At 63.7% G+C, this 57,671-nt stretch carries 43 protein-coding genes (2 of these 43 cut by a window edge); 22 read left to right on the top strand and 21 right to left on the bottom strand.

Annotated features, from left to right (window positions below; all coding sequences use genetic code 11):
- A protein-coding gene (locus ACZ1H8_RS12605; RefSeq protein ID WP_465177536.1) for a hypothetical protein crosses the window boundary here: on the top strand, positions 1–176 show its end. It extends 181 nt beyond the left edge of the window; only the last 176 of its 357 coding nucleotides appear in the window; its start codon lies beyond the left edge, outside the window; its stop codon occupies positions 174–176.
- 6 nt (positions 177–182) lie between these two features.
- On the opposite strand, the gene ACZ1H8_RS12600 is transcribed toward ACZ1H8_RS12605, so the two are convergent.
- Positions 183–1,259: a DUF3089 domain-containing protein gene (locus ACZ1H8_RS12600; RefSeq protein WP_465177535.1), complete on the bottom strand. Its 1,077-nt coding sequence runs from the start codon at positions 1,257–1,259 to the stop codon at positions 183–185.
- Positions 1,256–2,692 (bottom strand): flavin monoamine oxidase family protein, encoded by a 1,437-nt coding sequence (locus ACZ1H8_RS12595; protein ID WP_465177534.1) that lies wholly within the window; start codon positions 2,690–2,692, stop codon positions 1,256–1,258. Before ACZ1H8_RS12595 ends, ACZ1H8_RS12600 begins: the two co-directional genes overlap by 4 nt.
- A 211-nt stretch (positions 2,693–2,903) precedes the next feature.
- Here ACZ1H8_RS12595 and ACZ1H8_RS12590 point away from each other — a divergent pair, with 211 nt between their 5' ends.
- Positions 2,904–3,338: a c-type cytochrome gene (locus ACZ1H8_RS12590; protein ID WP_465177533.1), complete on the top strand. Its 435-nt coding sequence runs from the start codon at positions 2,904–2,906 to the stop codon at positions 3,336–3,338.
- 72 nt (positions 3,339–3,410) lie between these two features.
- Here ACZ1H8_RS12590 and ACZ1H8_RS12585 read toward each other — a convergent pair whose 3' ends face one another.
- Both ACZ1H8_RS12585 and ACZ1H8_RS12580 read right to left on the bottom strand, forming a co-directional pair.
- A complete protein-coding gene (locus tag ACZ1H8_RS12585; protein ID WP_465177532.1) occupies positions 3,411–4,259 on the bottom strand; it encodes a hypothetical protein in 849 nt (282 codons plus the stop codon).
- A gap of 54 nt (positions 4,260–4,313) precedes the next feature.
- A complete protein-coding gene (locus tag ACZ1H8_RS12580; RefSeq protein ID WP_465177531.1) occupies positions 4,314–5,318 on the bottom strand; it encodes a DUF1838 family protein in 1,005 nt (334 codons plus the stop codon).
- A 244-nt stretch (positions 5,319–5,562) separates the two neighbouring features.
- On the opposite strand from ACZ1H8_RS12580, the gene ACZ1H8_RS12575 reads away from it, so the two are divergent.
- Genes ACZ1H8_RS12575 through ACZ1H8_RS12565 form a run of 3 tightly spaced genes read left to right on the top strand, consistent with a single transcriptional unit; the run spans position 5,563 to position 8,718 of the window.
- Entirely contained in the window at positions 5,563–7,173 is a 1,611-nt protein-coding gene (locus tag ACZ1H8_RS12575) for an FAD-binding oxidoreductase (protein WP_465177530.1), read from the top strand.
- A complete protein-coding gene (locus tag ACZ1H8_RS12570; RefSeq protein WP_465177529.1) occupies positions 7,170–8,171 on the top strand; it encodes a zinc-binding dehydrogenase in 1,002 nt (333 codons plus the stop codon). The genes ACZ1H8_RS12575 and ACZ1H8_RS12570 overlap by 4 nt, the downstream gene beginning before the upstream one ends.
- Positions 8,172–8,190: 19 nt before the next feature.
- Positions 8,191–8,718, top strand: a complete 528-nt coding sequence (locus ACZ1H8_RS12565) for a DUF3598 domain-containing protein (protein WP_465177528.1) — start codon at positions 8,191–8,193, stop codon at positions 8,716–8,718.
- Positions 8,719–8,787: 69 nt separating this feature from the next.
- Here ACZ1H8_RS12565 and ACZ1H8_RS12560 read toward each other — a convergent pair whose 3' ends face one another.
- Together ACZ1H8_RS12560 and ACZ1H8_RS12555 are read right to left on the bottom strand one after the other, a co-directional pair.
- Complete coding sequence (locus ACZ1H8_RS12560) at positions 8,788–9,840, bottom strand: DUF1838 family protein (RefSeq protein ID WP_465177527.1); 1,053 nt, start codon at positions 9,838–9,840, stop codon at positions 8,788–8,790.
- Positions 9,841–9,906: 66 nt separating this feature from the next.
- A complete protein-coding gene (locus ACZ1H8_RS12555; protein WP_465177526.1) occupies positions 9,907–12,483 on the bottom strand; it encodes a TonB-dependent receptor in 2,577 nt (858 codons plus the stop codon).
- A gap of 262 nt (positions 12,484–12,745) precedes the next feature.
- Here ACZ1H8_RS12555 and ACZ1H8_RS12550 point away from each other — a divergent pair, with 262 nt between their 5' ends.
- From ACZ1H8_RS12550 to ACZ1H8_RS12540, 3 genes are all read left to right on the top strand, one after another.
- Complete coding sequence (locus ACZ1H8_RS12550) at positions 12,746–14,005, top strand: serine hydrolase domain-containing protein (protein WP_465177525.1); 1,260 nt, start codon at positions 12,746–12,748, stop codon at positions 14,003–14,005.
- Between the two features lie 18 nt (positions 14,006–14,023).
- A complete protein-coding gene (locus ACZ1H8_RS12545) occupies positions 14,024–15,040 on the top strand; it encodes a zinc-dependent alcohol dehydrogenase family protein (RefSeq protein ID WP_465177524.1) in 1,017 nt (338 codons plus the stop codon).
- A 71-nt stretch (positions 15,041–15,111) separates the two neighbouring features.
- On the top strand, positions 15,112–16,491 hold the full coding sequence (locus ACZ1H8_RS12540; protein ID WP_465177523.1) for an FAD-dependent oxidoreductase: 1,380 nt from the start codon (positions 15,112–15,114) through the stop codon (positions 16,489–16,491).
- Here ACZ1H8_RS12540 and leuD read toward each other — a convergent pair.
- Together leuD and ACZ1H8_RS12530 are read right to left on the bottom strand one after the other, a co-directional pair.
- Positions 16,476–17,075 (bottom strand): 3-isopropylmalate dehydratase small subunit, encoded by a 600-nt coding sequence (gene leuD, locus ACZ1H8_RS12535; RefSeq protein WP_465177522.1) that lies wholly within the window; start codon positions 17,073–17,075, stop codon positions 16,476–16,478. The genes ACZ1H8_RS12540 and leuD overlap by 16 nt on opposite strands.
- The gene (locus ACZ1H8_RS12530; RefSeq protein WP_465177521.1) at positions 17,072–18,481 is read right to left on the bottom strand and encodes a 3-isopropylmalate dehydratase large subunit; all 1,410 of its coding nucleotides are present in this window, start codon (positions 18,479–18,481) and stop codon (positions 17,072–17,074) included. The genes leuD and ACZ1H8_RS12530 overlap by 4 nt, the downstream gene beginning before the upstream one ends.
- A 73-nt stretch (positions 18,482–18,554) precedes the next feature.
- On the opposite strand from ACZ1H8_RS12530, the gene ACZ1H8_RS12525 reads away from it, so the two are divergent.
- Complete coding sequence (locus tag ACZ1H8_RS12525) at positions 18,555–19,319, top strand: GntR family transcriptional regulator (RefSeq protein WP_465177520.1); 765 nt, start codon at positions 18,555–18,557, stop codon at positions 19,317–19,319.
- On the opposite strand, the gene ACZ1H8_RS12520 is transcribed toward ACZ1H8_RS12525, so the two are convergent.
- Positions 19,309–20,475 carry a CaiB/BaiF CoA transferase family protein gene (locus ACZ1H8_RS12520; RefSeq protein WP_465177519.1) on the bottom strand — a complete coding sequence of 389 codons (1,167 nt, stop codon included), beginning with the start codon at positions 20,473–20,475 and terminating at the stop codon, positions 19,309–19,311. The genes ACZ1H8_RS12525 and ACZ1H8_RS12520 overlap by 11 nt on opposite strands.
- A 65-nt stretch (positions 20,476–20,540) precedes the next feature.
- Here ACZ1H8_RS12520 and ACZ1H8_RS12515 point away from each other — a divergent pair, with 65 nt between their 5' ends.
- From ACZ1H8_RS12515 to ACZ1H8_RS12485, 7 genes are all read left to right on the top strand, one after another.
- On the top strand, positions 20,541–21,500 hold the full coding sequence (locus ACZ1H8_RS12515; RefSeq protein ID WP_465177518.1) for a hydroxymethylglutaryl-CoA lyase: 960 nt from the start codon (positions 20,541–20,543) through the stop codon (positions 21,498–21,500).
- Complete coding sequence (locus ACZ1H8_RS12510; RefSeq protein ID WP_465177517.1) at positions 21,497–22,201, top strand: isochorismatase family protein; 705 nt, start codon at positions 21,497–21,499, stop codon at positions 22,199–22,201. The genes ACZ1H8_RS12515 and ACZ1H8_RS12510 overlap by 4 nt, the downstream gene beginning before the upstream one ends.
- A complete protein-coding gene (locus ACZ1H8_RS12505) occupies positions 22,194–23,084 on the top strand; it encodes a polysaccharide deacetylase family protein (protein WP_465177516.1) in 891 nt (296 codons plus the stop codon). The genes ACZ1H8_RS12510 and ACZ1H8_RS12505 overlap by 8 nt, the downstream gene beginning before the upstream one ends.
- Entirely contained in the window at positions 23,081–24,007 is a 927-nt protein-coding gene (locus tag ACZ1H8_RS12500) for a polysaccharide deacetylase family protein (protein ID WP_465177515.1), read from the top strand. The genes ACZ1H8_RS12505 and ACZ1H8_RS12500 overlap by 4 nt, the downstream gene beginning before the upstream one ends.
- Before the next feature lie 162 nt (positions 24,008–24,169).
- Complete coding sequence (locus tag ACZ1H8_RS12495) at positions 24,170–24,964, top strand: IclR family transcriptional regulator domain-containing protein (RefSeq protein ID WP_465177514.1); 795 nt, start codon at positions 24,170–24,172, stop codon at positions 24,962–24,964.
- A gap of 92 nt (positions 24,965–25,056) precedes the next feature.
- Positions 25,057–25,971, top strand: coding sequence for a polysaccharide deacetylase family protein (locus ACZ1H8_RS12490; protein WP_465177513.1), 915 nt, complete (start codon positions 25,057–25,059; stop codon positions 25,969–25,971).
- Positions 25,972–25,976: 5 nt separating this feature from the next.
- Positions 25,977–26,612, top strand: a complete 636-nt coding sequence (locus tag ACZ1H8_RS12485) for an isochorismatase family protein (protein WP_465177512.1) — start codon at positions 25,977–25,979, stop codon at positions 26,610–26,612.
- Between the two features lie 73 nt (positions 26,613–26,685).
- Here ACZ1H8_RS12485 and ACZ1H8_RS12480 read toward each other — a convergent pair whose 3' ends face one another.
- Together ACZ1H8_RS12480 and ACZ1H8_RS12475 are read right to left on the bottom strand one after the other, a co-directional pair.
- Positions 26,686–27,432: a maleate cis-trans isomerase family protein gene (locus tag ACZ1H8_RS12480; protein WP_465177511.1), complete on the bottom strand. Its 747-nt coding sequence runs from the start codon at positions 27,430–27,432 to the stop codon at positions 26,686–26,688.
- 27 nt (positions 27,433–27,459) lie between these two features.
- The gene (locus tag ACZ1H8_RS12475) at positions 27,460–28,599 is read right to left on the bottom strand and encodes an FAD-dependent oxidoreductase (protein ID WP_465177510.1); all 1,140 of its coding nucleotides are present in this window, start codon (positions 28,597–28,599) and stop codon (positions 27,460–27,462) included.
- A gap of 615 nt (positions 28,600–29,214) precedes the next feature.
- On the opposite strand from ACZ1H8_RS12475, the gene ACZ1H8_RS12470 reads away from it, so the two are divergent.
- From ACZ1H8_RS12470 to ACZ1H8_RS12445, 6 genes are all read left to right on the top strand, one after another.
- Positions 29,215–29,823, top strand: a complete 609-nt coding sequence (locus ACZ1H8_RS12470) for a hypothetical protein (RefSeq protein WP_465177509.1) — start codon at positions 29,215–29,217, stop codon at positions 29,821–29,823.
- 21 nt (positions 29,824–29,844) lie between these two features.
- Positions 29,845–30,252 (top strand): lysozyme inhibitor LprI family protein, encoded by a 408-nt coding sequence (locus tag ACZ1H8_RS12465; RefSeq protein WP_465177508.1) that lies wholly within the window; start codon positions 29,845–29,847, stop codon positions 30,250–30,252.
- Positions 30,253–30,568: 316 nt separating this feature from the next.
- Positions 30,569–31,492, top strand: coding sequence for a HEPN domain-containing protein (locus ACZ1H8_RS12460; protein WP_465177507.1), 924 nt, complete (start codon positions 30,569–30,571; stop codon positions 31,490–31,492).
- A gap of 503 nt (positions 31,493–31,995) precedes the next feature.
- The gene (locus ACZ1H8_RS12455) at positions 31,996–38,286 is read left to right on the top strand and encodes a DEAD/DEAH box helicase (protein WP_465177506.1); all 6,291 of its coding nucleotides are present in this window, start codon (positions 31,996–31,998) and stop codon (positions 38,284–38,286) included.
- Positions 38,287–38,289: 3 nt separating this feature from the next.
- Complete coding sequence (locus tag ACZ1H8_RS12450; protein WP_465177505.1) at positions 38,290–40,029, top strand: NERD domain-containing protein; 1,740 nt, start codon at positions 38,290–38,292, stop codon at positions 40,027–40,029.
- Positions 40,022–41,017: a hypothetical protein gene (locus tag ACZ1H8_RS12445; protein WP_465177504.1), complete on the top strand. Its 996-nt coding sequence runs from the start codon at positions 40,022–40,024 to the stop codon at positions 41,015–41,017. The genes ACZ1H8_RS12450 and ACZ1H8_RS12445 overlap by 8 nt, the downstream gene beginning before the upstream one ends.
- Positions 41,018–41,020: 3 nt before the next feature.
- Here ACZ1H8_RS12445 and ACZ1H8_RS12440 read toward each other — a convergent pair whose 3' ends face one another.
- The 10 genes from ACZ1H8_RS12440 to rlxS all read right to left on the bottom strand — a co-directional run.
- On the bottom strand, positions 41,021–43,993 hold the full coding sequence (locus ACZ1H8_RS12440; RefSeq protein ID WP_465177503.1) for an SNF2-related protein: 2,973 nt from the start codon (positions 43,991–43,993) through the stop codon (positions 41,021–41,023).
- Entirely contained in the window at positions 43,990–47,115 is a 3,126-nt protein-coding gene (locus ACZ1H8_RS12435) for a hypothetical protein (RefSeq protein WP_465177502.1), read from the bottom strand. Before ACZ1H8_RS12435 ends, ACZ1H8_RS12440 begins: the two co-directional genes overlap by 4 nt.
- 273 nt (positions 47,116–47,388) lie before the next feature.
- Positions 47,389–49,419, bottom strand: coding sequence for a Druantia anti-phage system protein DruA (locus ACZ1H8_RS12430; RefSeq protein WP_465177501.1), 2,031 nt, complete (start codon positions 49,417–49,419; stop codon positions 47,389–47,391).
- A 78-nt stretch (positions 49,420–49,497) separates the two neighbouring features.
- Complete coding sequence (locus ACZ1H8_RS12425) at positions 49,498–51,189, bottom strand: ATP-binding protein (RefSeq protein ID WP_465177500.1); 1,692 nt, start codon at positions 51,187–51,189, stop codon at positions 49,498–49,500.
- A gap of 9 nt (positions 51,190–51,198) precedes the next feature.
- Positions 51,199–51,915 (bottom strand): hypothetical protein, encoded by a 717-nt coding sequence (locus ACZ1H8_RS12420; protein WP_465177499.1) that lies wholly within the window; start codon positions 51,913–51,915, stop codon positions 51,199–51,201.
- A gap of 128 nt (positions 51,916–52,043) precedes the next feature.
- Positions 52,044–53,996, bottom strand: coding sequence for an ATP-binding protein (locus ACZ1H8_RS12415; protein WP_465177498.1), 1,953 nt, complete (start codon positions 53,994–53,996; stop codon positions 52,044–52,046).
- Positions 53,997–54,104: 108 nt separating this feature from the next.
- Complete coding sequence (locus tag ACZ1H8_RS12410) at positions 54,105–55,190, bottom strand: hypothetical protein (protein ID WP_465177497.1); 1,086 nt, start codon at positions 55,188–55,190, stop codon at positions 54,105–54,107.
- A gap of 44 nt (positions 55,191–55,234) precedes the next feature.
- Positions 55,235–55,489: a hypothetical protein gene (locus ACZ1H8_RS12405; protein WP_465177496.1), complete on the bottom strand. Its 255-nt coding sequence runs from the start codon at positions 55,487–55,489 to the stop codon at positions 55,235–55,237.
- Between the two features lie 191 nt (positions 55,490–55,680).
- Entirely contained in the window at positions 55,681–55,986 is a 306-nt protein-coding gene (locus ACZ1H8_RS12400) for a DUF736 domain-containing protein (protein WP_465177495.1), read from the bottom strand.
- A gap of 326 nt (positions 55,987–56,312) precedes the next feature.
- Positions 56,313–57,671 carry the 3' portion of a relaxase/mobilization nuclease RlxS gene (gene rlxS, locus ACZ1H8_RS12395; protein WP_465177494.1) on the bottom strand. The gene runs 660 nt beyond the window's last position, so the window shows 1,359 of its 2,019 coding nt (coding positions 661–2,019); its start codon lies beyond the right edge, outside the window — the gene reads right to left on this strand; it ends in the stop codon at positions 56,313–56,315.

Raw genomic sequence — 57,671 nt, 5'->3', positions numbered from 1 at the left:
TCGACCGCGCGGATATCGAATCCTACATGCCCGATACCGATGCCGCCTATCAGCGCAGCGTCATGACCAAGGAATATGTCGCGCGGATCATGCGCGGTATGCAGCAGGACATGGAGGCGATGCAGACCGCCGAACGGCCGCTCGCCGATATCAGCGCGGAACTTCGCGAAAGCTGAGCGCGGTCAGCGCCGGACCTTCAGGAACGCCGCGACACGTTTCGCGGCGTTCGCGCGGATATCGGCGTAGAACAGTCCCATATCGTGGAAATGCATGCTGCCGCCGGGCAGGGGCTTGAGCGCCAGCGCGGGATCGGGATCCACCACCAGATAGCCGTCTGCCTCGCACCGCGCCCCGACCGCACCCGTGCGCAGCGGCAGGACCGGGCCATCGCCCGGGTCACCCGGGACCGCGCCCAGACTTGCCGATCGACCGGCCACGGGCTTCGCACGATCGAAGGTCAGCGGATTGATGCACAGCGCGCGCTTGCCGGCATCATCGCCATATTTCGCGACATAGGCCTTTTGCTGCATCGCTACCGCGCTTGCGCGGTCCATTTCCGGCAACACTGCATTCCAGCCGACCACGCAGCCTGTCTGCGCCGGGGTGTCGCACGGCTTCAGCGACCGGTAGCGCTTGCCGAACTCGCCTTCATACAGATTGATGCCGATGACATAGGCGGCGACCATGCGCCTTGCGAGCGGGGTGCCGTCGATCCGCTTCTCGAGCAGTTGCGCGATGTGCCACGCGCCCTGGCTGTGGCCGACCAGAATGAACGGCCGCCCGCCATTGTCGTGCTTGAGATACGCGTCGAACGCCCGTTCGACGTCGGAATAGGCAAGGTCGAACGCCTTGCGCCCCTCCCCGTCCAGTTGAAAAACGGCGCGGCTTGCTGCCTGGCGATAGCGCGGTGCGAACACGCGGCAGCAGCCATTGAAGATGGCCGCCTGACGCGCGACGACACTGCCATCGGTCCAGGCGTTCGTGGCGGTATCGGTGACTGCCGCATTCCACTCGGTCTGGCTGCGGAACGTCGTCGGGTTGACGTAAAAGACGTCGACGTTCGGTGCCCTGGCGGCTGGCGTTGCCCCTGGGGCGACGGTAGCCGCGGCGCCTTCATGCCCCGGTCGCGCAGCCCAGCTGTCGCTCTGCGCATAGTCCGGTTCGGGTGGCGACTTGGCCGGATCGAACCCCTGCGCCGCGGCGGTGCCGCCCAGGGTCAGCAAGACCGCGCCCACCCACGGCGCCAGCGCCCGCCTCATGCGGTGAGCACTTCGAGCGCCACACGCTCGGACGATTCCAGCGCGCCTTCCAGCCCGCGCGCGCCCTCAGCGGTATGTTCGCCGCAGAAATAGATGCGGCCGTGCGGCGACGCCATAGCCTTGGCGAAGCGCGTCACCTGACCAGGCTTGAAATAGGCGATCTGGCCAAGCGTGAAGCGCTCCTGCGCCCAGCTGAAGAGTGCCGCGCCCTTCACCTTGCCCTTGGCCGCCGGCCGCAAGGTCTCGAGCCGCGATACGGCGTGCGCCAGCGCCGCTTCCTTGCCCATCGCGTCCCATAATTGCGCGAGATTGCCGCGCGCCTGCACCATCAACCCCGTGATCTGGCTGGGATCATCGCCGAACCGTTGCGGCATGACGACGCCCAGTTGATCGTCAGTGAACATGGACGGTGACAGGCCGTCGCTCAGCCAGAAGGGTTCGCTCGCCGTCAGGAACGCGATGGTCAGCGCGTTATAGCCCAAGGTCTGCACCGCCTCGGCCTGCGCGCCGCTGAAGCCTGGGGTCACCGCAATGTTTCGCAGGGTCGAGAAGGGCAGCGAGCACACCACGCGAGCTGCGCGATAGACCGACCCGTCGAGGCAACGCACTTCGACGCCATCGGCCTGGCTGTCGATCGCGACGACCTCCTTGCCCAGCAGCACATCGCCCTTGATCAGCTTGCGCATGCCCAGCGCGAGATTGAAGTTGCCGCCCTTCACCGCCAGCGTCTTCTTGCCCGCGGCGATCTGCGTCTTGATGAAGCCGTCGTTGAACTCCATCTGCAGCTGCGCCATTTCGAACGAGTTCTGTCCATAATAGGGCGACAGGTCGCTCGCGAGGCGGATCGCCTGATCGTTCAGCCCTTGCGCCTTCAGAAACGCGTTGAGCGAGATGTCGAGCGCCTTGTTCTCCGGGTCGTTCCAGGTGCTGAAGTCCGCCAGCCGGTTGTGCTGCGCGACGATCTTGCCGACCACCTCGCCGGGCAGATTGGCCTTGAGCGCGTCGGGAAACGGATTGAGCGGGGAGCGCGCCCATTCCTCGCGCGTCAGGCGCTTGCCGTTGAGCCACAATTCCTGCTGCGGGCCGCCATAGAAGCGCGGGCCGACATCGACCATTTCGACCCCGGCGCGCGCTGCAGCATCGAGGCCGCGGCCATAGCCTTCGCCCATCGAATTGAAGCCCATCTCGGGATGCCCGGGCTGATCCATCAGCGTGAACACCCGTCCGCCCACGCGCTGCCGCCCCTCGAGGACAAGGACCTTCTGCCCTTCCTTCTCCAGCAAGGTTGCGGTGTTCATGCCGGAGACGCCGGCGCCCAGTACGATCGTGTCGATCGCCCGGTCCTTCTTCCCCTGGGCGCGAGCCGTCCCCATCGCCAGCGTCGCGCCGGTTGCGGCCAGTGCCAGGTTGAATCCACGACGCGTCAGCTGCACTGCAAGTCTCCCGGCTTTCCGTTGGATCGCAGCGTGCATGATCGTCGGGAAACGGTCGAGATAGCGTCGATCCATGCTCGCTTGTCGGATAGTCCCCGGCGCAGCGATTGGACCGCCGCGCGCCCGATCCTATCGCCCGGCATTGCCCATCGGTTCAGTTCGGAGCAATGCGCCCCGCGACAATATGGGCCAGTACCATGGGATGAAACGAATGAACTCGAAATTCCATCTGCTTGCCCTGACGCTATCGGTCGGCGCATTCGCCGCCGGGATCGCATCGTCGCGATCTGACGCCGCGGCGCCACCGATTGCTGCCGCCGAGCCGGCGCCGCAAGGAAACGCCGCAACCGGCGCAAAACTGTTCCTCCAGTGCCGCGCCTGCCACACCGTCGCACCCGGTGCCGCCCATACGGTCGGGCCGAACCTGGCCGGCGTGATGGGGGCCAAGGCTGCGACGCGGCCGGGCTACAATTATTCGCCGGCACTGAAGAAGGCGAACCTCAGCTGGGACAAGGCGACGATGGATGCGTGGCTGACGCGTCCGGCCAAGCTGGTGCCCGGCAACAAGATGGCGTTCGCCGGGATGTCGAACCCGCAGCAGCGCGCCGACATGATCGCCTATCTGAGCTCGCTGAAAGCGAAATAAGCGCGACACGCCGAAACGAAAAAAGGCCGGATTGCCTGGACGGCGATCCGGCCTTTTTCATGTGCGCTTCGATCAGCTGGGCTTGTAGACCGGATCGAGCAGCGCCGCCGGATTCTCCAGCACCTGCGGCCATTTGTCGCGCGTCGCCTTGGTCCAGCGCTCGGGCAGCTCGCTCATTGCCACACCGAACCGGCCCGCCCCGACGGCGGTCAAATGCCCGGGATGGCCGTCCATCTGCATCCAGGGTCGCCAATCGACGAAATTGGTGAAGTTGGACTCGGTCGGCACGCGTTTCGCACCCGCTTTGAAATCGCTGATCCGCGCGTGCATCGTCACCGATTCGCCATAGCGGAACGGCTTGGCGGCACCCGGTACCGAACCCGAGGTGCGCGTGATGTCATGAAACCAGATGTCGTCGCCGCGCACTTCGGGCGCCCGAACGACATGGTCGACCGTCATTCCCGGCATCAGCCTGTCGAACTGGAACTTGAGGTCCGGCAGGATCGTGTAGCGCGTGGGTGGCAGGTTGGTTCGCGGATCCTTGATCCGCTTGCCGGTATAAGGATTGTGGAATTCGCCCGGCACCTTGCTCGTACCCGAATCGAAGAAATGCGCGACCTCTCCGCTGAACACGTCATAGCCGCCATCGCTCCGGCGGCGATACCGGGTGAAGGTGACACCCACGACATCCCATAGCGGGGTGATCTCGGCACCTACGACCCCGAAATAATAACCGTCGATATAGCTGATGACGAGTTGCTCATCGAGCGCACCGCGCATCATGATATAGGCGCGCAGCTTGCCCTCGGCGCTCGTCAGATCGAGCGTGCTCCTGCCGGCTGCAGCAGCCGGCATCGCGGCCGCGGACAACGCACCCGCCCCCATCAGGCCCATTGCTCCGCGGCGATCCATCCCTGCCATCACGCTCCCCCTTGAAATGCGTGGGGCGGCACCGCGCCGCCCCATTGGTACCGATTATCCCTGCGACGGCCGCTGTGCCGCGGGCGGCTGAGGCGGCGTCCAGCCCGGGGGAACCGGTGCCGGCTTTTGGAAACGGGCATAGTTTTCGAGGCTGGAATAGGACGGGCCGTAATCCTCGGTCGGCGCGTGCAGCCACTTCTCGTCCATCGCGCGAGCGGCGGCGACGATGTCGGGCGACAGGCCCTTCTCGCCCAGCGGCTCGGACCCATAGTTGCAGATATAGGCGATATGGCCGAGGGCTTGCCCCATCAGCATCCAGGGCAGCCACGGCGTGATGCGCGACCACGACCCCACATGCGGGATATGCGTCAGGCGCGGATTCAGCACATCGGCCTTCTTCATGTAATAGGTGAAATATTCGGAGACGCGGTTCATATAGCCCGACGATTCCCGCACCCATTTTTCCGGGTTCAGCGCGTTCGGATAATAGAGGTCGATCGCGGTGTTCAGCAGGACGTTGCCCTCGCCGTCTTCGCTCCAGTTCAACAGCAGCGGGCGACGCGGCGGCTTGTCCTTGTTCAGTCCGCCATAAGAGGGCGGCTCGGGCGCCCATTCGCTGATCGTGAAGTTGAACGGGTCATTGGCGATCGGCACCACGCGAACATCCTCGTTCGTATAGGGGTTGCGCCAGGTCTTCATGATCTCGCCGGTTTCGATATTGCGATAGAACACGATCTCGCGCAGCAGCTTGCGATAGCTGCCGTCCTCGAGCTTCTTATACCGGACGAAGCTGAACCCCTCGACCTTGAACAGCGGCCGGTTGCGCTCATTGTCGCGCACGCCATAGGCCGTTCCCTTGATCCAGCCGCACTTCTCCTTGCTGAGATCAAGATCCCCTTCCAGCCGGGCAAAAGTATCGCGGTTCCACTTCGGGTTCTTGAAGTCGAGCGTGGTGAGAAACGTTTGCTTCTGACCCGCAGCAAACGCGGGAGCCGCCGCCATGCCGATCGCGGCACCGGCCAGGCCGAGCCCCTCGCGGCGAGTGATCCCGTTCTTCATCACGCTTCTCCCATCATGCCTTGTTCGCGACGAAAGCTGCGCCGCCACGCGGGCGGCGTCACGCCCTCGCCCCACGCTATCCGAACAACGGATAGCGCGCGCATCACTGGAGGAAAACGCCGGAACAAAGGTCGACACCGTCCTTCAATCCACTCTGCGGACACGCCTCGATGCCGGTCGCGCCAGCCCAGGCGGCGCGCGCTATCGCAAGCGCCAATCCCCAGAAGTTCAGGTGAGGAAACGCATGCAGACGGATGCCCCGGTCCGGATCGCCAATACGCCGATCCCCGATCTCAAGACGGCGCTCTCCGATATCGTCGGCGCCGAGAATGTCCGAGACGACACGGCGTCGCTCGAGCTGTTCAGCGAAGACATCTGGGCCAAGGGCGAGCATGTCGCGGCGCTCATCGCGGCACCAGGGTCTCTTCGCGAACTCGCCGACGTCGTGACCGCCGCAAGCAGGGCCGGCGTCGCCATCGCCCCGCGTGGCGCAGGCATGAGCTATACCGGCGGCTACCTTCCGGCCGACGACCTCACCCTGTCGCTCGACATGACCCGGATGAACCGCATCCTGCGGATCAGCCCGGAGGACATGCTGGTCACGGTCGAGGCCGGCTGCACCTGGCTGCAGCTTGACGAGGCGCTTGCCACACATGGCCTGCGGACGCCCTTCTGGGGGCCGATGTCGGGCCGCTACTCGACCATCGGCGGCGGCCTGTCGCAGCTCAACGCGATGTTCGGCGCAGCGCGCTACGGCACCAGCAGCGAGACCATGGTCGCGCTGACCGTGGTGACGGGCACCGGCGAGATCCTGCGCACCGGGGCCCGCGGCCCGGATGGGGACACGCCCTTCTACCGCCATTTCGGGCCCGACTATGCCGGACTGTTCTGCGGTGACAATGGCGCGCTGGGGGTCAAGGCCGAGATCACGCTGCGGCTGATCCCGCGTCCGCCGCATGAGGACCACGCCTCTTTCTCGTTCAAGACCGGCAAGCAGTTGCTGCGCGCCATGGCGGCGATCTCGCGCGCCGACGTGGCGGCCGAAACTTGTGCCTTCGATCCGGGCCTGACCAAGGTCCGGCTTCAGCGCATGTCGCTGCTGAGCGATGTAAAGACGCTCGGCGCGGTGATCGGCAAGGAAAGGAATCTCGGCAAGGGCCTGCTCGCCGCAGCGAAGATCGCGCTGGGCGGGCGCAAGTTCGTCGAGGAAGAGGAATATTCGCTTCATGTGATTGCCGAGGGGCGCTCGAAAGAGGGTGTCGCCGCCGACATGGCCGCGATCCGCGCCATCGCCGCCGCCGAAGAGGGGGTGGAGATCGAGAACACCATCGCCAAGGTCATTCGCGCCCAGCCCTTTCCCGAGCCCAATTCGATGCTCGGCCCCAAGGGCGAATCCTGGGCGCCGGTGCACGGCCATTGCTCGCTGTCCAACGCGCCGGTGATGTTCGAAGCGATCGAGGCGCTGTTCGCCGACATGAAGGCGGAGTTCGACGCGCACGGCGTGCACACCGGCTATCTCTTCACCACCCTGTCGACCAACGCGATCACGATCGAGCCGGTGTTCTTCTGGCCGGAAGGCTATCGTCCGGTCCACGCCTCGATGGTCGAGCCGTCGCATCTTGCCCGGCTGCCCAAACTGCCGCCCGATCCTGCCGCGACCGCTGTCGTCGCCCGGGCGCGTCAGGGCGTCAAGGACATCGCCGCCAGCTTCGGTTGCGCCCATTTCCAGGTGGGGCGCACCTATCCCTATCGCGAAAGCCGCGACGACGCCTCGAGCGCGCTGCTCGACGCGGTCAAGGCCGTGCTGGATCCCGGCAACATCCTGAGCCGCGGCAATCTCGGCTTTCGCGAATGAGCAGCTATCGCGCCATTCAGCTTCAGCGATTTGCCGAGACCTTCCGTGAGGGGTGCGCGGCGATCGAGCTGCCCGTCGTCGATCCGGCAGCCGGCGAGATTCGCGTGCGCAACCGCTTCTGCGGCGTGAACGGCATCTTCGACACGCAGATCGCGCGCAATGCGGTCGACTATGTCACGCTGACCGTGCCGTGCTTCACCGGCGTCGAGGCGCTTGGCATCGTGGAGGCGGTCGGACCCGGTGTCACGGGCTTTTCGGTCGGCGATTCCGTCGTCACCACGCGGTTCGGGCGTGGCTATCGCGAAGTGGCGATCGGCCCGGCCAGCGACTTCGTCGCGGTGCCCGCGGCGACGCCGGATATGCTCGCGCTGGCGTCGACCGGCGTGTCCGCATTGCTCGCGCTCGAACATATCGGCCAGGTGAAGGATGGCGAGACCGTCGCCATTTCCGCGGCAGCCGGCGGTCTCGGCCACCTGCTCGTTCAACTCGCCAAGCTTCGCGGCTGCACGGTGATCGCCATCGCCGGCGGACAGACCAAGGGCGACTTTCTGCGCAGCCTCGGTGCGGATCGCGTGATCGATTATCGCAGCGAGGATGTCGGCGAGGTCCTGCGCACCGAATTTCCGCGCGGGCTCGACGTCGCGATCGATACCGTCAGCGGCGCGATCTTCGACGCGTTCCTGGCCAACATGGCGCCGCACGGCCGCCTCGTCGTCGCCGGGGCCGCCGCCGATCTCGACGGCAGGCCGGAGCTCGTCACGCAGCCGCGGATCGCTCATTCGATCTACTATAAGGGCGTCTCGGTGCGCGGCTTCATGAACGGCTTGCTGACCGAGCATTGGCCGGCCGCGCGCGAGACGCTGTTCGCGCTGCACGAGGCCGGCCGCATCGCCGTGACACGCGACGCGCGCGCCTTCGACGGCCTCACCTCCATTCACGACGCGGTCGAGTGGCTCCTGTCGGGCCGCTCGATGGGCAAGGTGATGGTCAACCTCTGAACCTGACAGGAGAGCCAAGATGATCGATGAGAAGAACAAGCCCGGCGTTCGCGAGGCGATGCCGATCCTCGCCAGCAACGAGGGCGTGTGGGAAGGCTGGTATCGCTATTACGATGCCAAGACCGGCAAGATGACCGACGAGCATCGCTCGCGCCTGATCTGCCGGCTGTTCACCGATGAGAACGGGGTCGATCGCTATCACCAGACCAATTATTATTTCTGGGACGATGGCCGTACCGATGTCCGCGACTTCCCCGCCTGGTACGAGGATGGCCGCATCTGGTGGGACAACGACCTGATCAAGGGCTGGGCGGCGCACATGCAGCCCGATGACAATAATCGCTCGACCTGCCTCAACTGGATCCGCAAGAACGAGCCGGGCATCTATCTGTACGAGATGATCCAGAACAACGACGCGCGCACCCATCGTTCGCGCACCTGGCAGTGGTTCCGCGACGGCATCTGCTATCAGCGCACGCTGATCGACGAGCGCTTTATCACGCGCGATTGGGAAAACTTCACCGACCACAGTGCGCCGAAGGACTGATCTCATTGCAGCGCAAAAAAGGGGCGCCGACCATGCGGTCGGCGCCCCTTTTTGTGATCCGCGGCGCTGTTACTTCTTCAGCGCCTTTTTACGCGCTTCGGCGAGCGGCGAGACATAGCCCGGCGTTTCGGGCGGCACGTCCTCGGCATAGGCCTCCAGCGTGCCGCGAACGCCCTCGTCCGGCCCATCGGTCGGTTCTTCGAGCAGATCGGGCCGGTCGCGCTCCACGCGCTTCAGGACGACTTTCGGAATATCGTCTTCGGTGCCGGTGATCTTGTAGCTGAACATGCGGCCCATCAGCACGCCCTGAACCCCGCTCTTGCCCATGCGCATCCACGGCCACCAGGGGGCCTGACGCGTGAACCCGGCATGGAATTGGGCCGAATCCAGCGATCGGTCGTCGATCTGGGCGGTCGGGGTGAACACGACGAAATGTTCTGACGGGTTTACCCGCCTGCCGCTCGATGCCTTTGGCCAGCCCTCAGGCGTCACCGGATTGGTATATTCGTGCGCATAGTCCCAGCCGAGCAGATATTGGTCGCCGACCCGGTTCCACGGCAGGCGAAAGGGCTGCTCCTTCGCGCTCGCGCCCTCGCCCATGTCGTTGTTCAGCGTCTCGCCATCGCCGATCTTGAACACCTTCTGCGTCAGGCCCAGCGTCCCGCGCCACCGATCGTTGAGAAACGGAAACACCTCGACCCGTTCGCCGGTCCAGGGATTGTCCCAATGATCGATGATCTCACCGGTGCGCAGATCCGTGAAGTAACCGCATTCCTTGCCCAGCACCTTCAGCGACCCGTCGGGCTGAACGATGTAGCGGCTGTTGCCGAACCCGTAATAACCGAACACCGGCATCGCACGCTTGTTGCCGACGATGGCATATTGCACGCCGTAATAGCCCGATTTCACCGCCTTCGGGCCCAGCGTGCTCCACATCTTGCCAAAGCCGTAGAGATTCTCGCGCGGATCCATGATGTCCAGCGGACGGATGTCGGGGCGCGATTGCGTCGCGGCGAATGCCGGTGCGATCCCCGCGCTCAACCCGATCCCGGCGCCCATTCCAAACAGGCTCCCGAACGCACCGCGGCGCGAAACCGCATTCTGCATGGCATCGAACAGCATCAGTCACTCTCCCCACGAAAAAGAAGGGGGCCGGTTTCCCGGCCCCCTTGCTGCGCCCGGCAGCGATCAGAATTTCGCGCCGACCGTGAGGCCGAAGCGGCGTCCTTCGCCGAGGTAGATTTCCGGCACGCTGAACGCGAAGGGCACGCCCATTCGCGGCTGCGCGATGGAGTTCGCCACATAGGTCACGTCGAAGATGTTGTTGGCCCACAGCGCGATGCTGTAGCGGTCATTCTCCACCGCGATCCGCGCGCTGGTGAGCGTGCGCTCGCCGAACAGGGTGGTGTTCGGCAGGTTCATCGGTGCGTCACCGGTGTGGCTGACATCGACGCGCGAGAAGAGCTTCCAGTCGTCGCTCAGCGGCACATCCATGCTGGCGTTCAGGTTCCACGACAGGTTGACCGCGCGCTGCGGCCGCTTGCCTTCGAGCGACACCACCGCGCGCGGGCCGCTCGGCGTATTGATCACGATGACATCCGGGCAACCCGGCGCCGCGGTCGCAGTCGCACCGGTGCCGATCACGCACTGGGCGACGATCGACGCATCATAGGCACCGGCCTGGAACTTCGGATCGGCATAGACGACGCTGCCGCCGACCTTGAAATAGTCGCCGAACCGCAGCTCGCTCTGCACTTCGAAGCCGTTGGTCTTGATGCCGCCGGCATTGCGCACGATGCGGACCGGATTGACCGTCGTCGGGTTCAGCGTGAAGGCCGAGACCTGGGCGTTGGTCCAGTCGACATGGAAGACCGACGCGTTGAGCAGGAGCGCGCGGTTGAACAGCTCGCTCTTGATGCCGGCTTCGTAGGTCCAGTTCGTTTCCTCTTCATAGGCGACCTCGTCCGCCAGAATGCCCGTCGGGCTCACCGGGGTCGCGGTGTTGAAGCCGCCGGAGCGGACGCCCTTCGCTGCGCTGGCGTAGAGGAAGATATCCCGCGTCGCCTGGTAATCGACCGTGAAGCGCGGCGCGAAGCTCTCGAACGTGCGGGCGAAGATCGGACCGGCGACCGGGAAGGTGCCGGCCGCGGGGACCTGGGTGCCGAAGATCGGCTGGAGGATGCCGGGCTGGCTCAGCGGGTTGGAGACCGAGAACACCTGGGCCCGCTTTCGATCGATATTGTAGCGACCCTCGGCACTGACTCGCAGGTCACCGAAGCTGTAGCCCAGCGACCCGAACACCGACATCGTCTTGGTGCTCGCGCTCGAATAGGACGTCCAGAGCGGGCCACCGAGACCTGGCGTGAGGAACGGGTTGGCCGTGAAGTCATAGGCGCCTACGCCGGTTGCAGGGGGCGTGGTGGTCTGGCTGACCTGCACGAGCCGCTCGTTCGGCGCGAGACCGCTGCCGTCCACCGAAATGCCGATACCGGCCAGCGGGATGCGCGAGTTGAAGTAGCTGCCGCCGAAGATCCACTGGAACGGCCCGTCGGTATCCGACTGAAAGCGGATTTCCTGACTGAAGGTACGCACCCGCTCACGGCCAGAGCTGAAGGTATTGACCCGCGTGAGCCGCGAATAGGGGCCGCTGGGCAGACACGCCACGCCCGCCGTGCAGACACCCATCAGCGTGCCCGCCGCGGTCATGTCATAGTCACCGTAACTTTCGTTTTCCGCCTCGGTGAAGCCAGTGACGCTGGTAAACGAAACCCCGTTGCGCCGCCAGTTCAGGTTCAGCGCGACCTGCCGCGCCTGTGCAACCGTGTCGGGCTGGCCCGGGTTGATCGCGCTGACCTTGCTCGCCTTCAACTCACCGCAATAAAGGGTACGAACCCCGCTGGCCGCGTTCACCGTGCCGCAGTTGAACTCACCGAGCGGCAGGCCGACGACCGGCGAGAGCTCGGTCTTCGAATGCGACAGGAAACCTGACAGACGCGCCGTCAGCTCCTCGGTCGGGCGATATTCGAGCGACGCGGTTGCGGCATATTTCTCGGTTCCGCCAAGCTTGTTGTCCGGATCCGCGCTGTTCTCACCGTAACCGCCATAATGGAGGTAGCCGCCGCCGACGCGCAGCGCGAGCGTGTCGCTGATCGGCACCGAGACCGAGCCGCGGACGCGATAATCCTGGTCGACACCCACGGTCGCCTGGACATTGCCTTCGAACCGGGTCGAGGGGCGGCGCGTCGAGATCGACATCGCGCCTGCAAACGTCGACCGGCCGAACAGCGCGCTCTGCGGGCCCTTCGCGATCTGGACTTGCCCGACGTCCAGTACCGAGAGGATGTCGAGCGTGTTGCGGCTGGTCTGGTAGATGTCGTCGATGAAGACGCCGACATTGGCTTCGACGTTGAGATCGCCCGCAGTGTTCGCCGGCGCCTGGCCACGGATGTAGATGTTGGTCAGCGTGCCGCCCGAGATCGTCGTGATCGCAACGCCCGGCGTGCTGTTGCTGAGGTCGGCCAGGCTGGCGATGTTGCGATTGGTGAGGTCTTCCGGGCTGAGCGCGACGATCGCGATCGGCACCGTCTGGACATTCTCTTCACGCAGGCGCGCGGTCACGACGATTTCGTTGCCCGCCGCCTCGTCGGCTGCCGGTGCTTCCGGCGCTGCAGCGTCCTGCGCAAACGCGACTTGCGGCGTGCCGAAGGCACAGATCAGTGCCAGTGCCGAAACCTTGGCTAGCGCCACTCCCTGAATTCGCTTCATTGTCAGACCTCCCTATATGCCCGCTTATGCGCCGGCGTCGTTGTCATTGGGCCGACGAGGATTGGCAGACCTTCGCTGGCGTGCCGCGGCGTCCCTGTTCGCCGCATCCAGCCCGGGTTCCTGTTCCGTACAATCCGGTTGTCGCATTACTGACATATGCGGGTTCGATAGGCGTTCATCGGGCATGTCGCCCACTGTCCGCTGTACGAACAATCGCCCGCGTCCGATTGCGTTCAGGGGGTACGAACGGGATGCTCGCCTCATGAGAAAAGGGCTGAACCGATCGCGCGGCGCAGGCATCGCGCTCATGTTGAGCATCTCCGCTGCGGCGGTGATGTTGACGGCTGCATCGACCGACCCGGACGACGAGGCGCTCTACCGGGAGCGTTTCGCCACGCTGATGAAGAATGGCGGCGTCATTCTGAAGTACGATCCGATGGAACCGTTGCCGGGCGCGCCGACCGCTCGCCCCCTGCCCGTCGTGGCGCCGGGTCGCAACACCATCTCACCCAAGGCGCTCGATGCTGCCGTCGATTATGCCGCGAGGATGAACTCCACCGCGCTGATCGTGTGGCGCAACGGGCGGATCGAGCGCGAAGCCTATTTCAAAGGCCGCGATGCCAAGAGCCAGCTCGTCTCCAAATCCTTGTCCAAGCCGCTGACTGCGATCGCGGTCGGTCATGCAATCCAGCTCGGCAAGATCAAGTCGCTGGACCAGCCGGTTGCCGATTTCATCACCGAATGGCGCGGCACGCCCAAGGCGGGGATCCTCGTGCGGCACCTGCTCGATATGCGTGCCGGGCTGATGGAACAGATGGTCAGCAGCGATCCGGATCATCCGGTCAACCGCGCCTATATCTCACCGAACCTCGCTTCGGCGCTGATCGCCTATCCCCTGACCAGCAAGCCGGGCGAAAAATATGGCTATGGCAATGCCACTGCCGAACTCGTCGCTCTCCTGATCGAGCGCGCGACGGGGGAGCGCTATGCCGATTTCGTCGGCAAGCGCATTCTTGCCGCGGTTGGTGCGCCCGGCGGCGAGATCTGGGTGAGCAAGCGCGGCGGGCTCGCCCACTCCGGATGCTGCATGACCCTGCCCGCCGAGAGCTTCCTGCGGCTCGGCATCCTGCTCGCCAATGACGGTATGGCGGGCGGCAAGCGGCTGCTGCCGTTCGGCTATGTCGCCCAGATGGCGACCGGTACCGCCGCGAACCCGCATTACGGCCTCGGCGTTTGGGTCGCCGGGCCCTATGTGCAGCGTCGCGGCTTTGCGGCCCCGGACAAGCCCGGACCCAAGGTGCTGCATTCCCAGCCCTATGCCGACCGCGACCTGATCCTGTTCGACGGAAACTCGAACCAGACCGTCTTCATCTCGCGCGCGGCCAGGACGGTCGTGCTGCGCATGGGCGACAATCCTCCGCAGCAGCCCGAATGGGACAACAGCGTGCTGCCCAATCTCATTTTGAACGGCATCGACTGGAAGCGGGGCGAGACGCGCCCCCTGCCCCAGCCTGCCAACTGATTATCGGAATCCAGCCATATGAAAGCTTTTCAGATCGGCCCTCAGACGGGCCTCGACTCGCTTACCCCGGTCACCAGGCCCGACATCGTTCCCGGCCCCGGTGAGGCGATCGTCAAGGTTCGCCTTGTCGCCCTCAACCATCGCGACATGCTCGTGCTCAAGGGAAGCTATGGGCCGCGTCGCCCGGACGATCGCGTGCCCGTATCGGAGGGCATGGGCGAAATTCTGGCAATGGGCGAAGGCGTGACCGGTCTCGCCATTGGCCAGCGCGTGGTCGCGCCGCACTTCGTCACCTGGATCGACGGCGATTTCCAGCGCAGCGCGTTCGCCCATGACGTCGGTATCACGCATGACGGCTGGCTCGCCGAGCAGGTGCGCGTGCCGGCGGCCGCGCTGGTGCCGGTCCCGGACAGCCTCAGCGACGTTCAGGTCACCGCACTCGCCTCTTCCGCGCTGACCGCCTGGAACGCAGTGGTCGAGGTCGGCAAGGTCAAGGCGGGCGACACGGTGCTGGCGCTTGGCACGGGCGGCGTGTCGATCTGGGCGCTTCAGATCGCCAAGGCGGCGGGCGCGCGAGTCGCCATCACCTCGTCGAGCGACGACAAGCTAGACTTCGCGCGCACGCTGGGCGCCGACATCACCATCAACTATCGCACCACGCCCGACTGGGAGAAGGCGCTGCTTGAGGCCACCGCTGGCGCGGGCGCCGACGTCATCGTCGAGACGGGCGGCCAGGTCACGCTGCGCCAGTCGATCGACGCCGCAGCGACCAATGCGCGGATCGTGATCATCGGTGCGCTCGCCGGCGCTGCCAGCCAGGGACTGTCCAATTTCGGCACCATTATCGGAAAGAATCTGGTGTTGACCGGCATCGCCGAGGGCAGCCGGGCGATGATGGCCCGGCTGGTACGGGCGATCGACCTGCACGGCATTCAGCCGGTGATCGATCGTGAGTTCGCCTTCGACGACGCGCTGGAGGCGTATCGCTATCTCGAGACTGGCGATCATGTCGGCAAGGTCCTGATCCGGCTCTGATTGGGGGGCGTCCGCCTCGGCTAAAGGCCGGCGTACGACACTGACGACCGATTCGGCGGAGACGAAAGATCATGACCGATTTCGACCTGACCGTCCCGATCCTCATCGCGGGCGGCGGCGCATGCGGTGCGGTTGCCGCGCTTGCCGCCCATGCCGAGGGTGTCTCCCCGCTGCTGATCGAACAGGACGCGCATCCGCACGGTTCGACGGCCATGTCGCAGGGACTGATCGCCGCAGCCGGGACGCGGGCGCAGGCGGCGCATGGCGTTGAGGATGACGGCGCAGTTTTCCTGGCCGACATCCTGGCGAAGACCCATGGTCAGACCGACCCGGTCATCGCCCAGGCGCTGGCCTATGAATCGGGGCCGACACTCGACTGGCTCGTCGACGAGATCGGCCTGCCATGGGACCTCGATACGCGCTTTCGTGCCGCCTATGGCAACAGCCGGCTGCGCGTCCATGGCTGGGCCGGACATAGCGGCAGCGACATGATCGACCTGCTCCATGCGCGACTCGGCGACGCCGGAGTCGACGTGGTGACCGGTGCGCGGTTGAGCGACATCATTGCCGATTCGCACGGCCGGGTGCTGGGGGTCGAAATCGCCCGCGTCGATGGCGAGATCGAGCGCATCGGCTGCGAAATCCTGATCCTGGCGACCGGAGGATTCGCAGCGAATGCGGCAATGGTCGCCGAGCACATGCCCGAAGTCACCGCAGCCAAACTCAACGCGCATGAAGGCAGCCGCGGCGACGGAATTCGTCTGGGTCGCGCGATCGGCGCGGCGGTCGGGGACATGGGCAGCTATCAGGGCTATGCGATGCTCACCGATCCGCACGGCATCAGTGTGCCGCCTGGCGTCCTCATGGAAGGCGGCGTGATCGTGAATATGCAGGGCCGACGCTTCGTCGACGAATGCGCGGACATTGCTGGGATGGTGCGTCCCGTCCTGGCACAGCCGGGCGATCATTGCTGGGTGGTCTATGACGCCCGCATCGACGCGGCGACCGCGCATATTCCGGAAGCGCGCGAGTTGAACGAACTCAACGCAGCCAAAAGCGCCGATACGCTGGAATCGCTTGCAACGCGGATCGGCGTCGATGCTCAGGCACTGGCAGCGTCCCTCGATGAAGCGCACCAGGCCCAGCGCGCCGGCAGGCCAGACGGTTTCGGGCGTGACTGGGGCGACGACCAGCCGCCGGCGGGGCCCTATTTCGCATTGCGGATCGTGGGCGCGCTCTATCATACCCAGGGCGGCCTGCAGATCGACGGCGACGCACGCGTGCTGCGCCCCGACGGCTCGCCGCTGCCCAATCTGTTCGCGGGCGGCGGGGCGGCGCGCAGCGTATCGGGACCGTCCTCCTGGGGTTACATCCCGGCAATGGGGCTCTGCACCGCGGTCACGCTCGGCCGTATCGCGGGCCGGTCGGCAGCGCGTCAGCTGTCGAGATAGACCCAGGGCCGCGCTGCGCGATCGGCGGCGCGGAACGTCTCGATCTCGCCGCGGCGTTGAAGCGTGAGCCCGATCTCGTCGAGCCCTCCGACCAGCATCGCCTTGGCTTCCGCCTCGATCTCGAACGCCCAGGTCGCGCCCGATGCGCCGCACACCACCTGCGCCGGCAGATCGACCGTCACCGCGCCCGCCTCCGCCGCGATCGGCAGCGGATCCAGCTCGACCGGAACGATGCCGTTGCGCACGCAATTGGCGCGGAAGATCGGATTGAAGCTGGGCGCGATCACCGCGCGAAACCCATATTCGGCGAGCGCCCAGGCGGCGTGCTCGCGGCTCGATCCGCACCCGAAATTGGCCCCGCCGAGCAGGATCGCTGCCTCGGCGTAGCGCGGGTCGTTCAGCACGAAGTCGGGATTGGGGTCGCGCGACCCCGGCGCTGCATAGCGCCACCCGGCGAACAGACCGTCCGCCAGACCATGTTTCGAGACCGATTTCATCTCGCGCGACGGGATGATGGCGTCGGTATCGATATTGTCGCGGATCAGCGGCACCGCGAGCGAGGTCAGCGTGGCGAACGGGATCATGCCAGCATCCTCGGGTCGGCGATCGCGCCGGCGATCGCGGAGGCCGCGACCGTTTCGGGCGAGGCGAGATGTGTCCGTGTCCCCGGCCCCTGCCGGCTCTCGAAATTGCGATTGGTCGAACTGATCACCCGCTCCTGTGCCGCGAAGCTTTCACCGCCGGAGAAGAAGCACATCGAGCAGCCTGCCTCGCGCCACTCGAAGCCGGCTTCGCGGAAGACGGCGTCGAGCCCCTCCGCCTCCGCGGCCGCCTTGACCTGGCTCGATCCCGGCACGCAGATCGCGCGGATGCCGGCCGCGACCTTGCGCCCCCTCAGCACCGCCGCCGCGCGGCGCAGGTCGGAGATGCGGCTGTTGGTGCACGATCCGATAAAGGCGGCACCAATCGGCAGCCCCGTCAGCGCCGTGCCGCCGTCCAGCCCCATATAGTCGAGCGCGCGATCATAGGCCTCGCGCGTATCCCGGCCGGCCACGGCGTCGAACCCCGGCACGACGCCGTCAAGCCTCACGGCCTGTTGGGGACTGGTGCCCCAGCTGACCATCGGCGCGACATCGGCTGCGTCCACCCGCAGATCGAGATCGAATCGCGCGCCATCATCGCTGACCAGCGTACGCCAGTGTGCGACCGCCGCGTCCCAGGCCGAGCCTCGAGGCGCATAGGGGCGGCCCTTGAGATACTCGAACACCTTCTCGTTGGCAGAGATCAGCGCAGTAAAGGCGGAGAACTCGGTCGCCATATTGCACAGCGTCAAGCGCCCCTCGACGTCGAGCGCGCGGATTGCCTCGCCATCATATTCGATGACATGCCCCTTGGCTCCAGCTGAGCCGAAACGGGCAAGCAGATGCAGCGCCAGGTCCTTGGGGGTCACCCCCGGCGTGAGCGTTCCATCGACGGTGATGCGCAGCGTCCGGGGTTTCCTGACCCTCAGCGTCGATGTCGCCAGCGCGTGTTCCGCCTCGCTCGACCCGATACCCCAGGCGAGCGCCCCCAGCGCGCCCTGGCTGCACGTATGGCTGTCGGGGCAAACCAGGGTCACGCCCGGCAGCACGATGCCCTGTTCCGGAGAGATGACGTGAACGATGCCCTGGCGCGGATCGCCAAGATCGAACAACGTAATCCCGGCCGCCTTCGCCGCCTGGCGCGTCGCCACGATGAAGTCGCGCCCGGTCGGCATGATGGTGCGGTCGGTGCGGCCCGGCAACGTATCGACGACATGGTCCATCGTCGCGAATGCCTGAGCCGGTGCAGTCACTGCCCGGCCTGCCGCCTCGAGGCTCTTGAGCGCCACGCCGCCGGTCCGCTCGTGCAGCAGCACGCGGTCGACCAGGATCAGCCCGGTCCCCCCGCCGAGATCCGCGACGAGGTGCGCGTCCCACATCTTGTCGAAGGCCGTGCGAGGTTCCACCATGACCCGCATCTAGTTGCCGGTGGCGGATTTTGCCATCACTCTATAACAATTGCATCCGACCAGCGGAGACGTGATGAACAGCCCCGGACTCGACCGCGCGGGCGCGGTGCCGCTCTATCACCAGATTTTCCTCGCCTTGCGCGACGAAATCCTGCGCGGCGAGCGACGCGAGGGATCGGCGCTGGCGACCGAGCATGAGCTTGCCGCAGCATGGGGCGTTTCCCGCATCACTGCGCGCCGCGCACTCGACGAGCTGGCCGAGCACAAGCTGGTCGAACGCCGTCGCCGTATCGGTACGCGCGTCATCTTCCGGCCCGCCGCGCCGCCGATGGAAGCCCATCTCGATCATGCGGTCGAGGCGCTGCTGGCCTTCGGGCGCGACACGCAGGTGCGCGTCCTGTCGATCGGCGAGGAACTGGCCGACGCCGACGCGGCGGTTGCACTGGCGCTCGCGCCGGGCGCGCCGGTCGTACGCGCGGTGCGGCTGCGCCTGCTCGATGGCGAGCCGCTGGGCCGCGTGACCAGTCACGTCCCGGCCGCAGCCGCAATGGGCAGGATCGACGCCGCCGCGCTTGCTGCCAAGCCGATGCTGGCGCTGCTCCAGGACCTTGGCCACACCCTCCAGGGCGGGCACCAGACGATCTCCGCGCTTTCCGCCGACCCCGCACTCGCCGCCACCCTCGCCATCGAGCCGCGCGCGGCAGTCCTGCGCGTCGAGCGGGTCGTGACCGGCGCGGGCGGCGCGCCGATCCTGCGCACCGTCGCCGACTATCGCGCGGATCGCTACCGGCTGAACCTCGACCTGCACGGGCGCAGCGGCCCGGCGGTCACGCTCTGATCGCGGCAGCCTCGTCCGCGGAATAGCCGAGCTCCGCCAGGATCGCATCGGCGTCGGCGTCGATCTGCGGGATATCGTGCCGCAAACCCGGACGCTCGCCGTCGATCTCGACCGGCAGGCCCGGGAGTTTCGTGCGCGCGCCCCCCGGGATCGTAACCTCGACCAGCCCGCCGGCGTTGAGATGGGCATCGTCGAACAGCTCATCGGGCCGGGCGATCGGCGCGAACGGCAGGCCGAGCTTCTCGAGATGCGCGATCAGGGCGTCACGCGGCATGTCGGCAAACAGCGCGCGCACCTGCGGCAAGATCACGTCTCGCGCCAGGACACGCTGGTTGTTGAGCGCGAAGTCGGGATTGCCGCCCAGCTCGGTCAGCCCGAACGCGTCGCAGAATGTCTTCCACTGGCCGTCGCTCACCACGCCGACGAACAGTTGCTCGCCATCGTTCGCGGTCTCGAACACGTCGTAAATCGCCCAGGCAGAGACGCGCACCGGCATCGGCTGCGGCGCCTTTCCGGTCACTGCCTTCTGCGCCATGTGCTGGCCGACCAGAAACGCCGTCGTTTCATAGAGCGCGCATTTCACCTCGCCGCCCCTGCCGGTGCGATGCCGGCGCTCCAGCGCGGCGAGCACGCCGATCACCCCGAACATGCCGCCGGTGATATCCACCACCGACGATCCCGCACGCAGCGGGCGGCCCGGCGGACCGGTCATATAGGCAAGCCCGCCCATCATCTGGGTCACTTCGTCGAGCGCGGTGCGATGCTCATAGGGACCGGCGAGAAAGCCCTTGGCCGAGCAATAGATCAGGCCGGGATTGTCTGCTGCAAGCACGTCATAGCCCAGGCCGAGCTTGGCGAGCGTACCGGGCCGGAAATTCTCGATCAGGATATCGGATCGCGCCGCAAGCCGCCGCGCAACCTCGAGGCCCTGCTCGCTTTTCAGGTCGAGGCACAGGCTGCGCTTGTTGCGATTGAACATCGGGAAATAGCCCGCGCCCGACCCGAGCAGCTTGCGCGTCTGATCGCCGCCCTTGGGCTCGACCTTGACCACATCGGCGCCGAGATCGGCCAGGATGACGCCAACCGACGGCCCCATCACCATGTGCGAGAACTCCACCACGCGGATACCCGCAAGCGGCAATGCCTCCCGTTCCATCTTCGCTCCTCGACAGCCTCGGTTCAATTGATATAGATTGAATACAAATGAGCAAGGAAGTGAGCATGGCTGACCGCTCGTCGGACATCGATATCCTCGTCAGCGAAGTCGGGCCGCGCGATGGCCTGCAAAGCATCAAATCGATCATGCCGACCGAGGCGAAGAAGGCGTGGATCGCCGCCGAGGCAGCCGCCGGCGTGCGAGAGATCGAGGTCGGCAGCTTCGTCCCGGCAAAGCTGCTCCCGCAACTCGCCGATACGGCGGAGATCGTTGCCTATGCCAAGACGATCCCCGACCTGACCGTCGCCGTGCTCGTGCCGAACGCCAGGGGCGCGGCCGCTGCGATCCAAGCCGGGGCGGACAAGCTCACCCTGCCGCTATCGGTATCCGAGACGCACAGCCTCGCCAATTTGCGCCGCACGCACGATCAGGTGATCGCGGAGGCGCGCGAGATTGGCGCGTTGATCGCCGCCCTGCCGGCCGATCGGCGCCCACATTTCGAAGGCAGCCTGTCGACCGTGTTCGGCTGCACCCTGGAAGGCCGGATTCCCGACGCGCAAATCGCGCGGCTTGCCGAGGCGCTGATGGCGGCGGGATGCGATGAGGTCGGGCTGTCCGACACCACCGGCTATGCCGATCCCGCGGCGGTCAGGCGAATGATCGCACTGGTGCGCGGCGTGACCGGCGATGCGGCGCTGACCGGCATCCACCTGCACAATACGCGCGGACTTGGTCTCGCGAACGCGCTCGCTGCACTCGACGCGGGACTGACCACGCTCGACGCCTCGCTGGGGGGCATCGGCGGCTGTCCGTTTGCACCGGGCGCCAGCGGCAATATCGTGACCGAGGATCTGGTGTTCATGCTCGAGGCGATGGGCCTGCGCACCGGGATCGATATCGACGCTTTGCTCGCAGTGCGGGAAATCGTGACCGCCGCCTTGCCGGGCGAGGAGATGTTCGGCTTCCTCCCCGACGCAAGAGTACCGCTCGGCTTCATGCCGGCGCGCGTAGCGGAGGTCGCATGATGTCGGATCGTCCCATGGTCGGCACGCGGATGGTGAGCGACGGCAAGACCGCGCGGCAGCTGTTCGACGAGGTGATGGCGAACCCGGCGCGCGCGAAGTTCGGTTTCGGCAGCAAGCTTGCGATCGTCAATGTCGATTTCCAGAACGCCTATACCCGGATCGACGAGTTCAAGACCGCCTACGAGACGGATCCGCGTCAAATCGAGCATAGCAATGCGATCTCCCGGCTCGCCCGCGCCAAGGGGATGCCGGTTGTCTGGACGCACGTCGCCTTCATGGAAGATGCGAGCGACGCGGGCATATGGGGCACGCGCACCAACACCCCCGACAGCCTGCAGAACATCAAGGTCGGCAGCCGTCGCCACGCCCTGGACGAGCGTTGCGAGATCGATGCCGGCCGGGACGCGATCTACACCAAGCGCATGCCCTCGGCGTTCTTCGAAACGCCGCTGCAAAGCCTGCTGGTCTGGCACAGGGTCGACACGGTCGTGGTAACCGGCGGTTCCACCTCGGGCTGCGTGCGCGCTACCGCGGTCGACAGCCTGAGCCGCGGCTATCGCACGATCGTCCCGATCGAGACCTGCGCCGACAAGCATGAAAGCTATCACTTCGCCAACCTGACCGACCTTCAGCTCAAATATGCCGATGTCGAGCCGGTGCAGACGGTGATCGACTGGCTAGAGGCGCAGCCCGATGCGTGAGGGCGAGAAGGATCCCGGCCTCTACGACTTCCGCCCCTATCGCGGCCGGCCCGGGCTTGCCTGGCCGGACGGGAAGTCGGTCGCGGTCTGGGTCTCGCCCAATATCGAATTCTACGAACTCGATCCCCCCGCCAACCCGAACCGCAAGAGCTGGGCGAAGCCGCACCCGGACGTCGTCGGCTATGGGCACCGCGACTATGGCAACCGCGTGGGCCACTGGCGCCTCGCCGAGGCGATGACGCGGCACGGCTTTCCCGGATCCGTCAGCCTGTCGGTCGCGATGTGCCAGCATCATCCCGAGATCGTCGCGGACGCCAATGCGCGCGGCTGGGAGTTCTTCAGCCACGGCATCTACAACACCCGGTACAGCTATGGGATGGACGAGCAGCAGGAGCGCGCGATCATCGAGGATTCGATCCGCACCGTGCGCGAGGCGACGGGGCAGGCGATCAAGGGGTGGCTCGCCCCCGCGCTGACCCACACGCCGCGTACGCTCGACCTGATTGCCGAATATGGACTGAGCTATACCTGCGACCTCTATCATGACGACCAGCCGGGCGAAGTCCATGTCGCCAGGGGCAGGCTGATCTCGATGCCGTACAGCCTCGAGGTCAACGATCATTACGGCTTCTTCGTCTACAACATGTCGCCGCGCGATTATGCCGACACGCTGATCCGTCAGTATGAGCGGCTGGCGGACGAGGGCGAACGGACAGGTTCCGGCACCGTCATGTGCATCCCGCTGCACGCCTATCTGATCGGCCAGCCGCATCGCATCGGCGCGTTCGAGGATGTGCTGCGCCACATCGCGGCAGACGGCCGGGCTTGGATCACACGCAGCGGGGACATTGCCGATCATTATATGGCGCAGGTGGCGGCATGAGCCTGGATCCCGCCTATCTCGACTATCCGCGCCGTCGCCACGGCATGGATCACGACCATTATCCGTGGTCGAACCTGTTCGAACGCCCCCCGATTGCCTGGCCATCGGGCGTATCGGTTGCGGTTGCGGTCGTCGTCAGCCTGGAATGGTTTCCGATCCTGCCCAATGATGCGCCGTTCCGTGCTCCGGGGCATATGGCCACCCCCTATCCCGATTATCGCCACTATACCTCGCGCGACTATGGCACGCGGGTCGGCTTCTATCGCCTGCTCGATGCGTTCGAGCGGGTCGGTGCCCGGGTATCGGTTGCGACCAACGCGGCGATCGCCGAGCGCTATCCCTCGATCATCGCCGACATCAGGGCCGCCGGGCATGAGATCGTCGCCCATTCGACCGACATGAACGGCACCATCGCCTCCGGCCTGGCCGAAGATGAAGAGCGCGCCCTGATCGCCCGGTCGCTCGACACGCTGGAGCAGGTCTCTGGCCGGCGACCGGACGGATGGATGTCGATCGCTCGGTCGCAATCGTTCAACACGCCCCGACTGCTTGCCGAAGCCGGCCTGCGCTACATGGCCGACTGGGTGAACGACGAACTCCCTTATCGCTTCGATACCGAAGCCGGTCCGATCGTCAGCGTCCCGGTCAATCACGAGCTCTCGGACCGGCAGATCATTATCGTCCAGCAACAGTCCGCCGATTCCTACGTCCAGCAAATGCAGGATGCGCACACGCTGCTGACAAATGAGGCCTGTCGATATGGCGGGCGGTTGCTGCCGCTGCACGTCACCCCCTACGTCATGGGTCTCCCCTACCGGATCGACGCCTTTGAGAGGCTGTTGAGCTGGTTCGACGGCAATCGCGACACCGAGTTTCACACGCTCGGGCAAGTCGCCGAATCGGTCGCCCGCACATCGGAATGAGGCCACCGCTGCCCATCCGACGGGCATTGTCCGCGGGGACTTGCATCAATTTTCGGCATCGCAACCGCCTCGACGATATAATGGGAAAAAAATACGCCGAATGATGGAACGAATGCGCATTTTGCGCGTGCGTAGCCGACATAAAAGAGTCATCCTGCGGTCATGGAAAAAGGTGTTCCGATCCGCTCGCTCGCCCGGGGAATTGCCGTCCTTCAGGCAGTCAACCGTGGTGGTTCTCTCTCCATGATGGAGATCGCCCGCGCTTCCAGCGTTCCCTATCCGACCGCATGTCGCATCGTGCAGACGCTGCTATTCGAAGGGTTGATTGAACAGGAGCCCGTACGCAAACGCTATCGGCCGACCGGGCTGGTGCAAACGCTGGCGCATGGCTTTCAGGGACATGCGGGTATCGTCCAGACCGCGCGACCCCATATCGTCGAACTGACTCGACGCGTGATGTGGCCGATCTCGCTGTCGACCCATGTCGGCTCGAACATGGTGATCCGCGATTCCACCCACTCGCTGACGACCCTGACCTTCAACGATTACTATCCCGGCTACTCTCTGCCGATCCTCGAATGCGCCTCGGGCCTCGTCTACCTCGCTCACATGCCGGAGGATGAACGCGCCGGTATCCTCGCCTCGCTCAAGCGTCTGCCGGATCGGATTCCGGTCCATACGATGCGCATGATCGAGGAGGAATCGCTGCTCGAGGACATCCGGCGCCAGGGCTATGCGACGCGCGGCAACAACCATTTCACGCGCAACCCCGGCAAGACCTCGTCGATCGCAGTGCCGATCTTCGAACATGGCCGTGTCGCCGGCGCGCTGACGCTCGCCTTCTTCTCGTCGGCGATCCGCATGACCGACGCGGTCGCACAGTTCGTCGAGCCGCTGCGCGAAACCGGCTTCATGATCACCACGGAGCTCGCGCCGAATATCGCCGCAGCCGAATAGCCACCTGTTGACCACTCGGCCGGCGCGGGCGTGACCCTGAGCGGCGTCGCGGCAATTCTGGCCGCGTATGCTCGTTCCGGGAGAACATGTTCGTGGACTATAAGTATAGCGCCCTGCCCGATCGCCAGCCGCTCAAATGGCCGAACGGCGCTCGCGTCGCGCTCATTCTCACCTTCAATCTCGAAACCTGGGATCTCACCAAGGAGACGAGCAAGCCCTATTATGCGGGCGGCCCGGCGATCCTGCCCGACATCCTCCCGGGGGACACGCCCGATTTCCCCAACTTCACCTGGCGCGAATATGGCCAGCGTGTCGGTATCTGGCGGCTGATCGAGCTTCTCGACAAACTGGGCGTGAAGGCCAGCTGCACCACCAACGCGGTCACCTTCGACCGGCGCAAGGCGATGACCGACGCGGTGCTCGAACGTGGCTGGGAATTGCTCGCCCATAACTGGGAACAGGGTGAACTGCTTACCGATTTCGCCAAGGACCCCGCGAAAGAGCGGGAGATCGTGCTGCGGACGCTCGACCAGTATGAGAAGTTCGTCGGTCGCAAGGCAAAGGGCTGGCTGAGCTCGTCGCTGCGCGGCACGCTCCAGACCGCCGACATTCTCGCCGAATATGGCTGCACCTTCTACTGCGACATCATGAACGACGATCAGCCCTATCTGCTGAAGACGCCGCACGGCCCGATCGTCTCGACGCCCTATTCGAACGAGATCAACGACTTCACCTTCATCACGCGCAAGAACTTCACCACCGATCAGTTCGCCCAGGCGCTGATCGAGGAGCTGGACGTGCTGCACGAGGAAGGCGCGACGTCGGGCCGCATCATGAATGTCGGCCTTCATCCGCACGTGTCGGGCCGGGCGCACCGCATCCGGGCGATCCGCGAGTTCATCGAACATGCCAAGTCGCTGCCCGGCGTGTGGTGGGCGACGCGCGAGGAGATTGCCGACTGGTATCTCCAGAATCATGAAAGCCACATTCCCGGTCAGCTGGACTGATCGCGATGACCGACGAAAAGAACCTCGACGGCGATTATGCCGCCGCCGGTTTCGGCGGCAAGCTGACCCCGGGCGAGCGGCCAGCGCTGCTGATCATCGATCTGGTGATGGCGTATCTCGACCCGCAATCGCACCTCTATGCCGGGGTCGAGACCGAGCTGGCCGCCAATGAGCGGCTGGCGGTGGCGGCGCGCAAGGCAGGCATCCCGGTGATCTTCACCAACATCGAATACCGGGCCGACGGGTTTGACGGCGGGATGTTCTATCGCAAGGTGCCGGCGCTCCGCGCATTTGCTCCAGGCTCGCCGCTCGGCGCGTTTCCGCCCAGCCTCCAGCCGCTCGAGAGTGATCTGGTCCTGGGAAAGAAGTTCCCGTCGGCATTCTTCGGAACGCCGCTCGCCGCGATCCTGACCGCCGCGCGTATCGATACGCTGTTCATCACCGGCTATTCGACCTCGGGCTGCGTCCGCGCCACCGCACTGGATGCGCTATGCCACGGTTTCCTGCCGTTCGTGGTGCGTGAGGCATGCGGCGACCGCGATCCGCGCGTCCAGGACGCCAACCTGTTCGATATCCAGGCAAAGGTTGCCGAGGTGATCGGCGAGGCCGAAGCGATGGCGGCGATCGCGAAGGCCGGCTGATCCATCGATACTGATCGGCGCATGTCGGACCACAGTCATGGCCCGACATGCGCCAACCCGTCACTCCTTCGCGTCAGAACTCGGCCATCAGCCGACCGAAACCCTCCTTGCGGTCGGTTATGCCGTTCTGGCGCAGCGCGTTCCAATAGGTCGCGGCGTTGATCGCGATCACCGGCTTTTGCAGGAACGTCTCGGCCGCCGCTGCCAGCCGCACCATCGACAAATTCGTGCCCACCTGGACGATCGCGTCGACGTCATCGCCATCCAGATCGAGGATCGTCTCGCGCAGCTTCGCCGGCGTCACTCGGGCGATGTGCAGCCAGCTCTGACAGCGCAGCGGCGTATCGCGCACGACCTCGATCCCGTGATCGCTCATGAAGTTGCGGACCTGTTCGTTGGCCACCGGGAAATAGGGGGACAGCACTGCTATCCGCCTGATCCCGCCATAGGCCTTGAACGCCTCGATCAGCGAGGCCGACCCGGTGCACAGCCTGGTGCCGGCGACGTCCTCCACCGCACGGGTCCATTTCGCCGAGCCTTCGGCCCCGCCATAGAAGGTCACCGCGGACATGCCGAGGACCAGATAATCCGGCTCGCACGTCATCACCGCGCGCACCGCGTCGTGCGTGGCCGCGTCGATCGCATCGGTTCCGCGAATGAAGTCCGCGTCCGACAGCGCCGTCGGGTTCTGCACGATGATGCGGCTATAGTGATTGGTGACACCCGGTACGCGCAGGTCGTCGAAATCGGGCTGAACCACGGTGTTGGTCGAGGGGCCGAGCACCCCGAAGACTTTGCGCCAGCCCAGTATGTCCGTCATTCCTGTCCTCCCGCCCGATGCTGGCGATCAGGCGATCGCCGCCGCGTCCCGCACGCTCGTGATCATCGATTGGCGCAGCAGATAGGTGCGCCGCGCGTCATCATTCTCGGTCAGCGCGCGCATCTGGTCGCGGGTCATGCGATAGGCCTCGCTTTGTCCCGCACGCATCAGTTCCATGTTCTGGATCGTCTGATGCTGGGTGAAGTTGTGCGTCACCGTGCGACGCTGGCGGTCATATCGCGCCAGCGCCTCCCCATCGCCGTTCCCATTGATCACCGGAACAAGCTTCTCGACCAGATTGAACGCGTCATGGATGCCGCTGTTCATGCCGAACCCGCCCAGCGGATTGTTGAGGTGCGCGGCATCGCCGGCGAGGAAGACGCGACCGTGCACGAAGCTTTTGGCGACGCGCTGATGCACGCGGTAGATCGTGCGGTGGAACGTCCGCACGTCATGGCCATGTCCGATCAGTCGCTCGAAGATCGCATTCTTGTTCGCGTCCGATATCAGCACGCCATTGTCACTCTGATCGAATGTCGGGACGAGCACCCGCCAGAGCTTGGGTACCTTCAGCAGCACCAGCCACTCGTCCGGATCTGCGACATAGTTGACATAGGCGAGGTCGGGGATCGTCTCCTCGAGCGGCTCGTCGGTGCTGAGCGTGAGGAACTTCTCCGGATAGGTGAAGCCGTCGAACTCCGCCCTCAGCCATTTGCGCACGATCGACGATGCCCCGTCGGCGGCGATCATGTAATCCGCGCGCACATGGCGGATCTCCATCGGCGTTTCCAGCGCAATGCTGACGCCCGTCTCATCCTGCTCGAAATGGACGACGCGGTGGTTGAACAGGACCTCGGCGTTCGGGGTCTCCTCAAGCCGCTCCGCCAGCATGCGCGACAGATGATATTGCTCGCACTGGATGCGATAGGGGTGACGGGTCGCGTCGGCGATCTCGCTCAGGTCGAACGCCAGCACCTCGCCGGAACGACGATCGCGCCAGTGGTAGACCGGGGCTTTCAGTCCACGCTCGATCAGCCGCGGCGTGATCTCCAGCGACTCCAGCATCTCCAGCGTCGGCGGGTGAAAGGTCGATGCGCGCATGTCGGCGGCACAATCGGCGCCCTGCTCCGTCAACATCACGTCGATGCCCTGACGTGCCAACAGCATTGCCGCGACACAACCGACAGGCCCCGCGCCGACCACGACCACTTGAACGCGACTGCGCTCGCCCATCCTGAGTACGCCCCCAAACCGATGAAGAACTGGGGTAATGGATAGGCAGTCGCACGCTTCTCCCGCGACCATGTCCGCCGGAATATCCGCGCAATGGAGAGTTACGGGACCTTGCAGTTAGCGGAACTGAGCACTCGGCCCCATCGTGCCCATAACGATTTCCATGACCATCGGAATCGGACGGTTCGCCCAGTCCTGGCCCTTTCCGGGCCTGAGGCATCCGCGCTCACAGCCGCGTCACGCCAGGCGCAGGCCAACGATATCAAGCTCTGACTGAGGTTTTTGGGGGCGGCGCCATTTGTGCAGTCGGCACGCCGCTTTCGGCGCGCAACTTTGCGTCATCGCGAGTTGCAGCCAAGGAAAGGTGGCGGCCCATCTGGTGTCAGCAGGGTTCCGCATCCTGCCGCCTGGTCACGATCGAATATCCTGCGGGCGTGACGAGAAGAGGTCGCTCGTCGCAAGAATAGTTCGGCTCAGCCGCTCCGAAACTATATTCATCTTCGCGCAAGTGGGAGTCACCTATCTTTGAGAACAGCGATAGGAGAGGTCATGATGCGACGAGCAACTCTGATCATCGGATGCGCGCTGCTGGCGGCGTGCGGGTCGACACAATCCTCCAATAATGTCGCCGCACTCGATCCGGAACGGAAAGCGCTGGCCCGGCAGGCCAATAATCCCGACTTCAGTGCGGTGGATTCCCTGGCGAACACGCCGACCACAATGCCCGTGCCCCAGGAGTCGCAGTCACGGTCCAAGACAAACGCCCCGGACACCTACCCCGTGGTCACGGACCCAGTCGAAGCGATGCGTGCCGCGATTGCCGTTTCCGCGTCGGGGGACGGAGACGGGCTGACGACGCTGCCGCTCGCTCCCGACTTGCTTGTGGCATATCGCCGTAACCAGAGCCGCGACGATGTCGGCAATTATGATCATGATTTCCTGACCGGCATGCAGGAAGCCACGTCGCTGCGCATTGCGTCGATCACCTCGAAACCGACCACCGCAGGCATGGAGGTCAGCGTCCGGACGATCTCGTCCGCAGGACCACGCGACATGGTGGCCATCTGGTCTCCCCGAGGAGATGGAAGCTGGCAACTTGAAGACATCCGCGCCGAGGGCACGACATTGTTGGCGCTGCTCGCCAGCGGCGACGAGTGAGTTCTTGAACAGGAAAAACCCATGAGGACCATTTCATTGCTCGCTTCGGCGACGTTTCTAGCGCTCTCGACGGCTGCCGCCGCCCAAGAATGGACGCCCGCCCAGGAGCGTCGACTCAGCAGCACCTATTACGAATGCACCAAGGCTGCGGCAGGACTCGTGCCGGATACGCTCGAGTGCGTCATGGCCGAGCACGACAGGCAGGATGCCAGGCTCAATCAGGCCTATCGAATGGTGATGACCAGCCTGACCCCTCCGCGCCGCACCACGCTTCGCGCCAGCCAGCGGAACTGGATCAAAACCCGCGACCAAGCCTGTCAGCATGCCTATGACGCGGCAGGTGGAGGCCAGGCGTCGGATCTGGAGCGTCAGTCCTGTCTGCTGCATCGAACCATCGATCGAACGATGTGGCTCGAACATTATCGGTGATGACGATGGTGCGCTTACAGGACTCACAACTCAGCAATAACTAATTGCAATTAATACATTTTGTTTCCATTGGGCAATTCGTGGCCCCTATATGGCCCCACCCCTAATTCGGTCCGAAAGCCGGACTCGAATCCGGGACAATATGAGCATTCTCGAAACGATTCAGTGCCGACGGAATCGTCTAGCACTGATACCCGGCGGAAACAGAGGAAGACGCCCCCCTCGGCTGCGGACCGCGGCGCCGTTGGCTCCATTCCGGGCACACCTTCGCCCGGTAAGGTGTACTGTACCGCGTCTGGGCGCTAGGATCGAGATCATGAGGACCAGCCTCGATCACCTGCCGGCAGCCAAACAGCGCGAACTCGAGCGCGTTGTGCAGATCCTCTTCGAAGAGTTTGGCGACAGGGTCGCGAACGCCACCGTCGACTGGAAGCGCCACGCCCGCATCCTCAAGATAATCCTATATGGAAGCTACGCGCGCGGCGGCTGGGTCGATGAGCCGCACACTGCCAAGGGGTATCAGTCCGACTTCGATCTGCTGGTCGTCGTCAACGACGAGCGGCTGACTGACCCGGTCGAGTTTTGGGCCACTGCCGAGGAGCGCCTCGACCGCGAATTGGCGATCACCAGAACGCTGCGCACGCCGGTCAACTTCATCGTCCACACGCTCCGCGAGGTGAACGATGGGCTCGCGCATGGGCGCTATTTCTTCATGGACGTCGCACGGGACGGGATTGCGCTCTATCAGAGCGAGGATACCAAGTTCCACGAGCCTAAGCCGAAGACGCCCGCGCAGGCGCTGGCGATGGCCCGGGAGTATTTCGAACAATGGTTTCCGAGCGCAGGCGAGTTTTTCGACGACTTTCGTTCTAATCTAGACCGGGGCCGCAAGAGCAAAGCTGCGTTCGAATTGCATCAAGCGACTGAGCGTCTCTACCACTGCGTACTGCTGGTCTGCACCTTCTATACGCCGCATGTCCACAATCTCGGCTTTCTCCGTACTCAGGCCGAACGCATCGATCCTCGCCTCGTCGACGCGTGGCCGCGCGACACCCGAGCTGATCGCGCACGCTTTGAGAAACTCAAGGAAGCTTATGTGAAGGCGCGCTACTCGAAGCACTACCGGATAAGCGAGGAAGAGCTGGCGTGGCTCGGCGAGCGCGTTGAAGCGCTCGGCCGAGCGGTGCAGGTAATCTGCGAAGAGCGCATAGCCACTCTTGAGGACAGCGCGGCAGCTTGAGCGGAGCGATTCGGGGGCGAGTCCTCCGCTGGTGATAGGCTCTACTCGTAATCCGACCGAACTATGCCAGTTCGACCAACTGACTACCGGACACCGCAGTTGCCAGCGGAAATCTATGCCCAGAAGAGCTTGATCGCTGAGCAGTTAAGCGATTGATTTCGCAGAAAAATCATGGACTTGCGAAGTCGCCGAGGGCATTAATAGCACGATCAGGACATGTGGAAAAGGGTGGACGTGAGTGGACGAGGCGAGGGCATGGCCAATTGTCGCGACAATTCTCACTTAAGCGAAGGTGTCTATCTGGTTCGTAGTGAAGTTGGTGATCCCGTGGTTTGCGAGTTTCTCATGATCGAAATTGATTTCCGTCGACCAAGGTACGGGATTGCCGGGACCCAAATTGGACGCGATATGACACATCAGATCTGATGTCGTGGTTGCATCACAAGGGCGTCTATGGCCTTTGAGCCCAAGACAGGCAGGCAAGTGCCTAACTCGGGGGCGGGATGTTCAGCGAACTAGGAAATCTTCATCGAGCGTTGAGCGCCTATATCGAGGCGACCTATCATATCTCAAATCCAAGCCTGGTCGATTTGCGCAGATCGATACTCGATCAGTCGGGCACCATTTCGCAGCGCGCCTATATCGAGAGTACGCCCATTTACCAGGGGGACAAGAAGTTCGCAGATCTCGCCATACCTCAAGAGGCACGTGACTTTCTTACTTACATCGGCACGAAGTCCGGAGGACGGCTGGTGTTCGATCCGCCATATCCTCACCAGGCGGACGCGCTGGAAATTATCGCCGACCCCATTGGCCGCTGCTTGCTGGCCACCACCGGCACAGGCTCGGGCAAGACCGAAACCTTTCTCCTGCCGATCCTGATGAAACTCGCCGATGAGGCCGCGACCCGCCCTCAGCAGTTCGAGCAGCGCGCCGTTCGATCGATCATCCTGTATCCGATGAATGCGCTGGTGAACGACCAGTTGGGCCGCCTGCGCCGACTGCTTGGCGCTCCGTCGGTGTGCGATTGGTTCACCGAGCATGCGGGTCGCCCTGCCAAGTTTGCGCGCTACACCGGACGGTCACTTTATCCCGGACAGCGCACCGAGGATCGAAACAAGCGCCGCTTGAAGAGCCTGAATTTTTACCGCGACCTCGAACGATCCGCGCAAACCGATGAAGGCGTCGCAGCTCAGATCGACCAGTTGCGATCGCTTGGCCGATGGCCCGCCAAGCCGAGTGATATCGACGGCGAAAACGGCATGACCAAATGGCTCGGCAGCGGGAAGCGCTGGCTTGGACCCGACCAGAAGTTTCAGAGAGCGATCGAGCGGCGCGAAGATCCCGAACTGCTGCTCCGCCACGAGGTGCAGGATCAGCCGCCCGACCTGCTCATCACCAACTATTCGATGCTCGAATATATGCTCCTGCGGCCGATCGAGCGATCGATTTTCGAACGGACGCGGGCGTTCTTCGAGGCGAATCCCGACGAGCGGCTGCTGTTCGTCCTCGACGAAGCCCATCTCTATCGTGGCGCCAGCGGGACAGAAGTCGCGCTGCTGATCCGTCGGCTGCGCAATCGTCTCGGCCTCACGCCGGACAGGATGCAGGTCATCGCGACTAGCGCGTCGTTTTCGGACGGCGAGGCAGCGCAGCGTTTCATCGGCGGACTTGTCGGGCGTGAAGTCGACATGATCGAAGTTTTGCGCGGGAAAAAGCACGCGCGCCTCCCGTCAGCATCGGGCGACCTGCCGCTTGCCAAGGCGCTCGCTGCCTGCCGCACCGAACAGTTGAAAGACGTCGACTCTTCTCAGCGGATCGACGCGTTGACGCCATTGCTTACATTCCGCGGCGGCGCGCTGACCTCGCAGCGATTTGTCGTGGCGTCAGCGATCGCGAAAACGGTCGAGGTTACGATCTCCGGTGTCGATGCGGCGCTGAAGCCGGTGAGCGAGACTCTGACGGTTAAGCCACATGGCTCCGTCGAGACCAGCAAGGCTTATCTCGCTTTGACCGAGGTGAACGGCCCCGATGGCGTCAGTGTCGGTCGGGCCGCTAAACTGCCTGACATCACGATCGCCGATGGGCAGGCGCTCGTAGTTCGCGATGGGTTGCAGCGTGCTATCTATGCCGCGCTCGAGTCGCTGCCGGTGATCGGCCGTCTTGTCAATCTGACGGGCGGTGCAATGACCAATAGCGACGCGATGACGCTGGAGCCAAAGGCGCCGATCGCCCTGGACGCCATCGGTGCGCTGCTGTTCGAAGGGGACATCGAGCCGGGCGTTCGGGTAGCCGCGACCGATGCGCTGCTTGAACTCGCTTCCTATGCGAAGGCTGAACCGGATGGGCAGCCACTGCTCGCTGCTCGCGTCCATGCGCTTTTCAGAGGACTTCCAGGCCTATGGGGCTGTGCCGACGAGAATTGCGCTCTTGTCCCGCCCGGCTTGACGCCGGCGCCAACGGGAATGCTCTACTCGCAATCAACTCGAGAGTGTGGGTGCCGATCACGGGTGTTCGAAGTGCATACATGCCGCGACTGTGGCGTCTCCTATTTCAATGCCTTCGCGCTTAATCCCAGCCAGCCGGACTTTCTCTGGGCAGAAGATATCGGCGACATCGATGATGTGGATGGCGTGGTTCGTCCGGTTCAGATCCTGCTGGAAGATCCCGGCTTCGACGCCGACAAATATTGCACCACGAGCTACCTCGATCCACTAACCGGTCGGGTGGGTTCAAAATCGCCTGAAGCGAGGGAAATCTGGCTGCCGCGTCCTTCTAAGGACATCGAGCCGGGTCATTTCGAGAAATGCCCGCACTGCGAGGCAAATGGTTCACAGATCATGGACCATCAGACCAAGGGCGATGAGCCCTTCCAAGAACTAATCAGTGTCCAATTGCTCGATCAGCCAGCGCGGGTCGAGGCGACATCACCGCTTAAGGGGCGCAAGTCGCTGATCTTCTCCGATGGTCGGCAGGCAGCCTCGCGGCTTTCCGGAAAGCTTAAGAATTTCTCCTTGCAGGACAGCATACGCCCACTACTGCTCGCCGGATTCAGAATGCTTGAAGAGCGGTTCAAGGTGCCAGTCCCGCTAGGATACGCCTATCCCGCAATTCTTTACGCCTGCGCAAAGTTCGACGTGAATTTTCGCCTACCGGGCACCGAACATGAAGAGTTCGCGCGTGATCTACGCAAACTGCACGGCTTTATCAGGGACGACGGTGACTATAATGAATTCCGTGATCTCGCGGACACGTTGAACAAGACGCATGTGAAATCCGTCCGAGCACCGCTCGCTCGTGTACTCGCCAATCGCCATACTGGCTTGCAGCCGCTGGCACTAGCGGCGCCCGAGGCCGTGCTTACCGACAATCAGATCAAGCGCCTCAACGCACTGTCGGTGCCGCCAGCCGGGACCGGAACCGACGACGAGAAGCGTCGCGCCTTGCTCGATCTGTGGCTCAGCCTGTCGTTATCGGCGGGTTCGGTTCTGGTGGAGGGCACACCCAGCGAATGGATCGATTCAAAGGAAGGCCCGTCACTTAAGCGTAGCAGCGGGCGTCACACCTCAGTCCTCGAGAAACTGCTTACCGGTAAATGGCATCGCGCCCAGTTCGGCGCAAACGCTAAGCCGGACGCCAGTTGGATCGATTTTCTCACCACCACGTTCGCGCAAAACCACAACGCTCAAGGCTTCTTCGTCAACGCCGCCAAGGTCCGGTTGCGCCCGGAAGCCGAGGTAGACTGGCGGCGGTGCGGGCATTGCACGCTAGCCCAGCCTGCCAACACGTTGATGGGCAAAACCTGCGTCAAATGCGGTAAGGAAACCGAAGCCCTTGATCCGCGACAAGATACAGTCTTCCGCACGCGCAAATATCTATACCGAAAGCTGGTGGAGCGGCTCGAAGCCGAAGGCGATCAAGGCTATGTGCCCTATCCCTTCGTCGCGGAGGAGCACACCGCTCAGCTCAATGATGCGGGCCAGGATCAGGCATTCTCGCGCGCCGAATGGTATGAACTGCGCTTTCAGGACCTCGACGTCCCGGGACCGCGCGGCGAGCGCGCAGGTGCTGTTGACGTGCTCAGTTGCACCACGACGATGGAAGTTGGCATTGATATCGGCAGTCTGACCGCGGTCGCACTGCGGAATGTGCCACCGGGCCGCGCGAATTATCAGCAGCGCGCGGGTCGCGCTGGGCGTCGTGGATCATCGCTATCGACAGTCCTAACTTTCGCCGGTTCAGACAGCCACGACCAGCGCTTCTTCGCCGACCCCCAGGCGATGGTCGGCGGCCCGGTGCCCGATCCGGTCCTCAATTTGGACAATCGCGAGATCGTCCAGCGGCACGCCTTTGCGTTGATCCTATCGCTTTTCCAGCAGGAGAGGATCGAGACGCCCCCGATCGATGGAGATGCTCAGGCTTCAAACATCTTTGAGTCGCTGGGCAAGCTGACGGATTTTCGCGATCCTAATGTCGATGGCTTCACTTACGCGGGTCTGAAGGCCTGGCTGATCACCAATGCCGGCGCGATCGACGCTGCGTTGCGTGATGTCATCCCGAGCGCCGCTGTCGAAGGCGATGCCAGCAACTTCTTCGCAGCAATGCCCGGAAAACTACTTGCTGCACTTGAGGCGGTCGGCGCTGGAACGGGCGAAGTGGAGTTGACTGCAACCGATCCGGTGATTGTCGCTGAGGAGGGACCGGCGTTCGACTTTGGAATTGAAGAATTTGGCGGCGACGCCGATATGTTCGACACGCCCGCCGAAGATACACTCGCCGAAGGGGCCCACGAGAGTGGCGAGATAAACCCCGAAGCGCCACTCAAGCCGCAGAATTTGCTCGATCGCCTGTTCACCAAAGCGGTCCTGCCTCGCTATGCCTTCCCGACCGACGTCGTCTCCTTCACGGTGTTCGACCCGTCGAGCACGCCCTATCGTGCTGAGATCGCCTATTCTCCCCAGGCAGGCCTGACGCAGGCGCTCAGCCAATATGCGCCCGGACGCGAAGTCTGGGTCGACGGTCGCAAGTTCCGCTCCATGGCAATCTATTCCGGATTCCATAAGGATCGCATCAATGCCTACCGCGCCCAGCGCCTGTACTTCGAGTGCGGCAAATGCGGCTATGCCAAGCTTGAGGATGTCGATGACAATCATCGGCGCGGCGACACCGAGGATTGCCCCGCGTGTAAGAAGAAGGCTGGCATGGGGCCGGCGGAGCGCTGGATCGTGCCGGTGGGCTTTGCGCATCCGCACGACGAGGCATTTGAACTTGCAGGCGATGAAACCCCGCTGCCGACCCGCCCGACGCGCGCGAAGCTGAGCGCCCCGCAATTCGACCAGCAGCATGAACTGGGTAGGCTCGAACGCGCCGATGGAAGCGGGTTTGCCGCCTGGGCATCAAAGCAAACGCTGATGGTCACCAACCTCGGCGTTCGCAAGGCGGGAAGTCCCGAGACCGGCTTTCTCTATTGTCCGGCATGCGGACGGACCGAGCCGACCGGTTGGAAGGAAGGAAAGCTCGCGAGCAGCAAGCCGCACCCACGACCTTATCCCGACCATGGCAAGCAGCCGGAATTCTGTGACGGTCGCGGACGGGCGCTCGTGCTCGGCCACGAATTCCTTACCGACATTGCTCTGTTCTCGTTCAAGCTCTCGCCCGAACTGCATGTGCCCGCCGGATCGACCGCCGCTCGCATCGTGCTCACGACGATCGCGGAGGCGCTGAGCATTGCCGCTGCTGCCTTGCTCGATGTCGATGCAGCCGACATCGGAGGTGGTCACCGCGCGGCGCTTAACGAGGGCGGCGCCCGTGGAAGCGAAGTTGAGGTTTTCCTCTATGATACGGCCCCCGGTGGTGCCGGATTCGTGCGCGCAGCTGCGCGCGCGCCCGAGGCTTTGCTCAAGGGCGCACTGGAACTGCTGGAGGGCTGCAAATGCTCGTCGTCCTGCTACGAGTGCCTGCGCTCGCACAAAAACCGCTGGGATCATGCCGATCTTGATCGCTACCTCGGCGCGACCTTCTTGCGGCACATCCTGTACGGCGAGCGCCCATGGGTGCCGGACGTAGTCGAAAAGCGCTTGCTCGACCTGCTCGCGACCGACCTGATCGACAAGGGTGAGACGGTCGAGCGCCCAAGCGACGGGGAACTGCGCTTGCCCGATTTCGGTGGTCGCACGCTCGTCATCAGCCACCCCCTTATGCGGGACAAGCCGGGATCACAGCGTGCTTACAAGCGAGGGCAGCAACCAACCGATCGATATCTTGATCAGCTATTGGTCGATCGCGCGCTGCCTGCGGCAATTCTGCAGGCGCTAGACGCGTCGGCAAGCGCCATCGGTGCAGCGCCGCCGTTCGAATTGGCCGCCACCGGCATTCCGGTTTACCGGTCGCTCGCGGACCTGGCCGGTTCGGGCGCCGATTTGCCGGCGACCAATGAGTTCGCCGATATTCCAGACGCGCCAGAGGGAAGCTTCATCGTCCAACTCGATGTCGAGACGATGGAGAATACGAAGCTCGGCGAGGCGCGACCATTCATCCGCCACACCTGGCATATGTTCACCCGCGCGAGCGCTCCGGGCAAAGCGCCAATGCTCCTTCGCCGGATCGACGGGAAATCCTTTCAGGCCTCCGGCAGCGAAGTCACGTTCGGTATCGTCGGAGAAAGCATGAAGGAAAGCGGGATGGAGCGTTACCGGGTGCGATACGGCTCGCTCCGACCGACAGCGCGGGCCGAACAGGTCAATGTTGATGCGGTCGAACTGCTCGGCGCGTTTCATAAAGCGTTGGGAGCCTGAGCCATGGCGATCATGCATCCCGATGTCGCGCCCGACCAGATCATCCACGGCTCCGAACGTGACGTATATATCGCGCTTCGCGATCAATTGCCCGACAGCTACCGGGTCGTGCACTCACTTCCGTGGTTGCGGCCCGATCGGGACGCTGCTGATGCTCCGCTGCGTGAGGGCGAAGCCGACTTCGTCATTTTCCACCCGGATTACGGGCTGCTTGTTCTCGAAGTGAAGGGCGGCGAAGAGATGTTCGCACGGGGCCAGCAATGGTTCCGCAGACTGCCCAAGCGCGACAAGCCGATCACCAATCCGTTCGATCAGGCGCGCCGCAACATGCACGCGCTGACCAATGCCGTCGAGGAACGTACCGGCGGCAGGCTAAAATCGAACCGCTATGTCTATGGCTATGCAGTCGTATTCCCCCATGGCCGGGCGAGCGGCACGCTGCCGCTCGATGTTGCCGATCAAGTGCTGATCGACGTCGATCGGATGCCCGAACTCGAGCGGATGATCGAGAAGGCGTTCAACGCATTCCCCCAGAAGGTCGGCAAGCTCCAGCGTGCCGAGTTCATCGAGATGCTCGACGTGCTGCTGCCGCGCTTTCAGATCATGCGGCCACTCTCGCCTCAGATCGCGGCGGGCCGCGAGAAGCTTCTCGAATTGACCGACAACCAGTCGCTCGCCTTTCGCGGCCTGTTCGCCAATCCGCAATTGCTCATCGAAGGCGTGGCAGGGTCGGGCAAGACCTTGTTAGCGGCCGAGCGCGCACTAGCGTTTGCGCGGCAGGGCATCCGCTGCCTGTTCGTCTGCTACAACAAAGAACTCGCGCAGTGGATTCGAGAGCAGCTTGCTGCCGACCCCGATCGGGCGGAGACCGCGAAGCTGATCGAAGTCTATCATTTTCACGCCCTAGCCGCCAATCTCGCAAGTGAAGCAGGGCTGCCGTTCGAGATTCCATCGGCCCCGGCAGAGCAGCGTCAATTTTGGGACGAGGAGGCCGCATCCATTCTGGAGGCGGCCAGTGCCAGCCTCTTCGGGATGGAGGAGCCGCGCTACGGCGCCCTCGTCGTGGATGAAGCGCAGGATTTCGCCGAGCTCTGGTGGTACGCGCTGTTCCCGCTTATCGAGAATAGCGACAAAGGGCTGATCTTCGTCTTCATGGATCTTGCCCAGAGCCTGCGCGATCAGTCGACCCCGCCGCCTTTCGCTTTTCCGGCGCGGTTCGTGCTCAACGTCAATTGCCGCAACACCAAGCGCATCGCTCGCATGAGTGCCCAGGTCGTGCCGCTAGAGACGATTTCGCCGGCGGGCGCTCCAACCGGGGTCGATGTCCGTATGCTGCGCGCCGCTGCACCATCCCAGCAAGCGGGACTGGTCGCGAGCGAGCTTAGGCGCCTGCTCGAAACGGAAAAACTGTCGCCGAAGCAGATCGTGCTGATCGGACCCGCCGCGAAAGACCGTGGAAGCCTGAAAGGACTGAATGATGTCGCCGGTGTGCGGATTGTAACATCCGCGGCGGACTGGCGAAACGGCAAGGGCGTGCTCTGCTCGACCGCGCGATCATTCAAGGGGCTCGAGGCCGATGTCGTGATCGCCTATGACCTTGCCGCGCTCAGTCCCAGCTTCACCTCGGCAGACCTATATGTGGCGTGCAGCCGAGCGCGCCATGTGTTGATCCTCATCACGCATGACGAGCGGATTCGCGGGTTGCTTGAACACGCCGAGGCAGTCAGTCGCGCCGATGCTTGAAGCGCTGACGCCCAAGACCCTGCGCGACCGTCTGGGATTCGCGGCTGATGCTGCCGGAGCGCCGGCAATCGGTTCGGTTGCGCAGGCCGCGCGCGCTTGCGTCCATTCATGGCGATCGCCCGCGCGGGCGCGCGTGACCGCGTATCTGCATCGCCAGCTTATAGCAGCCGGCTTTGACGAGGAAGTGGTTCGGTCGCGCGTGGCCGAGGTAATCGACGCCTTGATCGAGGTTGGCGATGTCACGCCGGTGCGGCTGAGCGGCAAGGCAAGTCTCGTTCTGTCGCGGCCGCAATGGATTCGTATCGCCGACGGCGACTTCGCAGTTCTGGGTCAGCAGGACACAGACTCGCAGCCGATCGCCTCGACGCAGGGGTTTGTTCGAAGGGTTGCAGCGACCGACGAGGCGGCAGACCCGATCGATTTTGCCGCATATATGGGCGCGCCCGGATATCGACGCCACCTTGCGCGCCGCACCAGCGGCACGGGCGATGGCACGCTTGCCGAGTTCTGGTCGATACTCAGTTCTGCCGTGCGCCATGATGGTCAGCCGCTTGACGCTGCGCTCATCCGCGCGGTGGTCGATCCCCCCGGTTCTCATGATGGCCGTTTCGGACGTCACAACCAGCCGCAACTCTCCGGGCGCTGGAAGGCAACAGCCCCGGACGGGACGTGGTGCGCGGTGCGGCCCGGCCGTAACCCCAGTGAATGGCATCCCATCCTTGTCCGCGTGGCGGGAGCCGAAGTCACGTCGCTCGATCTGTTCGACTGGGATGAGTGGAACTGGGCGCTGCTCGCACGCGGCGCAGCCAATGGCGCACCCGAGCGCTCGACCTGGGCTTCCGGCACCATTTCATTCGAGCATCCCGTTCCAGCGCAGTTCCTGCGTGGATTGCGGCTGTTGGGCGTGCCCGGCAAATGGGCTTGGACCTGGCAGTTGACCGACGACGCGCACACCGCCTTTGGCCAATGGCGCGACGGCGAACTTTGACGCCTATTCGAGCGTCATCACCATGAACTTATATTCTTCGTAGCGCGGTTCGCCGAGCGCTTCGAGCAATCCATCAAGCCTGTCGAGACGCACATCCCGTGCATGGATCGCCATGTCGCGGGCGTTGCGAATGGCTCGAAAACGGCTGCGCGCGAAACCCTGTTCGCTCGTCTCCATGCCCTGCGCTGTCGCATCGTCGAGCAGCGCCTGCCGTGCCGCGATTATATTCTCAGCTTCCGCTGCGACGAGATAGCGCCGACTTGCAATCCGCTGCCGCAGGTCAGGGCACTCGCCTACCGAGCGCTGATGACGCCGGGCAAATTCCTGAAGCAGCATCTCGGCGCCAGCAGGGCGAGCAGCCTTGATCTCGGGCGCCAGCGGCACGCGCTGGCCGCTCCCAAGGACAATCTTCTCGCCGCGCGCTCCGATATCCCATGGGATGAACAGGGCGTCGGCCTGATCTGGTTCGAGCAGAGTCCAGGCACCGCGTTCCAGCCGCGCGGCCAGCACATCCATTCGGGCGGTGAACAAGCTGCTGAGCCAGCGCCGATCGGCACGCAGCGCCTCTTCCATGTCCTGAATTGCGTCCCAGAACGGCTTCTGCTCCTGTCTGGTCCGCCCCTCCTGTAGCAGTTGAACGATATGGCTGCGATCAAGCTCGGCGAAATGCCGCTCGCCAGGCACCCAGTTCAGGATAGCAACCAGATAATTTCCGCGACCGGCATCATTAGCCAGTCGATGATCCGGCGGGAGCTTCACTTTCATGCAAGTCGGGGCTGCTTTCCCGATTTTCGCCCATTCAGCGACGAGCGCTTCATGGACCGGGTCACCATGATCGAGAAAATTGAGCGGGGTCGCCGGGTTCTCGTCAAGCGCCACGGTCGGCACCGGTGGGGACTCCAGCGTTTGCCGACTATCGAGATAGGCATAGCGCTGACCATCGCGCGGATCGAGACCAGGCAGGGGAAAGCGTGGTTCAATCGGGCCGGTGGCATAGCGCGAGCGGAAATAGTGCAGCAGTCGGAAGCTGCGCGCCGGCTCGTCTGAGTCTTTGGCCTTCCACAGTCGAATTTCGTCAGCGCGGCCTATCAGACGCATCCAGCCGCGTAGACCCGTCTCGATCCGCACGATCGCTCGGCGGGCGGTGGACCGTTCAAGCATCGGACCGATCGCGCCCGTCCGGTCGAACTGCTCGGCCAGCGCGCGTGCCTTTTCGGTGGTCCAGGGCAAGGCGCTCGAAAGCGGAGTCGCGAGTGCGTCGCTATTGTCGTTGGCGATCGTGCGCGCCTCTTGGGACAGTGCCTGCCAGTTGATCGTATGCGGCGTCAGTGCGGCATCAACGATGTGCTGGCTGACGACATTGATCTCATCGCCATCGAGCCGAATGCTGCGTTTGAAGATCGAGAAATCATCGAGAACGGAAACCACCCGCTCATCGACCTGCCCGCGCTGGTATATGGCGTAGATGTCGATCGTGCGCTCGCCTGGCTGATCAGCCAACGCCGCGCTGCCGAGACGGTCGAGGCGGCCGATCCATTGCTCGACCGCAACCGGTGACCACGGCATGCTGAAGAAAATGAGCTTTCGAGCGTGCTGCAGATTGAGGCCGACCTGCGCCACATCTGCAGCGATCAGCAGTTGATCGTCCCCATCGACAAAGCCACCAATGCCATCATCATATTCGTCGAACAGGTCGATCAGGTCCGACGTTGCAGCCGCGTCGCGGTTGCGGTTGACGGCGAGGGATAGTGCTCGCCGCTTACAGCGAGGGCCAATGGTGGGCAGAAACTGCGGTATCATGCGCTCAAGATAGTCGACGGTGGGATTGTCCTCCGCGACGACCAGCACCGCCTCTTCAGGATCGTCGTTCCAGATCTCCACCAGGAGGTCGATCAGCGCTTCGACGCGGCTGTCGCCATTGGCGGCTTCGAGATGCTTGGTCGCAGCGGCCAGAAAGCCTTGGGGATCACGCTGGTCGCGTCCGCGAAGGATGTTGATGCGCTCACGCAATGCCCCCGGCGAGCGCAGCGCGACCTGACCGAGGCGCGCAAGGTCGGTCGAGGCAGCGGTGCGCCCGGCATGGCCGATGAACTGCCAGACCTGATCCTGGCGCGCGACCTCGTCCGAGGTCGGCTCGATCGCGATACGGTGGAGCACGCGCTGCGGCAGGAGATCGGGATAATCGCGGCGATTGGTATGGGTGACCCGGCGCAAAACGCTATGTGTCGCCGCCACCGTTGCGCCTTGTGCGCGCTCGGGCGGCCGCGCCAATCCAAGTGCCTCCCAGGCGTCGGTCGCACCGGTGCCCACCAGTTGGGCGGCTTTGGCTTCGCGGTCGCGCAGCATGGCTTCTGGCGAATCTGATTCCCTTGCCGCCAGTGCCATACGCTCAGGCTCGAGGATGGTCAGCAACTGTCGGAATGCGTCGACATCCTCCAGTTTCGGGGTAGCGGACAGCAGCAGCAATTGCCGGAAGTCGCCGGCGACATCCGCGATGCGCTGACGGGCATTCGCCTGCAGGCGCTGCATCTCATCGACAATGAGCAGGTCGTAAATATTGGGGTCGATCTCGGTGATCGAGCCCAGCTGCTCATAATAGGCCAGCCGGACGTGAGCGCCGCTTTCCTCTTCCTCGGGTGCGCGGTCGAGCGGCGTGAAATGACCCCGGGTCTGGCATTCAATCAGCCATTGGGGTGCGATATTCTCGGGCACGAGGATGAGTGCGCGGTGTCGCGGATTTTGCAGGCGCAACGCATTGAGGATCATCAATGTCTGGACAGTCTTCCCGAGACCAACCTCATCGGCGATCAGGTGGCGGATCTGGCTGTCGGAGAGGATGCGCTGCACGTTCGCGAGTTGATGCGGATACGGCGCTGCGGCGACACCCGTGGCCCCGCCAAGCCCTGCGATTTCGCGCTCGACCCTGCGTCGAACAGCCTGCACGCCAAGGCAGAGATCGATATACGGATCGCTCATTCGGGCGGCCTTCCAGCCCCAGCCCTGAGCGCAGCATAGCGGATGGCGCGTGCCGAGAAGCTGTCGGCGAGCAGACGCTCGGTCGCCGCTTTCCACGACAGGCGCGCAGCGACCGCAGGTTTGGCGAACAACCAATAGGCGGCTTCGACCAGATCGCGGTTCCATGCGCGAGCGTGATGGGTGGGCCGGTTCTTGCCGATCCAGTCGGCGAGTAGATCGACAACGTCATCAGGCAGCATCGTCTCGAAATCGGCTAGGCTGAGGGTGTCGCCAGCTTCGAGCGGCCGAAGCAGGTCGACCAGATCGATCAGGGCGGCTTCACTGGCTGCGGCGCGCAGGGCGCGATCCCAGTTCTCGCTGACCTCGCCTACATCAATATCGTCGTCCGGGCTGAACGAACATGTGTCACCTACGGACTCGATCTCTTCGCAGAGTGCGGCATAGCCATCGTTGAACAGGTCATCGAGCGCGAGCCCAAGGTCTTCATCGATAGGCTCCCGACTGATCTCGAGCCTGATTGGCAGCGAGCGCGCTTCAATCAGGCGGATCAATATCCGGTCGAGCAGCGCGCGTTGCCCGCGTGACAGGCCGACATCGCAATAGCCAATCCCGAGACGCGCGCAGGCCGTCAGGAATGCGCCGACAAAGCTGGTGCCACGACGCTCTGCTAGGGCGGTTTCCTGCGCGGCCCAGGCATCCCCACACAATTGCTCGACCATCCAGCCTTCGAGCTGCCGCACGACCTGCCCGCGGCGATATTGCGTGACCGGATGATCGACACCAGCCGCGGCCCAGCCGATCAGGGCATCGACGACCCCGCGCCCGTCTACAGCGCTCTCGCGAGCGCCCTCGAATTGGCGCAGCAACCGATCGGGCTTTCGCGCGGATTGCGTGTCGCCGGTGCGCCAGATCCGAGGACCCGTGCAGAACCCTCCTGCCTGCAGCGCGCGGCCATGACCGGCTCGCAGCAGCAGGATGTCGTCGCCCGCCAGTGTCCCACCGGTCTCGGCGAGTGCAAGAGGATGTTGCGGATGGGCCGCGAACACCGTCAATTCTCCACTTTCGTCGCTCGCAGTAAGCCGACCGTCGCTTTGCCTGACCCAACCAAATGGGGCGGTCACCTGCTCGAATGCGAATGACGCCGTAATCAGCCCGGTAACAGTCACGCAGATTTCGGCCCGACGGGCATTGAGCAATTGCTCCACCGCGTCGCGATCAAGAAGCCGCTCCCATATCGAGTGATCGCCATCGAGACGGCAGGGCGTGTCGGGGAGAATGTCCCGAACTTGGCTGACCAAGCGGCCATCGCAACGAAGAGCGAGTTCGAGTTCAGCTTCTTGCACCATCGCAGCACTATCGAAGCGCAGCGTAACCTGCCGGTCGGCCAGATCACCGGTCGAACCGCTGCCGGCGTCGATATCGACGCTCAGCAGGCGAGTGTCGTCTTCACCCTCGACGACGTCGAACGCCTGTTCTTCGCCGGCACCGTAGTGAAGACGATACAAACCCGGCACTGTAACAACGAAGCCGGCGAGCAGACGGTTGGTGCCAGCAACCGAGCTTTGCGTTCCATCAGGTGCCAAGAGCTTTGCCATGCACGATCCACCCGCGCTGCTCAGTTCGAACGCGACAAAGCTCCCGGTGCGATATCGGCGTATCGGGCGATGCTGTTCGATTTCGGCATCACCAATCCAGGCGAGTCGGCTGGTCTGACGGGCGGCAAAGCCAAGACTGGCGAGCCACGCATGATTAGCCGTATCGGCGACCTCGAGACGATAGGCCCGCAAGCCCGCGACGCGGCCAAGCGCTTCTGCTTGGGGTGCCGCAACCTGCTCGGCTCCGACGAGAATGATGCAATTGCCGCTGTCAGCGATGCTGGCCGAACTACGCTGCAATGCATCGCCATCGTCGCTGAAGTCGGAAAACAGTAAAGGCGCGGTTGTCGCCACGCGCAGGCTGCCCAGAAAGTCCTTTGCCTCTTGCGTGAGCGGAAGCGAGGCGATGTCTGGAAACAGCGGCGCGTCGGTCGCCGGGAGCGCGTCGATTTGAAGCGGCAGAGCAAAGTCGCTGAAGATATTCCTGCCTGGGACGGGGCGGCCTTCGCCCCACAGATACGCACGCCAGCGCAAGGCATCTAGCGCGCTGCGGGCAGATTCCCGCGTCGATTGCTCCATCTGCGGGATCTTGAGCGCCAGGGTCAGTTGCTGTTCGACCCTGCGCAAGACCAGCGGCGCGAAGCGTGGGCCAATTTCGACCCGACGGCGAGACCGCGCCTTGGGTTGAGCTTCGAGCGCCTTTTGTCGTTTGCGTGCTTCGCGGAGGGCCGTGTTGGCAGTTTCGTCACGGGCAAGGTCGGCGGCGATGCGCGTGAGTGCTGAGGCCGAGATGCCATGTTCGCCTGACGGCTGCAGGAATTGGCGGATGACCGCCGCCGCAGTGTACTGATCTTCCAGCCAGCCGATCAATCGCACGCCGCCAGCAAGTTGAGCTCGGTTGCGCACGGGCGCCAGCAGCGCTGCGTCGCTCCCGCTCAAATCAAGATGCGCGCGGACATCACGCAGTGCGCGCGCAAGGGGCTGATGCAGTTCGATCGGCAGAATTGCATGGAGGACTGGCCAGGCGATGTGGCAGAAGGCCTGGTTCCATGGGCTGTCCGGCGGTTGTGCGAGACCGATTTTCGCAGCCCAGCGGTGGAACAGGGTCGAAAGTGCCGCGCGGTCGCCCAGCGACACATCGACAAGACGTTCGGCGAAGATCGGCCAGAAATCGGTACCGGTGCCGCGATACACGTAGCCGATCTCGGTTGCGGCGATGAGCAGCGGCAAAGGGTGACTGGCCCACCATCCACTTTCGACGCGGTGCCGACCGAGCGCGGACCGAACCGCACCCATCACATGCGCCAAGTCTGCGCCTTCGAATCCATGCTCAAGCAAATATAACGGCGCATCACTGCGCGCCGCGCGCACCTCGGCAAAGTGCGCGGCAAACATCGCGTGTAGTCGCTCGATCTCGGCGTCGCTCTCGATTGCCTCCCCCATCGGCGCCAGAACAACGCCACTGCCCCATTCCCAATATGATGCCTCGAATAATGATGTGCGGAAACGAAAACTTTGCTCATTCACCAAAGTGGTCGAAATTGATGTGCGCGGTTCTCGTCTGTTTGACGTCGCATGTTCGAGACGGCGAAGTTGCTCAATATACCCGAGGATCAGAAGTGGGTGATTAGGAACCGAATGACGGTGCCACCCGGCGAAAAAGTGGACGCAAATGGACAATTAAGTGGCTGAAATTCCAGGATGATCTGGATATAAACTTCACCGGCAAGTTACAGCCGCGTTTAGGGCAAGGCTAAGGCTTTTTGCTGTAAAATATCAGCCAATGGTCGCTCACAGCGCTCACCCCGAATCGATGGGCAGCGAAAACTGACCATGGACATCGGCGTGGAGACTAGCCCGAATGCTTGTTGGCCCTAGGCGCCGTAAAGCTTCGAGGGTTTCGGGCCGCATCACGCGCGCGGCCAACCAGCGCTGACGCCACGCAACTGCGACATCGACGCTGGAGGCTGCTTCAGCGGTGGCGCTACTCAGTCCAAGCAGTGACGATCGTGCGACCGGTACTAATTCGCATCCGTAGAAGATGCGAGGTGTAGCGTGATGCAGGATCGCGTCGCTTTTCAAGCCAAGCGCATCCAAACCCTCGCGAATCTGGCGCAGGCGCGGGCTGGTGCCCTCGCCGAACCGATTGTTGACCCGGCGCGAGTCGTGCCGAGCAAAGGCCATGCTGCGCAGCGCCTGGGCTGTCTCATTGCCGAGATGGATCGTCCCAAAGCCGCCAGTCAGGCTCTTGCCGATCGCACTCCAGCGCAGATCAGCCGGCAGGCCCGGATGATCCTTCTGGCGCAAAACGAGCCGGTTATACTGGCTCGACCCCACACCATAGAGACTGGTGGTGGTGACCAATCGCAGATCGGCCGACCGTATGATGGGGCGCCCGGCCATCTGCGAGGTGATCACGCTAATCTGACCGCCATAGCGCCGGGCATAGGCATTGCGGACGTCCTGTGACGCCAGCAGCAATGCCACCAATTTGCCTGCGAGCAGTTCGTTATACGGATGCACGGCGCCGCAGATGCTGACGTCGGCGACTTCGCTGGAAAGACCGGCCTTGCGGAACTCGGCTAAGACGATGTCGAGCGCGCGCTTCCCGTCACGGGTCTGGAAGAGCCGATCGAGCGCCTGCGCCGGCCAGCGCTTCAAGCGCGTCGCGCGAAAGATCTGCTTGGCAAAAAGCAGCTTCGACAGGCTTTCGGCGCGCTTGCCGACGAACAGCAGGTCTTCCGAGGCCGCGATCCAGTTCGCATCGGGCGTCGCCGATTTGAGCATGCCGCGATGCGGCCGCACCTCATCGCCCTCTTCACGTTGCGCCTCAAAATGGGCTTTGAGTTCGGCCTCGCGGGCGAACTTGGCGCCGGCTGCGCGCTGTTCGAGGCGCATGGCGACCGCTTCGCTCGGCGTCTTTATCTCGGTGGCTGACGCCAGATCATCCCAGCGGACCTCGGCAATCGAGGCATCGACGCGCGCCATCAGTGCTTCGGCGAATTCGACGGCATCCCATTCGCCGGTGGCGATGCGCTGCTGAGCGGATTCACGCAGCCAGCCGATCCATTGGTCGCGCGCAGTCAGGCGCATGACCGGGCTTGCCAGCATGGCGATGCCCATGATTGGGCGGTTTGGGCGCGCCGCATTGCGGATCAGCACCAGCATCTGCCGCCCGGGGATCGAGCGGTATTCATGTGCCCAAGTATGACGGAAATACCGCCAGATATCGTTCAGCGGCAACCCGGTGTCGGCGCAGCGCGCGCTGGCATCGCAGACCTCGACGACGGGATCGACGACCTTAGCGAGGGCTGCTTCGCGTTGATCTTCCGGCAGTTCGTTAACCGCGGCCAGCGCTTTAGCGAGGTCTGCGCCGTCATCGATCAGGTCCAGGATCGAGGTATTGCCATGATCCTTGCGGGCGCGGCGGCGTTCGGTCCGGTCGAGGAAAGCGCGGACCGATGGTTCGGCGAGTTGACGGCGGCGCGCTGACTGCAAGGCATCGCGCACGCGCGCCTTGATGTCGTCGATTGATTCCTCGCCCTTGGCGGCCAGCCCAGGCGGCTGAAAGGTGATCGCGCCGCCCTTTGTCGTGACCTGCCAGCCCTGTTCGGAGAGATCGGCGATCAGGAGCAGCAGCGCACGCAGTTTCAAGCTGTCGCCGTCATCGACGTAGCTGCGCGCGAGGGCGCGCATCGCGTCGGCGTAGCTGGGAACCGGCGGACCGACATAGTCGATCGCCTTGTTCAGCTCATGACGTTCCTCAGGCGCAAGAAATGGCGAAAAAGCACGTATTCGGCCGGGACCAAAGAGTTCGTCGTTCGCGGCCACCCCGCCTCCAGAATTTAGTTGAGCCGCTCGCGCGGCCCCGTCTCTTATTGCATAATGGCAGCGATTTAGCCACCTCGTTTAGTCGTGCCATTGCAGTGGACCCACATCTTCGTCGTCGCTCGCGATCAGGTGTGAGGCCATCATTCCGAGCGCCTGTTCGAGCCGCCGCGACCAGAGTTTGACCTGTCCGAACAGCGCGCCCTGGGCACCGTCGCCAGCATCGAGCAGCACGTCGCCATAACAGAACAGCATGATTTCGAGGGCCGATCGGAACTCCGCTGTGGTCGACGGCGCCTGATACAGATCCTCGTAGAAGCGATGTGCGGTGTTAATGTGGAGGGTGCGCGCGCCCGATTGCCGATCGACCCGGAAGAAGGGCTGGCCGGGCTCAGTCTCGAACTGGAGGCGATAGGGCGAGACCCGGAGCCCGAAATCGTATTGATGCTCGCGATCAAAGCCCCCGAGGCGGGCAATGCCACCCATCGCGCGCTCCGACAGAAGTCGTTCGCCAGGCTTGGGGCTGAAAGCAGCCAGCCGCCGGGCCAGCTTCGCGTCCTTCACCTTTGCGCGCAGTTGCTCGATTGCTTTGGGTAGGCCTGCCTCACGCAGAAGATCCCAGATGAAGGGAGAGACGGTCACCTGTTGCTTCGAGGTGGTGACGCCAAAAGCTTCGTCGAGCGTGGCGGAGAATTCGATCTCGACCTTGATATAACGGTCGTTGTTGATGAAGGTCGTCCAGGGCGTGCGGGTCTGCACGTCGATCAGGCGGCCGTTCCGGCTGAACACAATGCCGTGATAGTCCTTCAAGATCGCGAAGCGCGGATTGGCGTTGAGGCCAACCGCGTCACGTTCCTTGTCCACCGAGCCGAAGCTGGGCGGCAACCAAGCATATCTCAGCGTCATCGCCCCGCGATAGGTGGCGGTTTCGGGATCGCGCACTTCGACTCGGATCGGATTGAGCGCATGAGCGCGATCATTGTCGAGATCGTGGAGATGGAACTCCGGTGTCAGGAACAGCGGGTCGATCGGGTCGACATATTCGTTGTCAACGAACAGCGCGGCCTCGCCGCGCAACTTGTGATAGGTCACTCCGAACTGCCGGCGCAGATTTTCGCGCAGGCCCTGGGTCGTCGCCCATTCGAGCCGGTCGAGCTTGTCGATCAGGATGACCGTGCCGGCATGCCAGCCTGACGGGTGCGCGATCGCGATGTGATCAGCGACAAACGTCGGAAGTTCGATCCGCTCGGCCTCGGGCACGACGATCTCGCCGGTCCGATCGGTATATTCGCCAGCGGCCAACGCATCGAGGTCAAGCGAGACCGCATGCATGTCGCCGTCTGCGACCGCCGAATAGACGGCGAACCGGCGGCCAAGGCTGACCGATGCGCAGGGCAGACCATAGCCATAGCGGCCGAGACCGGTGCGATCATCCTCGCGATGGGTGCCGCCCCACATCACCGCCATGCGGATCATGTCCGGCTCCATGCCGTGACCATTGTCGATCACGGCCAATTGCACGGGCTTCTTGCTGGAGGTGGTGCCATCATAGCCGAACACGATATCGACCCGGTCGGCGAAGGCCTGGAGGGCGTTATCGATGAGTTCGGCGATGGCGTCGCCATTGCTGCGATAGCCGAGATCGCGAATGCCCCGGACAAAAGCTTCCGGCACCATCAGGCCATATTTCGAGCGCTCGCGGCGTGCTTCGGCATAGGCGCGCTGGGCGGAGAGTACCGAACTGATACCCGCCCCCCGCATGGATCGAGACATGTTCATGGCTCAGGCTGCTTTCGCCCAGTTTGCGGCGAATGCCTGGGTATGCCGGTAGAGATCGAACCGGCTCATGCCGACCGCCGCTGCCGCTTTCGCTACCGGCTCATCGTCTAGGTGGATTAACCGAAGCGCCACCGCTACGCCAGGCGGCGCCCGGCGCAAGGCCAATTCGGCGTCGACCCGATCCTCGCACTGCTTGATCGCGTCAGCGGCTGCCGTGCTTTCGAAAGCGTCGAAGTCCAGATAGGCGCCCTTGGGATGGCTGACGGTCGCGCGCTCGATCGCCTCGACATCGGCGAACCGGCCAATATCCTCCGCGGCGATCCGGGGCTGAGGCATGGTCATGCCCGGCCGCCGCGTGCGCTTGCCTGGCGCTGCATAGTAGGCGCGGACGATACGGATCGACGCGAAGATCGCCCGGCGGAACAACGAGAGCCCCGAGCGGGCATCCAGCGCGGCAGGGCCGACCGCCATCAATTCGGCAAAGGCCTGGCCCAAGACCTCCTCATGGCGATCCTCTGGAAAATCGGCACAGAACCGGCTGGTGATGGCCCGGCAATAGCGCTTGGCCTGAAGGCCAAGGCGCTGCTGGTGATAGGGACGCTGCATGAGCGCCGCTTCGATAAGATCATTGAGCATGACACCGCGCATGACGGAGTCCTCCTGTTCGCTGCAGTTGCCTTCAAAATCAGCTTGAAGGCCGTTGCAGCGTCCGGGGGACATGACGGCTCATGGCCGCGCCTACACTGGTCTCGAGCTGGATATGCTTAACATTCGACGCACCATCCTACCAATTACCTGGGCGGTTGGCCAGATGGCGGCGCGGGGGCTGATCGCCCCCGCGCCTCACTTCATTCCGCCGCTTCCAATTCCGGCTGATCGGCATCGCCTTCGGGCTCGGCCGGATCTGCGGTCTCCTCGTCGATCGGCGCCATCTTCTGCTGAAGCGAGGTATAGGCGTCGGTCAGGAAGCTGCTCCAGGCGCGTTCGCGCTGGGTCACATACCAATTGGCGGTCTCTTCATGTTCGACCGCCAGTTCGGCACGTGCCAGCGCGATCAAGAGGATATCGAGCGCCTGCTTGGCCTGGCCGCCATGGGGCAGATCGAGCAACGGGCCGTAGAGAGTCTGGAAGAAGGGATGCTGACGGTTGATCAGCACGCCGACCTGCGAGCCGAGCAACCATTCGGGCTTATAGAATGGCCCGCGCGGTTCGTCGTAGAAATCTACGATATAGGGCCGCCGCTTCGCCTCATCCTCCAGCGCCTTGCGGGCCGCCTCGATCGAACTGTCATCGACCTTGGACCGCTCGGCGACCTTCTCCTCCAGTTTCTCGCGGACCTTGGCCTTCAGGCGCTCAGCAACGCGCGGCTTCTGTCCAGCCATGGCATCCGCAGCCGCCGCCGCGGTTTCGGCGGCGGTCGGCTCGGCGCTCTTTTCGGCCTTGGCGATGTCCTGCTTAGCGCGCTCGTCCTTGCGCATCTTGCGCTGGTGCGACTGTTCGCGGCCAAGCTGATCGTCGATATCCTCGCCGGCAAAGAGCCGCCACAGGTCTTCGATCGGCCGAACGGTCTGCTTGTCGTTAGTGATCCCGAACACCTCGTCAAGATCGGGATCGAAGCGGACCTCCACACCCCAGTGATAGGCGTAGGACTGGAGCAGCGGCCAGTCGCCGAGCCCCTTGGACTGATCCTTCACCGACTTGGGGAAGACATCCACGGTCTCGATTTCACGGCCGGCCCGAACGAACGACATGCCGCGCCGCGACTTGCGGATTTCGAAACGGCGATTGGCATCGCTCGACGCCTTCTGTCCCTTGGCCGCGGCTTCGGCGAAACCATAGGGAAAGCGTGCGACGCGGACATAGATCGCGCCGGCGGCTTCGAGGTTGGGGTCGCTGCGGTCCAGTTCGGCAAGGTCGGCGACCTTGGTCAGCGCGGGCGTGCCGGTTTCGGGATCGCGGGCATATTTGACCGCAATGTTGTAGTCCGCGCTCATCTTCGAGCCGCCCTTACTCTCGTCGAGATAGTAACGGGCGTGCGGGGTCAGGAAGAGCGGATCGACCGCGGCGATCTTGGTCTTGTCGACATGGAGTTCGACTTTATCGAGCAGGTAGCGGTAGGTGACGCCGAAATCGTCGAGCAGATGCTCCTTCATCAGCGCCGGGGTACGATAGCTCAACCGATCGGGCTCTATCCAGACGACGACGGTGCCGTGATCGAAGGCTAGGCCCGCCTTGTCGAGATAGCTCTGCACGAAGTCGGGCAGCGCGGCTTCGACCGGCGCTTCGATGGTGTGGAGGCCGTGCTCACGAACGCGGCGGACGTCGAGCGTCGCCTTGGTGATCGCCGGCGCATCGGCGGTCTTGGTGTACACCTCGACCAGCTTGGTCTGGTTGATCGACGCGTTGGGCAGGCCGAAGCCGAACTTGCCGATGAAGGCCGGGTCCTCGAAGTGGGTGCCCGACCCCCAGGAAAGGGCGTAGCGGGCCATCTTGGGCAGCATGCCAGAGCCATTGTCGATGAATGCCATGGCGTGGATGGATTCGGAGCGCTGATGCGCCTTCAACTGCTTGGGGCGCTCGAAGCAGATGTCGATGCGGGTCGCCTTCGCCTCGATCGCGTTATCGACAATCTCGCGGGCAGCCGCCGCAGTGTTGCGATAGCCGCTGCGCCGCTGGGATTCTAGCGCCTGGGCGGCGTTAAACAGCGGGAACGGAAAATCGTCGGGCAGCTTGGCCAGATACTTTTCTTGACGTTCGACCTCGGTCAGGAGCCGATCGTCGGCATTGATATCTACTGTCATCGTGTCCTCCTTTGATCGCGGCACTTGGCCGCCGGTGACATCCCCACTTAGACCAGGCAGACTGCCTGATGTGCGTGGGGCGTGCGAAAAAACTTCGCGCGACCGACTTTATGGCTTGCGGAACGCCGGAAAAATCGCTGCGACGCCGGCGAGCATACCGATAGCGATCATCGCGACCGCAACGCCCGGCGTAAGCTTGCCGGCAAGCCCGGCGGCGGTCATGCCCGGCCCGGCGGTAGCCACGCCGATAAAGAGCATCTTGAGAATCGCGATCACGATCGATCCGCCGAACACAATTTGCAACGGCACGTCCTGCCGTGCGATCTCGTCGGCATCGCCGGCTGCCGACAGGAACAGACGAATGCCGCTCACCCGGCGCATCGCTTCCAGTTCGACGGCAAACACATACCGTTTGATATCATAGCGCGAATCGATGACGCTGCGCTTGGTCGAGGCGAACTGGATGGAATCGTCGTTGCCTTCGACAACCAGCGCCAGTTCCTTCAAGGGCGGCCGAACGCCGGCCGCGTCCTTGTCCTTCTCGAAGAGCCGCAAGCAATAGACCTCGCATTCATAGCGATTGCCGGTCCTGAGCTTGAATGCGCCGCGGTCGATTGCGGACGGACTGGCGAAAGTGCCGAACCAACTCCAGCCATCGACCTTGCTGATCTGCCGAACCGCGAAGAACGCGGTTTCCTCGGTCGCGAACGTCGGCTGTTTGCTCAGTTGCTCCGCGGTCGCCTCGAACGCCTGATAGTCCCACCGCTCGTGGGACCGGGCGTTGAAGGCCGCATCCAGACAATAGAGTTCGTCCGCCGCCTTGGCGGCGCTGGGCAGTCGTGCGCGCTCCTCGGGAGCAATTGCCGCGCGCAGTGCAGTGTCGGTGACGCCGGCGGCATAGGCATCCGCGGCTAGGGTCAGAATATAGGAGGTACCCACGCGCTCAGCGCGGATGACCCGGACGAACCGCACCGGGATCAGTTCATAGGGTGTCGTTGCGGTATCGGGTGCGACGAAGCAGACCAGGCCATAGTCGTCGGCGAGTTGCATGCCTGGCACACGTGAGCACACGTCATCGGCAAGCCAGTTGGCGCTGTAGCGGAACTGCATCTGGCCGCCCTTGGGCAGCGCCAGCATGCGAATAATGTCGTCGGCGTAGCGCGGCCGCGCTGATGAAGAGATGAAGACGATCACGGGCGCCCCCTTAAGCCCTTGCGCCCGGTTTCGCGCGCTATGGATCAGCGCACGAAATTGGGCTGGCCGGGTTTGGACTCCCAGACGAGATGAATCCAGCCCTTGGGTATATAGTGGGACAGGCCCTGACCGTCGAAGATCCGGTGACCGCCGCTGTCGCTGACATTGAGCTTGACGGGGTTCTCGATCTTGACGGTCGCGCCTGATTCAAACTGATACTCGCGCCACGCCTCGCTGGAGATGTCGGAGAAAACCAGATCGCTCTCGTTCTTGAAGTCCAAATTTGCGGCGATGGCCATGCACGTGATCCGATCTCTTTCTGTTCCGACTTATATAGCGCAATGCCCCTTCTTGTGCAGCCTCATTCTAACGCTCTGTGGTCACAGACCCGCTGATGGTTAGAAATCACCGCCATGGGAAAACCGGGTGATCCTTGGAGTTGGAAAAGGGGGGCCGCCCGATAGGACGGGCGGCCCCGGCGATCGGCCATTCAGCGCGACCAAATCAGGGTATGGGCTTTGCCGTCCGGATCCTCGACCAGGTTCGCGTAGATAGGCGCAATGAAGCTAGGATCGTCGAGCGTAAGGCTAAGATAAGCACGCCCATCACCGGAGGTCTTTGCCCAACCGGCACCGATTTCGGCACGACCGACCATAATCCGGTGGGTTGGCGAATTTTCGACAGTATGTGTCGCCTCGGGAACGATCCGGACATTGTTGGTCTGGACCGAAAGGGTGATTATCTCGCCGATGAACGATCCGTCGCCGCTTTTGAGGAAAGTGCCGATTTTATTCATGTGAGCCTCCATTTTTGCTTATGCGAAACCGCCCCATGCGGCCTCGACAGGCGGTCAAGGGCGGTGGCTCGGACGGCGCGCACCGTTAGGCCGAAGCACAGCGGAGGACGGCGACAGCCGAACTTCTTGTCGCGCGAGGAGGCCTGAACAGGCCGGGGAAGAAGATCGGCGCAGCCGTTGCGCGCTCCAGGACGGGCACCGCCATACCGCCGTCGAAACGAGGCCGTGGGGGAGTTACGCTCAGCAATATGGGAATGCGGACTTTCAATCGGCATGCCCGATATAAGACTGTGACGATTTCATTGGCCGAGGGCACTGTGATTGCCTCACGAGATCGTCGGCCCCGATCGCGCGCGACCGAACCGCCAACTGATGCCGTCCGCGCGCATGATCCCGGACGCCGTCTTGCCAATGTTGCGTTCGAGCACGTCGCGCCACGGCACCAAAGTAAAATCCCGCGACCGTTCGACGACCGCGAAGCTCCCGCTTTCAAGATCGACCCTACGCGCGATTCGGCCCTCGATCCGGTCGCCTGTTCGGGCAGTTTCGAACCGCTTGCCAAGCTCGGTGCCGATCCTCTCGCCAGCCTCGTGCAATTCGCGCTGGCGAAGGCTGTCGATTGCACCGTCGCGATACCTGAAAGCCGAACGCTCTCCGTCGCCCAGTTGCTGCTCAATCAGCCACTGCCGCCGCGCCGCCAGAGCCGTCCGAACCTCACGCCCGTAACCAACATCGCGGATGGCGCCATGTCCGCCTTCGGCAAGCTCCCGATCGAGCCAAGTCGGCGCATCTTTGATAGCAAGATCGGAAACCGGGGAGCGTGACATCACCGACAAGGTTACGGGTCGGTCTTTCTGCTGGCGCGCGGCATAAGCTTCCGCCCGGGCGAGATGGTCGTCGGGGATCGTCCAGCCCCCGTCCGCCAAGCGATCCGGACCAGCGCCTGCGCGTCGCATTGCTTCCAGGCGGCGGACATGGCTGGCCGCGAAAGCCTCGCTGGCATTTGGATCGTGGCGTAGGTGCAAGTCGATCGAATAATGCCCTCCGTTGGCGCGCGCGACCGCATCTATGGTGCGATCGGCCTGCGTCGCCTCCACGTGCGACGGCGTGATGTGCACCGTCGCACCTTCCCGTACGGCCGGCACCGCATCGCCCCGGCCGATATCGACGTAGTGGACGCGGCCATCTACGCCATCGACCATCAAATAGTGCCGGTCGCGATGCTCGTCGGAAAATCCCCGCTGGATCACGCGACCCACCAGAGGCTCGCGCAGTTCATTGGACACCACTTGCTCGACGCCTGCACGGTCGAGCCGCCGCACGGTCAGTTCGCGCTGCATGAGCCGGATGACATCGCCGCGCTCGCCCATCCGACGCAGCGTATCCTCCAGGCCGTCGGCGAGCCGGTAGCGGCCACCGCCGACATCCTCGGCCAAGTCCATCGCCTGGAGCTTGCGCAGCCTTCCGGCCGTGACCGATTGCTGGAGCGGATCGTTGTCGGTCGCCGCTACTGTGCGGTCGGCATCCATGCGGCGAAGCAGTCGCCGGTCTATCGCGGTCAATCTTTCTTGGCCGACATCGTGGCGAAGGCGCGCCTCGATCTCGTGATCGGTGCGAGGACCAAGGTCGAGCGTCACCAACTCGGACGCGCGTTCGCGAAGGCCGTGGGCGATGTATTCGCGCGC

The sequence above is a fragment of the Sphingomonas sp. BL-S-25 genome (genome assembly GCF_055521555.1).
This window is presented reverse-complemented; position numbering and strand designations above follow the sequence as displayed.

What these genes read in the sequence shown, in the direction of transcription:
- ACZ1H8_RS12600 (WP_465177535.1), bottom strand. Translation starts at nt 1,259, where the DNA reads ATGAGGCGGGCGCTGGCGCCGTGGGTGGGCGCGGTCTTGCTGACCCTG.
- ACZ1H8_RS12590 (WP_465177533.1), top strand. Translation starts at nt 2,904, where the DNA reads ATGAACTCGAAATTCCATCTGCTTGCCCTGACGCTATCGGTCGGCGCA.
- ACZ1H8_RS12585 (WP_465177532.1), bottom strand. Translation starts at nt 4,259, where the DNA reads ATGGCAGGGATGGATCGCCGCGGAGCAATGGGCCTGATGGGGGCGGGT.
- ACZ1H8_RS12580 (WP_465177531.1), bottom strand. Translation starts at nt 5,318, where the DNA reads ATGAAGAACGGGATCACTCGCCGCGAGGGGCTCGGCCTGGCCGGTGCC.
- ACZ1H8_RS12575 (WP_465177530.1), top strand. Translation starts at nt 5,563, where the DNA reads ATGCAGACGGATGCCCCGGTCCGGATCGCCAATACGCCGATCCCCGAT.
- ACZ1H8_RS12570 (WP_465177529.1), top strand. Translation starts at nt 7,170, where the DNA reads ATGAGCAGCTATCGCGCCATTCAGCTTCAGCGATTTGCCGAGACCTTC.
- ACZ1H8_RS12565 (WP_465177528.1), top strand. Translation starts at nt 8,191, where the DNA reads ATGATCGATGAGAAGAACAAGCCCGGCGTTCGCGAGGCGATGCCGATC.
- ACZ1H8_RS12560 (WP_465177527.1), bottom strand. Translation starts at nt 9,840, where the DNA reads ATGCTGTTCGATGCCATGCAGAATGCGGTTTCGCGCCGCGGTGCGTTC.
- ACZ1H8_RS12555 (WP_465177526.1), bottom strand. Translation starts at nt 12,483, where the DNA reads ATGAAGCGAATTCAGGGAGTGGCGCTAGCCAAGGTTTCGGCACTGGCA.
- ACZ1H8_RS12550 (WP_465177525.1), top strand. Translation starts at nt 12,746, where the DNA reads ATGAGAAAAGGGCTGAACCGATCGCGCGGCGCAGGCATCGCGCTCATG.
- ACZ1H8_RS12545 (WP_465177524.1), top strand. Translation starts at nt 14,024, where the DNA reads ATGAAAGCTTTTCAGATCGGCCCTCAGACGGGCCTCGACTCGCTTACC.
- ACZ1H8_RS12540 (WP_465177523.1), top strand. Translation starts at nt 15,112, where the DNA reads ATGACCGATTTCGACCTGACCGTCCCGATCCTCATCGCGGGCGGCGGC.
- leuD (WP_465177522.1), bottom strand. Translation starts at nt 17,075, where the DNA reads ATGATCCCGTTCGCCACGCTGACCTCGCTCGCGGTGCCGCTGATCCGC.
- ACZ1H8_RS12530 (WP_465177521.1), bottom strand. Translation starts at nt 18,481, where the DNA reads ATGGTGGAACCTCGCACGGCCTTCGACAAGATGTGGGACGCGCACCTC.
- ACZ1H8_RS12525 (WP_465177520.1), top strand. Translation starts at nt 18,555, where the DNA reads ATGAACAGCCCCGGACTCGACCGCGCGGGCGCGGTGCCGCTCTATCAC.
- ACZ1H8_RS12520 (WP_465177519.1), bottom strand. Translation starts at nt 20,475, where the DNA reads ATGGAACGGGAGGCATTGCCGCTTGCGGGTATCCGCGTGGTGGAGTTC.
- ACZ1H8_RS12515 (WP_465177518.1), top strand. Translation starts at nt 20,541, where the DNA reads ATGGCTGACCGCTCGTCGGACATCGATATCCTCGTCAGCGAAGTCGGG.
- ACZ1H8_RS12510 (WP_465177517.1), top strand. Translation starts at nt 21,497, where the DNA reads ATGATGTCGGATCGTCCCATGGTCGGCACGCGGATGGTGAGCGACGGC.
- ACZ1H8_RS12505 (WP_465177516.1), top strand. Translation starts at nt 22,194, where the DNA reads ATGCGTGAGGGCGAGAAGGATCCCGGCCTCTACGACTTCCGCCCCTAT.
- ACZ1H8_RS12500 (WP_465177515.1), top strand. Translation starts at nt 23,081, where the DNA reads ATGAGCCTGGATCCCGCCTATCTCGACTATCCGCGCCGTCGCCACGGC.
- ACZ1H8_RS12495 (WP_465177514.1), top strand. Translation starts at nt 24,170, where the DNA reads ATGGAAAAAGGTGTTCCGATCCGCTCGCTCGCCCGGGGAATTGCCGTC.
- ACZ1H8_RS12485 (WP_465177512.1), top strand. Translation starts at nt 25,977, where the DNA reads ATGACCGACGAAAAGAACCTCGACGGCGATTATGCCGCCGCCGGTTTC.
- ACZ1H8_RS12480 (WP_465177511.1), bottom strand. Translation starts at nt 27,432, where the DNA reads ATGACGGACATACTGGGCTGGCGCAAAGTCTTCGGGGTGCTCGGCCCC.
- ACZ1H8_RS12475 (WP_465177510.1), bottom strand. Translation starts at nt 28,599, where the DNA reads ATGCTGTTGGCACGTCAGGGCATCGACGTGATGTTGACGGAGCAGGGC.
- ACZ1H8_RS12470 (WP_465177509.1), top strand. Translation starts at nt 29,215, where the DNA reads ATGATGCGACGAGCAACTCTGATCATCGGATGCGCGCTGCTGGCGGCG.
- ACZ1H8_RS12465 (WP_465177508.1), top strand. Translation starts at nt 29,845, where the DNA reads ATGAGGACCATTTCATTGCTCGCTTCGGCGACGTTTCTAGCGCTCTCG.
- ACZ1H8_RS12460 (WP_465177507.1), top strand. Translation starts at nt 30,569, where the DNA reads ATGAGGACCAGCCTCGATCACCTGCCGGCAGCCAAACAGCGCGAACTC.
- ACZ1H8_RS12455 (WP_465177506.1), top strand. Translation starts at nt 31,996, where the DNA reads ATGTTCAGCGAACTAGGAAATCTTCATCGAGCGTTGAGCGCCTATATC.
- ACZ1H8_RS12450 (WP_465177505.1), top strand. Translation starts at nt 38,290, where the DNA reads ATGGCGATCATGCATCCCGATGTCGCGCCCGACCAGATCATCCACGGC.
- ACZ1H8_RS12445 (WP_465177504.1), top strand. Translation starts at nt 40,022, where the DNA reads ATGCTTGAAGCGCTGACGCCCAAGACCCTGCGCGACCGTCTGGGATTC.
- ACZ1H8_RS12440 (WP_465177503.1), bottom strand. Translation starts at nt 43,993, where the DNA reads ATGAGCGATCCGTATATCGATCTCTGCCTTGGCGTGCAGGCTGTTCGA.
- ACZ1H8_RS12425 (WP_465177500.1), bottom strand. Translation starts at nt 51,189, where the DNA reads ATGTCTCGATCCATGCGGGGGGCGGGTATCAGTTCGGTACTCTCCGCC.
- ACZ1H8_RS12420 (WP_465177499.1), bottom strand. Translation starts at nt 51,915, where the DNA reads ATGTCCCCCGGACGCTGCAACGGCCTTCAAGCTGATTTTGAAGGCAAC.
- ACZ1H8_RS12415 (WP_465177498.1), bottom strand. Translation starts at nt 53,996, where the DNA reads ATGACAGTAGATATCAATGCCGACGATCGGCTCCTGACCGAGGTCGAA.
- ACZ1H8_RS12405 (WP_465177496.1), bottom strand. Translation starts at nt 55,489, where the DNA reads ATGGCCATCGCCGCAAATTTGGACTTCAAGAACGAGAGCGATCTGGTT.
- ACZ1H8_RS12400 (WP_465177495.1), bottom strand. Translation starts at nt 55,986, where the DNA reads ATGAATAAAATCGGCACTTTCCTCAAAAGCGGCGACGGATCGTTCATC.